Origin of the sequence: Pseudomonas fluorescens (genome assembly GCF_902497625.1) — a bacterium.
Taxonomy (GTDB): domain Bacteria; phylum Pseudomonadota; class Gammaproteobacteria; order Pseudomonadales; family Pseudomonadaceae; genus Aquipseudomonas; species Aquipseudomonas fluorescens_BQ.
Window position 1 is genome coordinate 57,672 of record NZ_CABVGX010000012.1, and the last position, 56,510, is coordinate 114,181.

The following is a 56,510-nucleotide window of genomic DNA, read 5'->3' on the forward strand; positions in this document are numbered from 1 at the left end:
TGCGCCATCTTCCCCAGCGATCCGGTACAGAGCGCGGATGGCGGCTACGCCTGGTCGCTGTGGCGTCCCTATAGCTGCTGCAAACGTGAGGGACAGACCTTCCTGTTCAGCATCGACTTCGAAGGAGGTGCTTCATGAGTCGGCTTCTCGCGCGGCCCTGGTTGGGCACGATGAGTCTGTTGCTCTGTGGACTGCTCGCCATTGCCACACATGCCTACGCCGCCGAGGGCGATTACCGTCTGGGTACTCAAGGTGAAGTACTCGACGACCGAGTGATGTACACCATTGGTGGCGGCTCGGCAGTGGGCTCACCGAGCTCGCTCTATCGACCCAGCGGTCTCGGCGTCGGCGGCTCCTGGCGAGCGAACATGATGTGCGGAAACATGAGCCTCACCAACACCCTGCAAAACCAGCTGAACGGCGTCACCGAAGGTTTCCAGCAGATCATGGGCAGCATCGTGCAGAACGCGACCCAAGCGGTGATGTCGCTGCCGGCGTTGATCATCCAGCGCGCCAACCCCGGTCTGTATGAGTTGCTCAGTAACGGGGTGATGCAAGGTCGGATCGACTTCGACCGCTCCAAGCTAACCTGCCAGGCCATGGCCGAAAAGATGGCGGATAAGGTCGGTCAAGCCGGCTGGGGTGCGCTGGCCAAAAACCAGGAGATGCAGGGCAATCTGGAGCAAACCGGAGGTGATGCGGTGGCAGCGGTGAAAAACACCGAGGCCCATAACGGCAACAATGGGGTGTCCTGGGTCGGCGGTTCGAAGGCCGGAGGTAACGGACAGACGCCCATTCGGGTGACCGCCGACGTGGTCCGCGCAGGCTATAACCTGCTGCATAACCGTACGGTGGATGACAGTGCCTCGATCAGTAGCAGTGATTGCCTGGGAGGGGCTATTTGCCAGACATGGGCTTTGCCCCAAGAGGAGTCCGACTGGGCCGTTCGGGTGTTGGGCGAGAGCGAAGTCGCGACCTGCGACAGCTGCGAAACTCTGCGTGCGACCGCTGGCAGCGGACTGACGCCGCTGATCCAGGAGGCCTATAACGAGCGCCTCAAGGCCCTGCAAGGGCTATTGTCTGGCTCTCTGCCGCCTACCCCTGACAACCTGGCGAAAGCCTCCAGCCCGATGCTGCCGGTGACCCGTGGTGTGGTCGAAGCCCTGCGTGACGACCCCGATCAGGACCTGTTGGCGCGGCGCCTGGCCAGTGAGACGGCCTTGTCCAGTGTGCTCGACAAAGCGTTGCTGCTACTGCGCACCCTGCTGGCGGGCAGTCACGAACCGAACATCGCCTCAGCCGAGCCGGCACAGAGCGCCTTGACGAAAAACATCGACACCCTGGAGCGCGAAATACGCCTGCTGCAGACCGAACTGCAGGTCCGGCAGATGCTGGCCACCAACACCGCCAGCCTGGTGCTCGACCGGCATGCCGGTGGTGCCGACGCATCGCGTACCGTCGAGCAAGGCGACCCCGAGCCCGGTCGACTCAATGATGCTGACGCCAGGCGCAAGTGAGCCATGAAACGCTCACCGCTATTCACTTTGCTTTCAAGTCTGGGGATTGCCGCAGTGATGATCCTGACCGCTGCACTGGTCGCATGGATCGGCCGCACTGCGCTAGGTAGTTTCGAGGCCTGGCAGCAGGCATTCGAATCCGTACGACCCTATCTGCGGGGGTGGCGTGCCCTGCTCTACGGCGCCCTCTTTGCGCTCTGGTGGGATCTGCTTCAGCGCTACCGACATCGACCCCAGGATCGACTGCGCGTGAAACGCATCGGGACATTAGGGCTCGTGCTCTTTACCTGCGTCGAACTCACCCGACTGTGAGGTCACCACCATGCTCCTGAGCACCAACAGCTACCTGGAATTTTACCTCTCCCTGCTGGCCTGGATCATTAACAACGGACTCTGGAGCGTCCTGTCCGACACCGGGCTGTTTGCCGCGCCCTTCGGCGCGATCATCCTCCAGGAATGGCTGTCAGCCCGTCAGCAAGGCGCGGATGAGGGAAACAAGGGATTGCTCTCGGTGCCGCGGATCGAGAACCGGTTGTGGCTGGCCTACATCGTCGTATTGTTCGGCTGCGCGCCGGTCTTTCCGTTGAGCCTCTCGTCAATGACGTTCGATGATGCGGCAAGTCAGCGCTGCGGCGTAAGTGTGGCCAAGCCAGCGGAAACCGCCTGGGGGACGACCTTCAATACCATCGGCGAACGCTCCGCCAACGTACCGATCTGGTGGTTTCTAGTGCATGCCTTGAGCAAAGGGGTAACCGCCGCAGCCACCGCCTCCATTCCCTGCGCACCGGATATTCGGCAGATGCGCATGGAGATCGACAGCTCGCGTATCAACAGCCAGGTACTGCTGCAGGAAGTCGCCGACTTCACCCGCGACTGTTATGGCTATTCCCGTTCTCGGTTGTTTACCAATCGCCCGCAACTGGACAAGGCACAAAGTCACGACGCGTCCTGGATCGGCTCAAGCTATCTTCTCGACACGCCCGGCTACTACGACACGGATCGTTCACGCACACCGCGAATCAGTTGGCCGTATGACGAAAGCCGCGATGTTTCCTTGCCGCGGCTGGAGAATGGCGCGGGCTACCCCACTTGCAAGCAGTGGTGGAGCGACAGCGGTGTTGGCTTGCTCGAGCGGTTGATCCAGCAGGTTGATCCCTCTCTGCTGACTCAGCTGAAAGGTTGGCTGACTGGCCGCTCGAGCAACGAGATCGAGGATGCCACCCTGCGCGAACTGGTCAGTCCGCGCCAGCAATCGATGTCCATGTCGCCCGGACAGGTGTACCAGGACTATGGTTCCAGCGCTCGTGGCGGCTCGATCAATCAGGGGCTTAATAACCTGGCCACCAATACCGGCTTGGCCCTCGGCTCCTTCAGCAACTTCCCGGCGATGAATGCGCTACGCGCCGCCCTGCCGATGGTGCAGGCTTTCCTGATCATGGGCATCATCATCAGCTTGCCGCTGATCTTGCTGGTCAGTACCTATCAGTTGAAGACCGTCATGACCGTGACGTTCGCGCTGTTCACCTTACACATGCTGACCTTCTGGTGGGAACTAGCGCGTTGGGTCGACTCCAGCATGCTCGATACCCTGTACAACCAGGTTTCGGCTTCCAATCAGGTGCTGTTGTCGCTGCCCACATCCGGGTTTATGGATGGGACTGTCACCGCGCAGGTGATCGAGTACGTGATGGGGGCGATGTTCATCGTGCTGCCGATGGTTTTTCTAGCCACCATGAGTTGGGCCGGATATAGCGTAGGTTCAGGCGTAGAAGGAATGCTCAGCAGGGGAACCCACGCAGCACAGACAGCGAGCTCTAACGGAACCTCTCAGTTGATGAGCGGTGCAAGAATTGTTTCGGGTAAATCGAGCTCAAAATAACCAAGAGGCTACTTCAGAGAACCCCATTTATCGTACCGCTCAGGCCAAGACGTTCTATGCACTGGATCATCGATATCGTCAATACCTGGAGTGTCTGAATCTTGAATTGGGATAGCTGCTAATACGACGATTGTGCACATCAGCACAAACAACCAGAAGCTAACAAAAATAAATGCTCCGAGCAGAGCCAACTTGGCAGCCAGAAAACTCCCGCGAACAAGAATTTTATCTGCGGGCATACCTACCGTCTCCGCACGCTCAACCACGCGGGATTCAAACGTTTTCAACCTGCGGTAACCACGCTTCACCGACATACCACAGACGTACGCCCAGCGGTGGACACGTGAACTCTGAACAGGTTGCTGAATCGGCATGGTCTCGCCCTCTTCTGAGCGTTTTCATGGTTGAGACAAGAGCAATAGCGTACTACTGAAATCGGCCCGTGCCTGACCGTTTATCAGTTTGCCCCAGCCGAAAAATCTTCACTGGAAGACAGAAGACAAGCTCCGTGAAACAGCGTCTCTACAGTCATTGACCCATACAAATCGTCCAGTTAAATACAAGGTACGGATCGCTGTTATCGACAGCACTTTCCCAGGTAGTCAGAACCTTCAAGGCTACGTCACTTCGATGATGGCTCTCCCCAAGTGCGATTAGCGTTCGGTAGCTCGCACGGTGACCGTTTCTACGGTGATGAACGCCTACTGCTCTCCTGAGCGCCTTTCGAGCTCTGCTCGTCAGGAAAACCTTCTTGATTTTCTTCAACCCACTGCGGGGAAATTTTTCCCGCACGGGACAGGTTTCTTCGCGTTTTCAACGGAGACATACCATGCCCGACTCACTTACACCGGAAACACTGAACACCCTTCGGTTGCCCATCGTGTTCACACCTGGCGCGTGGCAACGCGCAGTACAGCTCGAGCGTTCCGATCACGCTGGGAAGCTGCAGATCGATCGGTTGAGCCACGTATTGCGCGCAGCCTTCGAAGCCCACCTGGCCTATCCACAAAAGCCCTATGTGCTGTTCGAGGTAGTCCACATTGAACCAACCGATCACTTCGACCACGACCCGTTGCTGCAATTGAGTCTCAGCCTACTCCAAGAACCGGGTCAGCCTGGCGCCTTACTGATAGCGCTTACAGGAGAACACCAGCGCTAAGCGCAATTGGCGGCGCCCACCTCCACATTCGGACGGCATGCAGGCCTGCATCAATCCAGCCCATCACCCACCGGGGAACTCTCCCCCGGCGGGCAAGGCGTTCCTCCATTTTTCTCTCGAGGAAATTGCCATGCGCGATATCTACCAAGACGTAACTGACAAGATCGTTACCGCGTTAGACCAAGGCGTTGCTCCCTGGATCAAACCCTGGTCCTCAAGTGGCTCCGCTTACATCGGCCATCAACCCTACCCCATCAATGCCATCACGCGACGTCCGTATTCGGGCATCAATTTACCGCTGCTCTGGGCCGAGGCCAGGTTGCAGGGGTTCACTCAAGATCGTTGGCTGACCTTCAACCAAGCTAAAAAGGCCGGTGGGCACATCCGTAAGGGTGAGCACAGCACTCTGGCTGTGCTCTACAAGCCGATGGAGCGCGAGGAACAGACCGAGTCAGGCCAACCCGTACTCGATGAAAACGGTCAGCCCAAGGTTGCTCACTTCGGCATTCTCAGGACGCATTTTCTGTTCAACATCGAGCAAACGGAGGGGCTCGAGATGTTCAATCAAACCCTGCTCGAAACGGAACCGACCGATCCATTCCAGGCCAATAGCGTTGCGGAAAATCTGCTGTTAAGTTCAGGTGCACACATCGTTCATCGGCCTGCCGACGAAGCCTTTTACCACCCGATCAGGGATCTCATCCAACTGCCGACAAAAGCACAATTTCACGATGAAGGCGGGTACTACGCCACCGCACTGCACGAGCTGACGCACTGGACCGGGCATCACGCTCGGTTGCAACGTGAGGGGGTGACGTCAGCCTATCCGTTCGGCTCGCCAGGCTACGCGCTTGAGGAGTTGATCGCCGAGATGGGCGCTGCGTTTTTATGTGCTTACGCCGACATTCAGGGAGAGCTGAGGCACGAGGGCTATATCGATTCCTGGCTCGGCCTGCTCAAGGCTGACAAACGCGCGATCTTTCGCGCCAGTGGTCACGCCCGAAGCGCCTCGGAGTATGTACTCAACCTGGAGCAGAAACTGAAGCAGATGGTAATGGATGACTCACGATGCATGAACGATGGAGTTTGATTGTTACCTCACCGCTGCAATCGCATCACAGGGCCCAACGCGAGTTGGGCCCTTTTTTCTGCGCCCAGAAAAATCCCCATGCCGCGGGGCTCTGATGCAAAGAATCAGAGATGGGCACACACCCGCAGACTGTCATTCCGCATCCAGGTTCTGCGCCAGAAAATCCACCAGTTCAAGCGGACTCCGGCTGTCGATCACCTTGTAGATCAGATCGCGTTTACTGCGCGGCAACTTCTTGACCACGCTCTTCGCCGAGGCCCTGACGGCTTCGTCGGTCCCATGGATACGTGCCGCGAGCAGCAGCACGAGCGTGGCGTCAGTGAGGTTCATGGCAAGACCCAAAAAATAGGCACCGCAGTGTACCGACTCTTGTCTTTTCCATACCAGCCCTCAACAAACTGACGTGTAGCAGTATCGATAGTCCGATTGCCGCACAAAGGGACACGAGCCAAAAGGACGGGTAACGGTTGGAAAGGAATGGGGAGTCAAGGGTAAGAGCCCTATCCGAAAAGGCTAAAAGGCTACTGACCCAGCCACTTCCCGGAGGTCACGATGCTCAATCTGTTTCGCCACAAAAGGCAGAAGCCCACTCCACCACCGACCGTGAGCGTCGCCGAAGGTTACCTGCCCGTCGAGTCGGCCCTCAGTTTGTTAGCGGCGGAGCACCGCCGTCAGTTGCTCGATCGGATTTGGCAGTACACCGCCCTCTCCCAAGCGCAATTCACCCAGCTCTATTTAAACCCGATCCATCGCTACGCCGAACAGGTCCAGCAACTTCCAGCCAGCGAGACACACCACCATGCGTATCTCGGCGGCATGCTCGACCATGGCCTAGAGCTGGTCGCTTGCAGTTTGAAACTGCGTCAGTCGTATCTGCTACCCACCGGCGCCGCGCCCGAAGACCAATCTGCCCAGACTGACGCCTGGTCGGCAGGTATTGCCTATGGCGCCCTGTTGCATGACATCGGCAAGATCGCCGTGGACCTGCTGATCGAACGCCAGGATGGCCGTGTTTGGCATCCTTGGCAGGGCTTCCTGGATCAGCCCTACCGTTTTCGTTACATCAAGGGGCGTGACTACCACCTGCACGGCGCCGCCGCAGGCTTGCTCTACACCCAAATTCTCGACCGCCCAATCCTCGATTGGCTCAGTGGATTTCCGCCACTGTGGGCCAGTCTGCTGTATGTCCTGGCGGGCCAGTACGAACGTGCCGGCGTGCTCGGTGAGTTGGTGATGCAGGCCGACCGTGTTTCCACCGCACAGAACATCGGTGGTAACCCGAGCAAGGCGCTGCAAGCGCCGATTCATTCGCTGCAACATCACTTGATCAGCGGACTACGTCATCTGGTTCAGCACGAGTTGAAACTCAACCAGCCGGGTGCCGCGGGATGGCTGACCCAGGACGCACTCTGGCTGGTCAGCAAGACGGTCACGGACAAGCTGCGAGCCTATCTACTGTCGCAAGCGATTGAGGGCATTCCCTCCTCCAACCTTGCTGTGTTCGACGAACTGCAATCGCATGGGCTGGCCGAGTCGACTCCAGAAGGCAAAGCCATCTGGACCGCTCTTGTCGCTCAGGGGGACTGGCAGCAGACCTTTACGTTTTTGCGCATTCAACCGGCATTGATCTGGGGGAACGAAGACCGCCCAAAAGCTTTCAGCGGAACGGTGAGCATTGCAGTCGATGACCACCCGACTGACGCTCCGGCACCTGCACTAGCCCCCAAGGCAGGCGGAACAGGATCGCATCAAAACCAATCGCTGGAAGATCCTATGGCGATGGAGGATGCCGACTACCTCGGAACATTGCTGGATATGTTCGGAATGGGTGAAACCGAGGTGCGTGATACGCCGTCACAAAAAGCTCTCGAAATATCAAATTCCACTTCGGACAACCCTGGCCAGGCATTCCTGAATTGGGTCAAGGCAGGCATCCAGAGCCACAAGCTGATCATCAACGACAGCAAGGCTAAAATCCACACAGTGAGCGGCACTGTGCTATTGGTCACACCAGGTCTCTTCCAACGCTACGCGCAGGAGTTTCCTGGTATCTCACAGGATTCCGATCAAGAGATTGAAGAATGGCGTTGGGTGCAGAAGCAGTTCGAAAAAATGAAGGTCCACAGGAAACGGGAAGATGGCTTGAACATCTGGATCTGTCAGGTCCAAGGTCCTCGGAAGAAAGCAAGACTCAAAGGTTATTTGCTAGAAAGGCCGGAACTGTTGTTCGAAACGATGCCTGCCGACAATCCTTTTCTCTTGCTTGAACCAGAATGAACATGCACATATCGCAAGGTCTAGCGTCTCTAGATACAGAAGAATATCAAGCCCACACTCCTGCTGGTGAAAACAGAGATGCTCAGTTTTTGATCAATTCATTGCATCCTGTATACGTCGTAGTAAATAGACAGTTACCCACAGAAATATCCACGCGGTTTGTGGGTAACTTTTAATCTGATGCGATGGGTTTTTGAGCCCTACACACCACCGTAAGCGTACCGGGAACACACCTTCCGAACTCCAACATTTCGGGGTCAGATCATATTTAAGCGGACGCGATAACCCTTAACGTCAGGATTTCCATGCGCCAACGAAGCGCTTATCCCATGCCGCAAATTAGCGCTGACATTTCCAATGAGAACTTCGCGATACTTGGTGGACATTACCAACATGGTGACAAAAATTCAGAAACGCTCCTCATGGCCGCTCTGTAACCCAAGCCACACTGGCTACGGTTGGAGCAATCGAAAAACATCTATACCGAGCCCGTAAATCGGGCTTATAAATAGCGCAGTGTGACATCCCCGCTTTTCTTGCAGTCCCCGACACCGTATTCCTAGGAGTCCCAGAATGGCCACAGCCGACAAGGTAGAGCTGATTCTCGCCAAGGATGGCCCCCAGCTCAGCACAGACGTTACGAAAAAGCTCATGAGCGTTCATGGGATGTACAGCGACGCCGCCAGACAAACAATCAGGCGCTCCTTTTCAACGGTACGCAGGCTGAAAGGCATCGTCTTTCCTCACCGTGCCCGCTTCCTGTATCTCGACATGCACTACGGCATGTTGATGTTCTCCAACAGGCTTCTGGAAGCTCTGAAAGCATCCAACCACCACTGCTACTCCGGGCTCCTGGCCCTTACAGAGAGAGATGGCGTCTTACCATTGGGGCATTTCAAGACCGCATGCGGCGCTCCGAAGATGCAGAAGAAACAGGTTAATGCTGACCGCCTCCTGGAAAACCTTCTGGCCTCGAATCTTGCCAAGTTGGTTGATATCGATGGGATAGGGGAATGCGTTGCCCTTGGAACACTTCGCGAAGAAGACATCGATGTCCCTGGCCTCAAAGCCCGGCTGGTGACAGAGACCCTCGCGCTGAGCGCTGTGAAGGAATGGGCGCGCAGGCTAGGCGTTGGGGGCTACAACCAGGTAACCATCAGAGGAAATGATGTAGATCCTCCCAGCGCTGGCCCGAACTACTGGGATCTGACAGCCCCTTGCTATCTATACCCTCTCCTCGGCAAGTCCTCGGAGCAGAACAAGATCAAGCCAGGCTCATTTGTTTGCGACATCTACCTTGGTGGCAAGGTCTCTGAGGCTTGCATCGAGACGTTCATGAAGAAATGCCTGAACGTCCGAGGCTTCCCGAAGGTGTCCCCCATGCTGCAGATGTTTGTGGCGGACTCCTACTCAAGCGAAGCTATGAAGCGTATCAAGGGCAACGGTGCGATCGCCGCCACCATTGATACCCTCCTGGGTACGGAGGTTGCCCAGGCGCTGAAGCAACTGACCCAAACGTTAACTTCAACGGCGCAATCAGCGCGCGATCCAGACAAACTCGACAAGCTCTTCCAGACCCTTCTCAAAATCGAAGGCTCTGCGAGTACTCTCAGAGGTTGCCTGTTTGAATACGTAGGCGCCGAAATCGCACGGGAGTTCTACAAGCCCATCGACATCATTCTCAACCACAAGGTAGTAAGCCAGACCACAGGCGCAAGGGCTGAGATAGATGTGCTGGTCAAGGTAGATAGGAAAAGCCTGGTGTTCATTGAGTGCAAAGGGCACCGGCCAAACGGTGCCGTCGACGAAGCTGAAGTCGAAAAGTGGCTGAATAAACGGCTGCCCGTGCTCCGCGACTTTGTCAAAGCACACACTGATTACAAGGATTGCAAGCTGTCATTCGAATTGTGGACAAACGCATCACTGACCGATGCATCGAAAGATCTGATCACTTCCAAACAGGTGCTCACAGACAAATATGAACTAGGGTATCGGGAAGGCTTGGAACTGCTTTCGATCACTGAGCAGAGCGGGAACAAATCTTTGATCAATACGTACCGGCAACACTTTCGAAACCATCCACTTAACGTCTAGATCTGGGGCAGAACAGATCCTGATAAACGTAGGGCCACTGTTAGTGCCTGTCCACTCAGGCAGCCGCTCAGTCCTCGTCCGGCATGCAGCCATTGACGATCCAGCGCGGCTCCCCCTTGATCAGATTCAGTTCAAGCTCGGAACGCCCCGATGTTTCACGCACCCGCTGCAAAATTCGCTCGGGCACGGTGTACACCTGATCGTTATTCGCGCCTCTAAGCACCACTTTCAATCGCTCACCCACCGGCACGACTACAGCATTAAAGCCGATGTCACTGATTCGTGGATATAGAACTGGATGAGGGCCACCCAGACTGATGAAGCGATAGTTTTCCAGCCATTGAAAACGTAAGAGATTTCCATTATCCAACGGGAAATTCCCAATGCCGTCATAGCGCCGCAACGTCAGATTCATCGCATCGTCGAGATTCATCTGACTAGGCCTCACGGTTTTCTCACGGTATTTGAAACAACCATAAGGCGATGGCACTCTCAGCAGAAGATCAATCGTACCCCGTGAGTCATGGAGCCCTTCATCCAGCACGCGACAGCCTGGCTGCTCACTGTTTTCAGGCAAGGCGCAATTGTAGTTTTTCAAGTTTGGCCTCAATCCCATCCTTGCCATCGTCATTCGGGCATACTGCGTGACCGCCATGCCGGCACCTTTTTTGTACGAGTCGCCCAAGTCCGAGTGCGCTCCCGGTACTTCAATCGTCACAATCCGCTGCGGAAAGTAAAACAGTTTCGCCAGAGGATTACTTTCGTAGCCCTCATCGGCATCGACCACCAGCCCGAAAAACTTGCGAGTTTCGTTCTGAGCCACAAAGTGGTACGCGAACTCCAGATTCGCTGGTAACGCCAGATCCAGATAGTTCGCCATCCCGGTCGCTACCGTATCGAACAACAACGCGTAGGACCGCACTGTCAGCGCTTCACCCCACACGTTAACCAACGGCTTACTGGCCAACAGATTAAGGAAATATCGAGACGTCGCCGCCCCCCGACTGAAGCCGATGACAACGACACGAATCTCCCTGACCCCGGAATCCAGATTCGCAATTTTGGACTGTACGTCGGCCACGGCGCGACGGGCCGACAACCAGGTACTCCAGCCAATCGCCGAATCAAAGGGGCATGCCACCCAGGAAGGACAACCCGGACCCCGATAGTAAATCGCCGACAAAGCATCCACAGGGATAGATGCCTTTTCACTCCCCTTGCGAATTTCATCGACAACATCCTGATAAAGCCTGCCAACCACCGTGGCGTTTTCCGAGTCAGGAGTATTGAAGAGGTCGTTGTTGGTGCCATCAAACGCCACGACCAGGGTATATACACCCGACTCGCCATCGTTGACCCTCGGCAATATGAAAGAGGACATTCCCCCCAAGTCATGAAGCCTGGTTTTCTGCTCTTCGGAAATCGGCACTTCACGACTGCCGGAAAATAGACTGGAGCAACCTGATAACACCAGACAAAACAGAAGAACCGCGTAATTTCTTGGCAGCTTACTCACTCAAACGTTTCCCGCTAGCGGACATCGATCACCTGCGCCGAAGTCTTGATAGCTCTATATCGGCAGTACCAGTCGCTCCTTGATTGATTGCCAGCCTCGAGATGCCGCCCTGATATGGAGCGATGTCACGCCTGTGCCCAACCAAAGACCCAATCGGGGAGTCGTTCCGGGATACATGACTCAGTTGCAGGATGCTTGTGACCGCGAACAATTCACCCGCTACGACCATCGCGAGGCATGCTGTGTCCATTGAGCCAGGCTAACTGGAACCCTGAGCCATTGATCAACGCCGCCTCAGTCTCAGGAACGTTTGTTGTTGCTAATAGCCGACATCTCAGGACTGCCAAAAACGAAAGGAGTAACTGTGGAACTGGGCGCAGAACTGGTCGCGGTAGGGATGGCAGTTACCTGCTACCCCCCGCACAGATCCGTATGTGCGGAACTACCGCATACCGCGAATGGGTCAACAAGCAAAAGCTGAGCATGCGACAGATCCACCTCCCTGGAGACAAGTCCTTCGTGGATTTTTGTGGCAGAACAATGCCTGTGACAAACCCGGACAACGGAACGGTTAACCGGTTCGTCACCCGGTACGCCGCGCTGCCGACTCGCATCCGCCTTGATGATGCTAGCGTCCACGGCAAACCCTTCGCCCTTGACCAAACCTGCGTCCATGCAGCGACGCAGCACCTCATTGAACAACCAGCGAAACAAATCGCTGTCCCGAAAACGGCCGTGTCGATTCTTGGAAAAGGTCGAGTGGTTGGGGACTTCATCTTCAAGGCTCAACCGGCAGAACCAGCGATACGCCAGGTTCAATGGGCCTTCGCACAACCGCCGCTCTGAGCGAATGCCGTAGCAATAGCCCACGATCAGCATGCGAATCATTAGTTCGGGATCAATCGACGGACGCCCAATCGGGCTATAGAAATCGGCGAGGTAATGGCGCAGGTCGCTCAGATCGAGACACCGATCAATGCTGCGCAGAAGGTGATTGGCTGGAATGTGATCTTCAAGGTTGAACGAGTAAAACAGCCGATCCTGCCCACTCGATAACTGTCCCATCATGCTGCGTGATCCCCCTCCGACCAATGCAGAGATTTTGCCGGAGGTCAGCCAGAGGAGCTACTTTTTCAACAGAATCGGTCGATTGCTGCCGTTCGCATCTGGCGGAGTCGACCAAGTTTCGCTCACTTTCGACGACTTCCAAGTGGTGAAGATTGTTCTGCACCGAGGCAGAGCAACTGATTACAGGAAGGATGCTTTATACATATGAATCAATGTGTTACAGATTTTCTTATTACGTCGCAACACTATGGAAACCGCGATTTGTATAGGGCTACCGGTCCTTATTACGTGGTTTCATCGGGTGCAGTCGGGATGACGCAATCCATGCCGACGGGGCCTATGCCCATCCAGCTGCATGAGCAAGGGGGGCGCCGTGACCGATTTGTTTTTAGTCTGAGGGAGATCAACTCATCTGCTCGAAGTGAGCAGGTAGCGGTTCGACCAACGGATCCATATGTTTAACTGGTACCTGGCAAGCCTGATCGAACTACACGGGTGAAAAATATAAATGAGATGCAAAAAGCGGCGGCGGGGCTTCTTTACAACGCCAATCACGACATGGAATTGCTGAAGCAGCGAGCTGAGGTCAAAGACAAACTTTTCGAATTGAACAGTACCCGACCCAGCGACACGGAAGCCCGTACCCAACTCATAAAGGCCATCGTCGCCCGAATTGATGATGGCTTCACCATCGAAGGTCCATTTTACTGTGACTACGGCTACAACATTGAAATTGGGAAAAACTTTTACGCTAACACCAATCTGGTGATCCTCGACGGCGCCAAGGTCACGATTGGCGACAATGTTTTTATAGCCCCTAATGTGGGTCTTTATACAGCGGGGCACCCGCTTGATGCTGCCCGCAGAAACGAAGGCCTAGAGTACGCACTCCCGATTCACATTGGTCACAACGTATGGATCGGCGCCGGTGTTTCCATCCTTCCCGGCGTGAGCATTGGTGACAACGTAGTGATCGGATCAGGAAGTGTTGTTACACGCTCTCTGCCCGCGAACGTGGTGGCAGTCGGAAACCCATGTAAGGTGCTCCGCGAGATCACAGCGGCTGATGCTCAGGCCTTCAGCCAAAATGAAGGCCTGCCAAAGGGCGCATAACGGGACATTCGTCAAACCACCCCCTACAGACGAGCTCGCTGCGGCGGGCTTTTTGTGCTCGCTTAAAACCAGAGCCCGGCAGTCTGGTCTACCCTTACCGGTGCTCATGGTGTTGGCAGGTCGATGGACTGGAGGAAAGCTAGTGTCGTTACCGATCACCGCCCGGCAACTGAACGCCTTGCGAGCACTGCAACGCATCGACCCCGATTTGGGTGAACTGGCCACCACGATTGCGCTGGCGTTCGATCCGTCGAGCATCGAGAACCCACAAATGGCGCGGCTAATCCTTGAAAAAACTTGTCGACGGATTGTCGCCGGTCAACCGGGGAGTCATGAAGCGATGATCCAGCATCTGGAGCGCTTCGGTGACTTGGACTGTCTGTCACCTGAGCAGGTCAGTGACTTTACAGACCGGATCAGGAAGCATGCGTAATCATGCGCCAAGGTATCCACGAAGACGCGCTGCGCGCCATGCTCGAGGGCGGTGCGGTGCGCGATGTACTGGTCAATCGTCATGACGAGAAGTGGATGTTGGCCGTCCGTCTGGGCGGGGCCGGAAGTCGCTGGCTGCCCGTGCGCTCACGCCGCGAAGCGCTGCGCACCCGGGCGAGCCTGACGGCGGTGGGCGCTTTGCCGAGGCGGCAGGCATCCGGGTGTTCCAGGTAGAAGTTTAGTCGGCAGATTTACAGCCGACTGTCATCCGCCTGCTGGGCTCAAGGGAATGAACCGGTAAGTTCGCCTCATCCCCTGCAAGGAGCTCTTGCATGACGAAGGACGCGGTATTCACGCATTGCGTGGCGCTTGATCGCAGTAAACTGCTCTGTGAGCGGCAAATTGGCTGGGCGGGGCGATGGAGCCTTATGGGAGATTTCGTGATCTGCACCCAGTGCCAGGCGACACAGTCGATCAGCCTGGCGCATGAACCCTTTGATCATTTGCCCGCTTGTGCGGCTGCCGGGTACGGTCTGCACCCTGGCACGATCTAGCCCGTCTGTTGAGCCAGCTTCCAGCCGTTACCCACTGAATCACTGCACTGACAGGATCCGTTTCTGTTGCAGGTCAACGTCCCGGCGGGTAGCTACGTCTGCGAGGCATTCGCTTTAAAACTTCATCAAGATCTTACTCATCCGCAACAGTCTGCCGGCCAAAAGCTGACAGTCGTGGCCGCACTGTGACGCGCTGGCCCCAGTCGAGGCGGTGGGCATTCGATGCTTGAGCTCCACACGACATCCCCTGTCGGGACCGACAAAGACAACAAGAGTCTTGGCAAGCGCGTCTGCATTACAAACGTAAGCGTTCCGCCAACTCATCTTGCATGGCTGGGGTATTGCGCAGACTCGGCCTTTATCGGGGTATATGAATCCAAGCGACATGTTAGTGAGTGTTGCCCTCATCGATGGTCAGATGCTCAGGAAATCCATGCACACCGACGCCAAATCGCTCAATAAGCACCGTCATGGCGAATTGCTTTTTTAGCGTTACACGATTTTGTGAAAGGCAAAGAAAAAGGGCTACTGGTGACAGTAGCCCTTGATTTTAAGCATGAAATATTTTTGCACACTCTCATGCGGGGGTGTGGAGGTCTCACCCTACGCTGATGTCTAGATCATCCACGGGGTTCCTACGCCGGGTATATGCGACCATGACCGATTATGATCGACCGTTCGCGAAGCTACCTTTTACTGACGGGGAAGGTCTAAAGCTCGGTCTAAAGATATCCGCACCCACACCTTCTGTGTCTGACTCGTTATCGAGATGATTTTGCAACCAAAAGAATCGGCATGTTTCACGGTCATTATTTTCTGTTCCTTCTACATCGATACTACCAGAACTGGAGCATTTGCTCGGCCATCATTCGATCATGCAAAAAGGCACCCATATATGGACGACGATTACCCGAGCGATTAGACGGTATTAGGTATACACCCTGGTGAAGTCGTCCTACTATCGGCCGTAGGGCTTTGACATTGATCGTAGAAAGTAGCCTGAATCGTTTCGGTTGTGGCCATAGGCCTGATCAGCGACTACCCTCCTATAACAATGGGATATAAACGTGGCTTTAAAACATGCCAAATCGGCTGAGGTGGTCAGTCTGCTCAGCTCAGTCGACTCATCGCAGGCCCCGATCTCCCAAGCGCTCGTCAGCAGCCCAGAGATCGAGCTAATGCGTTTGATTCTGAAAGCTGGCAAAGAGCTTCCGCCTCACGCTGTCGCTGGTCCTATCACGCTTTACTGTCATCAGGGTTCGGTCGAAGTCCGGGCAGGTGGGGTCTGGCAGACGATGAGCGAAAGCGATCTGATGTACGTCGAAGGTGGGGCGGAGCATGCCTTGCACGCTCTTACCGACGCGATCGTTCTGGTGACTATCTTTCGACTGCCGGACCGATAGTCTATCTCCAACACGCGAACGATCAGCGCGGCACGGCACCGATACGGCCACTGCACTCACTTGTGCCTAATGAAAAGCGACGCTTCGTCCATTCACCGCTAACCGCACTGAAATAGGAGATCTGCGTTGGAAAAGACTTTCAGAATTCTCAGTTTCGCGGTCATCGCGCTCATGCTTGTGGCCTCTGTCTATGCCGGCGCCATCGGCATCTATTACTGGACCGGTATCGGCGTGTAACACGTCTCTGAGAGCATCCCATGAACAAACGCCAAACTCGCCTGTTCGCTGTGATCTCCACAGCCATCGCTGCTGTGGCTTTCCTGGGCATGACCTTGGACACCCACCGGCAATTCCCGGCACTGACACATTCCGAGAACATCACGCCGGCCGTTACTCGCGGCAAGGATGTCTGGCATGAGAATAACTGCATCAACTGCCACACCATCTTTGGCGAAGGCGCCTATTACGCGCCGGATCTGACAAAGATCTCTCAACATCGCGGCGCGCCGTACCTGACCGCGTTCCTGAAAGACCCGTCAAAATTCTATGATGAGAAACGGCATCGCCGGCTGATGCCCCAGCCAAATCTGAACGACCAGGAAATCTCGGACCTGATCGCCTTTTTCGACTGGGTCGCCAATGTCGACAACCAGGGCTGGCCACCGCGCCCAATCTTGGTAACCGGGTCCTCTATTCCAGGCACTACTCTCACAGTCGCGCAGCAGGATGCTTCAGGTCCCGGCAGAACCACCGACCCCATGCCACCCGGCGCCCGTCCGGTCAGTGGTAGCGATGACCCGATAGCTCTTGGCGAAGCGCTGTTCGGCACCGCCACACCAGTCTGCAACGCCTGTCATTCGATCGCCCCCGGCGTGAACCTCGCCGGCCCGACACTGGCCGGGATTGCTACCCGCGCGCTAGAAACCATAGCCTCGCCGGAATATGCGGGGAGCGCCGACAGCGTGGAAGCCTATATCCGCGAGTCGATCACCAAGCCCAGTGCCTATCTGCACCCTGGCGAGATGTACTCAGCAGGCGGTACTTCATTCATGCCGAACAACTACGCCGAGTCTTTGACCGACGAGCAGATCGACCAACTGGCCGCCTACCTGGCCACGTTCAAATAACAAGGTCGTGTTAGAGCTGTCGACGATTTGACCGGACATTATTTTTCAGGGGTGGGCAATGCGTTATAAATCACAGTCGGTCGCTTACTGGTACTTTGCCATCGCAATGGTACTTTTTGGATTGCAACTGGTGTTCGGACTGCTCTCGGCAGCCAAGTACCTGGGTCCGGATCCGTTGCTAAACATCTTGCCATTTGACGTCACCAAGACGATTCATACCAACTTGCTGATCGTCTGGGTACTGACCGGCTTCATGGGTGCAACCTACTGGATGGTGCCGGACGAATCACGCACTGAGCTGTACAGCACCAAACTCGCCTACATCCAGCTCGGTTTGTGGACAGTAATGGGTGTCACTGCCGTCATCGGTTATCTGTTCGGTTATGGCACCGGGAACAAACTGCTCGAGCAGCCGTTACCGCACAAGATCGTTATTGTTATCTGCATGCTGATCTTCCTCTACAACATCGGCATGACGATCAAGAAATCCGGCCGCTTCACCACCACCGAGGGCGTGTTACTGCTCGGCTTGGGTAGCGCGGCAGTGCTCTATCTGCCGGCCCTGCTGCATTACGAGAATTATGTGGTGTCGATCTACTACCGTTGGTGGACCATCCATCTCTGGGTCGAGGGCGTGTGGGAAATGATCCAGGGCGGCTTCCTTGCCTACTTGCTGATCCGTCTCTCCGGCGCCGATCGCGAGGTGATGGAAAAGTGGCTGTATGTGATCGTCGGCCTGGTTTTCATCGCCGGAATTATCGGTACCGCGCACCACTATTATTGGATCGGCGTACCCACTTACTGGCTGCCGATCGGCGGCTTATTCAGCGCGCTGGAGCCAGTCGCACTGGTGGGCATGGCGATGTACGCCTACTACGCTATGCGCCGCTCCGGGCTTGCACACCCGAACAAACTGGCTCTGCACTGGACCATTGGGAGCGCGCTGTTCACGATGTTCGGCGCCGGCCTGCTAGGCCTTGCGCATACCTTTCCCAGCGTCAACAAGTGGACTCACGGCACCCTGATCACCGCCATGCACGGACATGCGGCCTTCTACGGCGCATACGTGATGATCGTACTGGCGATGATCACCTACGCTATGCCCTCGATCACCCGCCGCGAGAATGTGGACGGCACTAACCTCGGCTACTGGGCGTTCTGGTTGCAGCTGGCCGGGATGTTTGGCATGACCCTGTCGTTCGGTACGGCGGGAATCGGCCAGGTCTACTTGGAGCGCATCCTCGGCATGGGTTATCTCGATACCCAGCTGAAGATCCAGGTGCATTTCCTGATGCTGGTAGCGACTGGATCGCTCTTCGCCCTTGGCGTTGGCATGTTCATCTACGACTTCTTCCGCTTCCCGCCGCGCCTGAGTGTGGGCGACAGTGAACCGCTGCCGATAACCACCACTAGCGCCGCAAGGCCAGGCTTGTGACCGATCTGCGAATGGCCGGCTCCGGACCGGTCGCCAAACACGCCGATGAAGCGCCCTGGTACGAAGCCAGCGGCGACGAAGTGATGATTTTCGAGCAATGCCACGCACGGCAGTTGGCCGTCATGCTCAAAGGCCCGACCGGCTGCGGCAAGACCCGTTTCGTAGAGCATATGGCTTGGCGCCTGGGCCGTCCGCTGGTGACCATTTCCTGCCACGACGACATGACTGCCAGTGACCTGATCGGACGTTTTCTGATCGGTAACCAAGGTACCCGCTGGGTCGACGGGCCGCTGACCCGAGCGGTGCGCGAAGGCGCTATCTGCTACCTGGACGAAGTGGTCGAGGCGCGCCAGGACACCATAGTCGTGCTCCACCCGCTCACTGACCACCGACGCATTCTGCCGCTGGACAAAACCGGCGAAACCCTCGAGGCTGCGGCCGGCTTCCAGCTGGTGGTCTCTTACAATCCTGGTTATCAGCGCATGCTCAAGGATCTCAAACCCAGCACCCGGCAACGCTTCGTCGCGTTGGATTTCGACTTTCCCTCCCCTGAGCGAGAGACACGCATCGTAATGCGCGAGAGCGGCGCCGACCACGCCATCGCCACCGCCCTCGTCTCGCTGTGCCAGCGGTTGCGCGCATTGCATGATCGTGGCCTCGCCGAAGTACCGAGCACTCGCTTGCTGATCGCCACCGCCCGTCTGATCGCCAGCGGCATCCCGGCGCGCGCAGCCTGCAACGCCGCGCTAATTTCGCCGCTGTCCGACGATGCCACACTGGTGGGCGCCATGCATGATCTGGTCGACATGACCTTCGTCTGATGGCCGAAGCCGAAGACGTCATCAGCGACGTCGCCCGCCATGCCACCGTGTACGTACAACGGCTCTGGCAACGCCGACGCAACGCGCTCAATACGGCGAGACCCATCGCTCTGGAGGATGTGGCCGAGCGACTCGACCTGTTAACTCACGCGGTCTTCGGTTGCAGCTATCCGCTGCGCATCGCTCAGCCACCGGCGCCGCCGACACTGCTGGCCAAACTCTTTCAGCGTGTCGAACGCCCCTATCGACAAACCGCCGTGCCCGCCACCGACGGGGTGCGTATCTGGCTGCCTGCTCATTTGGGCATCGCGGATTTTCAACAAGCGCTCCCGCGGTATCGCACCCTCGCTCTGCAACAGGCGATGCGTGCCTGGCGTGGCAGCGCCACGCTCCACGACGCCTTGGATACACCGCTGCAACGCAGTCTTTATCTGCTGCTCGAAGCCTGGGCCGCAGACTTTCAGCTGCTTGAACGTCTGCCGGGTATCGCCGATGCCCTGAACGGATTGCGCCGGCAAGCCTTGAGCGAAAGGCCGGCGCTGAGTCAGTTCTCTCCATCCCGTCAGCCGTTGGAGCGCTTGCTTCGGCAAGTATTGCAGCAGCGCTGTGGCGAGCCCATCGCTGGATTGCATCCACCCGTCACACCCGACGACGCACTGATTCAGGCGCGCCACCTGGCAATCACGTTGGATGACGGACAGCCATCGGCGCAGCCGGGCAAGCAACCCCTGCTGCTTGATCACTGGACGGGAGACCTGCGTTCGGCTCCCGACAGTCGCTCACACGACAATGACAACCGCAGCGAACCCGACCCCGCGCCAACCAACCCGCACGGCGCCCGCCTGTCACGCCGCCCCGAGGTGCGCGAAGCGGTGGAAGGCGAAGACGAGGAACAGCCGGATGGCATCTGGATGGTGCAACCCTCTCCTCCGCTGGAGCAGGCGGAAGATCCGATGGGCATGCAACGCCCCACCGACCGCGACGAGGCCACCCCGGCCGAGGAATACGCCGACTCTCTATCCGAGCTCAACGAAGCGCGCCTGGTGCGTACCCCGGGCAGTCCGAAGGAAGTTCTTGTTTCCGACGATCCGCCGGATGCCTGCAGCCTGCAAGCCGGCAACAAGTCGGAAAGCCATGCCGAACAGCTCAGTTATCCCGAATGGGACTACAAACGCGGCAGCTATCGCAACCCCGGCACCACAGTTCATCTCTTGCCGGCCCCGTTGGGAACATCGCAGTGGGTCACGCAAACACTGGAAACCCATCGATCGATGCTCGACGCCATTCGCCGCCAATTCGAGATGCTGCGCGCCCGCCGGCTACGTCTGCGCCGCCAACTGGATGGCGACGAGTTGGATCTGGACGCCTATATCGACGCCTTGGGTGAAGCGCGTGCCGGCTTGGACATGCCCCAGGCCGTCTACCAATCGCAGCGCAGCGCACGTCGTGACATGGCCATCATGCTGCTAATCGACGCCAGCGGCTCCACCGACGGTTGGCTATCAAGTAACCGGCGCATCATCGACGTCGAGCGCGAAGCCCTGTTGCTGATGTGCATGGCGCTCGAAGGCTTGGACGAACGCTACAGCGTGCAGACCTTTTCCGGCGAAGGGCCGGGCATGGTGACGCTGCGCAGCATCAAGGCATTCGACGAGCACTACAGCGAGGAAATCGGCCAGCGCATCGCTGGGCTCGAACCGGAACGCTACACCCGCGCCGGCGCCGCGATTCGTCACGCCAGCGGCCTGCTGATGAAGGAGCCGGCCACGCACCGGCTGCTGTTGCTGCTCTCCGATGGCAAACCTAATGATGTTGACGACTACGAAGGCCGTTACGGCGTCGAGGACATGCGCCAGGCCGTCAATGAAGCCAAGTTGCAGGGCATCTACCCCTTTTGCCTGACCATCGACCGCCAGGCCGCCAACTACCTGCCTAGAGTCTTCGGGGCCCAGCAATACGCCTTGCTGCCCAAACCGGAACTGCTGCCGGGCGTACTCCTAGAGTGGCTCAAACGACTGATATCGGCCTAATCGACACCGTAACGCGAGGAAATATTTATGCTCGAAATACAGGTGTATCGCTATAACGAAGAACAGGACTCCACGCCCTACATGCAATCAATGTCGGTGGCCGATGAATTCCGCGGGCGGATGGTGCTGGATGTATTGGAGCATTTGCGCGAAACCGATCAGTCACTTGCTTACCGTCGCTCCTGCCGCGAGGGTGTTTGCGGCTCGGACGGCATGAACATCAACGGTAAGAATCGTCTGGCATGCATCACCCCGGTTTCGGAGGCACTGGGCGGTTCAGACAAGCTGATCATCCGACCGTTGCCTGGAATGCCGGTGATTCGCGATCTGGTCGTGGATCAGAGTCTGTTCTTCAAACAGTACGAACGGGTCAAACCTTGGCTAATCAACGAAGAACCCGCGCCAAGTACTGAGCGCCTGCAATCTCCAGCAGAGCGTGCCCTGCTGGATGGCCTTTACGAATGTATCCTCTGCGGCTGCTGCTCCTCGCAGTGCCCTTCTTGGTGGTGGAACCCGGAGAAATTTATTGGCCCGGCGGGGCTGCTGCAGGCTTGGCGCTTCATCGTGGATAGCCGCGACACCGCGGCGACCGAGCGGTTGTCGAATCTCGACGATCCATTTAGCGTGTTTCGCTGCAGAAGCATTGGCAATTGCAGTTGGGTTTGCCCGAAGGGTCTCAACCCCATGGGCGCGATCGGCCACATTCGTAGAGAACTCACCAGACAGGGCACTTGAACGAGTGGCTGGCCTACACCCAGAGGCTTCTCACGGAAGAGCGAGCGCCGCGCAAGTGTCTGACCGAGTCCACAGCAGCCTCGGTGAAGGTCGTCAAGAGGTCTTGAAGATGATTTTGCATCGTCATTTCCATCATGCGCAGCCAGGCCACAGGCTGCCCGCTCCGGGTCTGTGGGCAGCGTTTTCTAGGGGCGCAAGTGGTACAGAGGTGTTTGGAATGCCGTTGCGCAAGGGTCAGCCTGGGTTGCCATCGACCCGCGCGCTGACCAGCATCGGCGCATACCGCCAGATGTAAAGCGCGAAGGCCACCGCCCAGCAGATCGCCGCTAACCAGAGGCCCATTATTGGCCACTGGCCAGAGAGGAACACCCGCGACGCGGCTCCGAGATTGAGCAGCACGAAGGCGCCAATGATGCCACTGGGTAACGCCAAAGAACGCCCGGTATGGCCGAGGGTGACTCGGGCGATCATCGCGAGGATCAGGCCGCTCATGGAGCCAACCGATAGCGCATGCAACGACGGGCTGGAACTGTCCAACAGACCGAAATTCCACAGCGCCAGACCTGCCGCCGCAACCACCAGCCAGAGCATCGCCAAGTGCAATGACCAAAGCAGCGGCACACGCCAGATAGCGGCGTCGTGCCAGCGCACCAACCGCAGCAGGTGGCCGGCGGCAATGGCGAGGAACAGTACACCGAGCAGCAGGTTTTGCTGCAACGCGACACCTGCGGCGTAGAACACCGCGATCAGGCCGGAACCGACCAGCAGCGCCACGTCCAGCCAGCCCAAGGGCTTCACAGCCGTGGTATGGCCCAAACCGCGCTGAGTGAAGAAGGGAATAACGCGTCCGCCAATAATTGACATCAACGTCGCCACCAGCCAAAGCCCGGCTAGTGTGCCTTGGCGCTGCAGGCCGTCGTCGCTTAGAGCAATTCCGCAGAGCACCATTACATTGGCGGAGATCATCAGGGTGAGAACGGCGATAATCGGGTAGTTGCGTTTCTGCCTGACGACCCAGAGCATGCGCACCATCAGTCCGGTTAAGCCGAACAGGAACATCAGGTCCAGCGGAATCATCAGAGCCAGGGGCAATCCGAACAGCCAGCCCAGACGTGCCAGCAGCCAGACGCCGGCCAGCACCATCAGCTTCTTGCCTGAAACCCCGGGCTGCCCTGTCCAGGTCTGCCCAGCTGTGAGCAGGAAACCTGCGACGATCGCCATGGCGAAGCCGAACAGCATTTCGTGGCGATGCCAGGATAGCCAGCCTCCGGTTGGCTGAAAACCGGGCCAGATGCCCGTCCAGGTGGCGACCCAGAGCGGAATCGCGAGCATCGCGAAGAAGCTGCCAGCGAGAAAAAACGGGCGAAAGGCAAGGCGCCACATGGGCGGAATACTCATGGCCTTTCGCCGATCGATAACTCGCACAAGGCCTCCTGAACTACTAAGTGTCTACCGGCAGGATGAGGAACTAGCCGGGCAGAACGGTAATGGCTCCCAATATCGCGGAGCCAGGATTACTTTCTACAGGTTAGCGGGTTCCGACAGACTTAATTGCAATTATCATTCATCGACAGACATCGGTGCCGACTACCCGCAGGTCTTAGTGGGCTAACGCAACACGCGTTAGGGCGATTGCCCCAACACAGTCATTTACCGGGCCGGTAGGTCGATCAACTTGGGATCGTTCAGTCTGGCCATCAACTCACGGTTCGTCCAGCGAGACTTTGTTGATTGACGCGAGGCATGCAAGCTTGGGCCTTAGCTTTTATATCACACGCCGGTATTTTTTTGCCTTTTCGCACTGGGCAACTAGCTACCATCTGCCACCGTTAACTCGCCGTACAACGGATGCAGGAGTTGAGATTTAAGCCCCAGGTACTTGTATGTGAATGGCCGCAATCGGCCCAGAGTGTGTAAAAACGCACGGATGCACTGCCGGCGCGCAGAGCCGACGGTTGTTAGCTGAGTAGCTCACACATGTCCTGCGGATCATCACTAGGTCTTGGGGGCCCCAGCGCCGCTTTTACCTTGCTGCGTGGCCAAAATATGGGTCTCCTCAGGCCGACAGCGCTTTCATTAAACCTCTGGTACCGAGAATTTTCATGACGCACTTCAAGTTGTAGGACGTTCAAACTCATCTCCGCACTTACTCCGCACAGCTTTCGTGTCAGGAATGCGTGGCGCCCATCCATTTTTTGAGTGTCCCGAAGGGATGCTCCACAGTACGCTTGCGGAATCGCATCATGTCCGGCGCGTTGCTCAGTCTGTTATGCATTTCCTCCAGTATGGCTTCATGCTCCCAGCGTCGAACCTGCCGTTCCGTGCTCGATGTGCACTGCGGTTTCATTGCGCAGCCCCAGCATTTCGAACTCCAGTAACGGTGCAGCATCAGGCCTTTTTCATCGTTGGTATAGCGCCAGATCAGTGTAAGCAAACGGGCATTACAGGTTGCGTAACGGTATCCAGTTATGCGGCAACAACCCGGCGATCTCACTCGCTCGCTGCGTCGGTAGCCGCGCCGGAACGTCCTTCAGATAAGCATACGGGTCATGCCCATTGAGCTTGGCCGACTGGATCAGACTCATCAGCGCCGCCGCACGTTTGCCGCTGCGCAACGATCCTGCAAAGAGCCAATTTTTGCGTCCAAGAGCCCATGGCCGGATCTGCTGCTCGATGTGGTTGTTATCGATAGGCACGACGCCGTCATCCAGATAACGTGACAACGCCGTCCCGCGCTCGAGGCTGTAATCCAGGGCTCTGGCGATGGCCACGCCATCGTGCACAAGCTCGCGCTGGGCGATCATCCAGGCATGCAAGGCGTCCATTGCCGGTGCGGCTTTTTCCTGGCGTATTCGTCGTCGAGCGTCAGGCTCAAGGTCGCGGATTTGCTGTTCTATTTCGTACAGCACCTGGATATAGCGCAAGGCCTGTTCGGCCAGCTGGCTTTTGTTCGTGGCGTGCAGGTCAAAGAATTTGCGCCGAGCATGAGCCATGCAACCGATCTCTGTCACACCCATTGCAAAAACTGGCCTTGTAGCCACCAAAATCGCCGCACACCAGTTTGCCTTTCCAGTCTTGCAGGAAGGCGCGAGCGTGTTCACCCGAGCGGCTTGGGCTGAAGTCGTACACCACCGCGCGGATATCGGCAGACGCGGTGGGCGCATAGGCCCAGACGTAGGCCCGATGGGTTTTCTTCACGCCGGGCATGAGCACCTGTACCGGCGTGCACCATGCTGTGTTCAAGCACCACTCGCGCAGGGCATCGACCAGCGGTTGCAGTTGCACACCGCAGGTGCCGACCCACTGCGCCAAGGTCGAGCGCGGGATGGCGAGGCCGGCCCGGCCAAAGATCTTTTCCTGACGGTACAGCGGCAAATGATCAGCGTATTTGGCGATCATCACTTGGGCCAGCAGACCTGCCGTGGGGATGCCCTTGTCGATGATCTGCGCGGGAACCGGTGCCTGGATCAGTGTCTCGCATTGATCGCACACCCACTTGCCACGGATGTGTTGTTCGACGGTGAACACGCCGGGCGTGTAGTCGAGTTTCTCGCTGACATCCTCGCCGATACGCTTGAGGGCGCAGCCGCAGGTGCACTGCGTGTTGTCCGGTTCGTGATGGATCTGCATGCGTGGAAACTCGGGCGGCAAGGCTGTGCGTTTAGGTCTTTGCCGAGCCACGGTCGGGGCCAGAGCGGGTTGCAACGCCTCAAGCTCGGCTTCGATGGCCGCGATGTCGGCGTCGATCAGGTCATCGAGCAGGCTGGCTTGATCCGGGTTTAGTTGCTCGCTGCGCTTGGCAAATTTGAAACGCTTGTGCTGTGCGATCTCATGGTTCAGCTTGTCGTTGACCGTTTTGTAGTGGTGGATCTGCTTGTCCATGGACTCGACGCGCTGCATCAACTGCGCCGCGATAGTGCGCAGTTGTTCAGGGTTTAGTTGGTCGAGATTAGGAAGCGAAGTAATGCCACCGATTTTGCCAGAGCAGGTCAACACCGACGATGGCTCATCGGACAATTGCACGGCGACCCTGGCCATGGCAGACGTTTCATGATGGAAATCGCGTTGTCTGGCCCAATTCTTTGCCAAGGCAAGCCCAGCACCAGAGCGAGTAACTGTTCGTCGCTCAGCGCCACCTGAAGACCATGACGAGAACCTGGCCAGATGAATTTTCCTTGATGCAGTCGGCGAGCCGCCAGCCAGATACCCAAACTGAACTCCTTGTTTGCCTCACGCAACTGATGTGAAAGGGACTGGAAGACTGTCCTTGCGCGCGACCTCAATCCTGGGCGGTACTTGCTTGTACCCAACAGAGCTGTAAAACGGGTCAGTCGACGCCGAAAAGGTCACCTAGGGAGTAACGGGAAATGAATCGAAGCTAGCAAAATGCTATACCCACGTCCACCCGTGGTTGCTGCTGATGGTTGCGGCTCGCTGAGTGGGATCACGCTTGATCAGCCCTCTCCCCGTCACGCCGCTGAAACCGCGTGATACCTAATGCCTCTGCCGGAACCTGAGCGATTGTCTGAATCACCTCAGCAGCAACCGAGACTATCACCCCGCCAATACCCATCCTCCGGTGCTCGCCTCGCGGACCTTCGATATGGGCAATACAGTTGACGAACGCACTTGTCAATTCAGAGCATTGCCTTGGCACGGGGAGCCTCCGGACACGAGATCAGAACACAATTGCGCCTTCCGGATGGCAACGCTACCCAGATCCAAAATATCCGTGGGAGTAAATGTGGGAGTATTTGTTTAGACATGAAAAAGCCCAATCTTTTCAGATTGGGCTAAATCATTGAAATATATGGTCGGGACGGAGTGATTCGAACACTCGACCCCTAGCACCCCATGCTAGTGCGCTACCGGACTGCGCTACGCCCCGACTAGGCGTGTAACTCGTTCTTCACCTCGAAGAACGTTCAAGAATATATCGCAAGCTTTTGAAAACTGGAAGTATTTAAAAGCAGGAATTTATTTCTTGAGTACTCCCAGCACGTCTTCCAATTCGGCAATCATCTGCCGAATCATCTGCTTGTACTGGGTGGTGTCATCTTTGGCTTCATCGCCGGACAAACGCAAACGCGCGCCGCCGATGGTGAACCCCTGATCGTAAAGCAGCGCGCGAATCTGCCGGATCATCAGCACATCCTGGCGCTGATAATACCGGCGGTTTCCGCGGCGTTTAACGGGGTTGAGTTGAGGAAACTCCTGCTCCCAATAGCGCAGTACGTGAGGCTTTACTGCGCACAGCTCGCTGACCTCACCGATGGTGAAGTAGCGTTTGCCCGGGATGACGGGTAGCTCGTCGTTATGACTTGGTTCCAGCATAAGCCTCAACTCGGGCCTTCAACTTCTGCCCTGGACGAAAGGTGACCACACGGCGAGCCGTGATCGGGATTTCTTCCCCCGTTTTCGGATTGCGGCCAGGCCGCTGGCGTTTGTCCCGAAGGTCGAAATTGCCGAAACCGGACAATTTGACTTGTTCGTTGTCTTCAAGAGCGTGCCTGATTTCCTCAAAAAACAGTTCGACCAATTCCTTGGCTTCCCGTTTATTCAGGCCCAGCTCTTCATACAGACGTTCCGCCATCTCAGCTTTCGTCAGAGCCCCCATACGTCACTTCCTTAACGTGGCGTTCAACCTTTGTTCGAGCGAGGTGAGGATGTTTTGCGTTGTGGTATTCACCTCATCGTCATTAAGAGTGCGCGATGGATGCTGCCAGGTCAAGCCGACCGCGAGGCTTTTTCTATCAGGATCAATGCCTTTACCCTGATATACGTCAAATAGCCTGAGGTCTGTCAGCCATTCGCCTGCATTTTCACGGATTACGTCCAGCACGGCACTGGCGGCAACGTCCGTAGCCGCAATGAGCGCCAGGTCACGTCGCACTTCAGGAAAGCGTGATAACTCCTGGAATTTCGGCATTTTGCCCAGTGCCACTTCAGCCAGAACCAGTTCGAATACGAAGACCGGGCGGTCGAGACCGAGGGTCTTCGACAACTCTGGGTGAATCGCGCCAATGAAACCAACCAGACGCCCTTCGCGCTCAATGCGCGCGGTCTGCCCCGGGTGCAAAGCAGGGTGTTTACCCGGCACGAACGTGAACGCTTCCAGCGCACCGGCAAAGCCCAGCACGGCTTCCACATCGGCTTTGACGTCGAAGAAATCGACGACATCGCGCCCCTGTGCCCAACCTTCCGGCAGACGGCTGCCGCAGGCGACGCCGGCGATCATCGGTTCTTGCTTCAGATCGTCGAGCTGACCGACAAAACGCAAGCCGCTTTCGAACAGGCGAACGCGATCCTGTTGACGGTTCAGGTTGTGCTGCAACGACTTGACCAGGCCCGGCCACAGCGATGAACGCATTGCCGCCATGTCATTCGAGATCGGGTTAGCCAACAGCAGCGGCTCGACACCCGGATTAAACAACTCGAATTGTTTCGGATCGATGAAGCTGTAAGTAATTGCTTCCTGATAACCGCGCGCTACCAGCAGACGACGCAGTTCCGGCAGATCGCTGCGTGCTTCGGCCTTGGCCTGCGGTGCCAGACGCGCTTGCGGGTAACGAACCGGCAGGCGGTTGTAGCCGTAGAGACGGGCCAACTCTTCGATCAGGTCGACTTCCAGGCTGATGTCGAAGCGGTGGCTTGGCACTTCAACGCGCCACTGCCCTGCCCCGTCAGCGGAAACCGTCAGGCCCAAGGCATTGAGAAAACGCTCGACTTCGGCCGGGTCCATTTCCATGCCGAGCATCTGGGTGATGCGCTGGGCACGAAGGGTGACCGGGGCGATTTTCGGCAGGAATTCTTCGTTGACCGTTTCAATGATCGGGCCTGCTTCACCGCCAGTGATTTCCAGCAGCAGGCCAGTGGCGCGCTCCATGGCTTCACGGGCCAGTTGCCAGTCAACGCCGCGTTCATAACGGTGCGATGCATCGGTGTGCAGACCGTAGGAACGGGCCTTGCCAGCGACAGCGATCTGGTCGAAGAACGCGCTTTCGAGGAACACGTCGCGAGTGGTCGCGGTGTTGACGCCGCTGTGCTCGCCACCCATGACACCGGCCATCGCCAGGGCACGGGTGTGGTCGGCAATGACCAGGGTATCGCTACGCAGCGAGACTTCCTGACCGTCGAGCAATACCAGCTTCTCGCCTTCTTCAGCCATGCGCACGCGGATGCCACCATTGATCTCGGCGAGATCGAAGGCGTGCAGCGGCTGACCCAGCTCCAGCATTACGTAGTTGGTGATGTCCACAGCGGCGTCGATACTGCGCACGTCAGCGCGACGCAGACGCTCGACCATCCACAGCGGCGTAGCCTTGGACAGGTCGACATTACGAATCACGCGACCCAGATAGCGCGGGCATGCCGCAGGCGCGAGAACTTCAATCGAACGCACTTCATCGTGCACGGCAGGGACGTCGGCAACCGCCGGACGAGTGACGGTCGCGTCGTACAGCGCACCGACTTCGCGGGCCAGACCGGCCAGTGACAGGCAGTCGCCACGGTTCGGCGTAAGGTCGACTTCGATACTGGCATCGTCGAGACCCAGGTACTCACGAATGTCCTTGCCGACCGGTGCATCAGCGGGCAATTCCATCAGGCCATCGTTGCCTTCGCCCACCTGCAGCTCGGCCTGCGAGCACAGCATGCCGTTGGACTCAACGCCACGCAGTTTGGCTTTCTTGATTTTGAAGTCGCCTGGCAGCTCAGCGCCGATCATGGCGAACGGGATCTTCAGGCCCGGGCGCACGTTCGGCGCGCCGCAGACAACCTGGAAGGTCTCCGAGCCATTGCTGACCTGGCAAACGCGAAGCTTGTCAGCGTCGGGATGCTGCTCGGTGCTCAGCACCTCGCCCACGATCACACCACTGAATTCGCCGGCGGCCGGCGTAACGCTATCGACCTCAAGACCGGCCATCGACAAACGAGCAACCAGCTCGTCGCGACTTACCTGCGGGCTTACCCAGCCACGCAGCCATTGTTCACTGAATTTCATCCTGCTCTCCTAAGAATTCGTTACGACTAGCGAAATTGCGCGAGGAACCGCAAGTCGTTGTCGAAGAACAGACGCAAGTCGTTCACGCCGTAACGCAGCATGGCCAGACGCTCGACGCCCATGCCGAAGGCAAAGCCCGAAAACTCTTCCGGGTCGATGCCGGACATGCGCAACACGTTCGGGTGAACCATGCCGCAGCCCATGACTTCCAGCCAGCCCGTCTGTTTGCAGACGCGGCAGCCTTTACCGCTGCACATCACGCATTCCATATCGACTTCAGCGGATGGCTCGGTGAACGGGAAGTACGAAGGACGGAAACGCACGGCCAGTTCTTTCTCGAAGAACACCCGCAGGAACTCTTCGATGGTGCCTTTGAGGTCGGCGAAGTTGATGTCGCGATCGACCAGCAGGCCTTCGACCTGATGGAACATCGGCGAGTGGGTGATATCGGAGTCGCTGCGGTACACACGGCCTGGGCAGACGATGCGGATCGGCGGCTGTTTCGATTCCATGGTGCGGACCTGTACCGGCGAGGTATGGGTGCGCAGCAACATGTTGGCATTAAAATAGAAGGTGTCATGCATCGACCGGGCCGGGTGATGGCCTGGGATGTTGAGCGCTTCAAAGTTGTGGTAATCGTCTTCGACCTCAGGACCTTCGGCAATGCCGTAGCCTATGTGGGTGAAGAACTGTTCGATACGTTCCAGAGTGCGCGTGACCGGATGCAGACCACCCGAGGTCTGGCCGCGGCCAGGCAGGGTCACGTCAATGGACTCGGCAGACAGTTTGGCGGCCAGATCGGCCTCCTCAAACAGTGCCTTGCGAGCATTGAGAACCTCTGTGACACGCTCCTTGGCAACGTTGATCAGCGCGCCGACTTGCGGGCGCTCTTCTGCCGGCAAATTCCCCAGGGTCTTCATCACCTGAGTCAATTCACCCTTCTTGCCAAGGTAGTGAACCCGGATTTGCTCCAGGGCATTGATATCTTCAGCGCTTTGCACAGCCTCTAGTGCTTGAGAGACGAGCGCGTCCAGGTTTTCCATGTACAGACTCCAGATACAAAATAGGGGAAGAGCTTGAAGGCTCTTCCCCTATTTATGACGTTTAACACCTGGCCCCACGGAGGTGAGGCCGGGTGATTGTCGGGGGTACTTAAGCCAAGGTGGCTTTAGCTTTCTCGACAATCGCAGCAAACGCCGCTTTTTCGTTCACTGCCAGATCAGCCAGAACCTTGCGGTCGATCTCGATGGACGCTTTTTTCAAGCCGGCGATGAAACGGCTGTAGGACAGACCGTTGATACGAGCACCAGCGTTGATACGAGCGATCCACAGAGCGCGGAACTGACGTTTTTTCTGACGACGGTCACGGTAGGCGTATTGGCCTGCCTTGATTACCGCTTGCTTGGCAACACGGAATACGCGCGAGCGAGCACCGTAGTAACCTTTAGCAAGTTTCAGAATTTTTTTGTGACGCTTACGGGCAATGACGCCACGCTTTACACGAGCCATGAGTTACTTCCTCTATTCTTAACCAAAAATTAGCAAAGGCGCAGCATACGCTTGACTTTTGCAACGTCGGACGGGTGCAGCAAGCTGCTACCGCGCAGCTGACGCTTACGCTTGGTCGACATTTTGGTCAGGATGTGGCTCTTGAAAGCGTGTTTATGCTTGATACCGTTAGCAGTTTTCAAAAACCGCTTAGCAGCACCACTTTTCGTTTTCATTTTTGGCATGTTCGGATACTCCGCATTCAGTTGATAAACATAATCAGAAGGCCTGCCGTGCCCTGTTGATTATTTCTTCTTTTTCGGGGCGATGACCATGATCAGCTGGCGTCCTTCCATCTTAGGATGCTGTTCGACCGAACCGTACTCGAGCAAGTCACCTTCAACCCGCTTGAGAAGTTCCATCCCCAGCTCCTGGTGGGCCATCTCACGGCCGCGGAATCGCAAGGATACCTTGGCCCTGTCCCCATCACTCAGGAAACGTACCAGGTTGCGCAGTTTTACCTGGTAATCCCCTTCCTCCGTCCCTGGACGAAACTTGATTTCTTTAACCTGGATCTGCTTCTGGTTTTTCTTGGCCGCGGCAACCTGCTTCTTCTTCTCGAAGATCGATTTGCCGTAGTCCATCAGTTTGCAAACAGGGGGTACTGCATCGGCGGAAATTTCCACCAAATCCAGTTTGGCCTCTTCAGCCTTAAGAAGCGCGTCTTCAATTGACACAATCCCAAGCTGTTCACCTTCAGCTCCAATTAACCGAACCTCGCGTGCCGAGATATTCTCGTTGATCGGGGCTTTCGGTGCAGCTCGTTTATCTTGTCTCATTTCACGCTTAATAGTAATTACTCCGAATCTGGGCGACCACGCCGGGAAACCGCTTGCGCGAGAAACTCAGCGAACCGGGCGACGGGCATCGAGCCCAGGTCAGCACCTTCACGAGTACGCACAGCGACAGTCTGCATCTCGACTTCCCGATCTCCGATAACCAAGAGATAGGGAACCTTGAGCAAAGTATGCTCGCGGATTTTAAAGCCGATCTTTTCATTTCTCAAGTCAGACTTGGCACGAAATCCGCTTTCGTTGAGAGTTTTTTCAACTTCAGCGGCAAAATCAGCCTGCTTGTCAGTGATATTCATGATCACTGCCTGGGTCGGAGCCAGCCACGCGGGGAATGCCCCTTCGTAGTGCTCGATCAAAATCCCCACGAAACGCTCGAAGGATCCAAGGATCGCCCGGTGCAGCATGACCGGGTGCTTGCGACTGTTGTCTTCAGAGACGTATTCGGCTCCCAGACGGACAGGCAGGTTAAAATCGAGCTGCAGAGTACCACACTGCCAAACACGGCCAAGGCAATCTTTCAACGAGAACTCGATCTTCGGACCGTAGAACGCGCCCTCACCCGGCTGCAATTCGTACGGCAGGCCAGCGCTATCAAGGGCTGCAGCCAATGCGGCTTCGGCGCGATCCCACAGCTCGTCGGAACCGACGCGTTTTTCCGGACGAGTGGACAGCTTCATTTCAACGTCTTTGAAGCCGAAATCGGCGTAGACGTCCATGGTCAGCTTGATGAACGCGGCGGATTCGGCCTGCATCTGCTCTTCAGTACAGAAGATGTGGGCGTCATCCTGAGTGAATGCACGCACACGCATGATGCCGTGCAACGCACCCGAAGGCTCGTTACGGTGACAGGCACCGAATTCGGCCAGACGCATCGGCAGCTCGCGGTAGCTCTTCAGGCCTTGATTGAACACTTGCACGTGGCAAGGACAGTTCATTGGCTTGATCGCGTAGTCGCGGTTTTCCGACTGAGTCGTGAACATATTGTCGCCGTAGTTGGCCCAGTGCCCGGATTTCTCCCAGAGACTGCGGTCAACGACTTGCGGCGTCTTGATTTCGAGGTAACCGTTGTCGCGCTGAACCTTGCGCATGTACTGCTCGAGCACCTGATACAGCGTCCAGCCGTTGGGGTGCCAGAACACCATCCCCGGCGACTCTTCCTGGGTGTGGAACAGACCCAGACGCTTGCCGATCTTGCGGTGATCGCGCTTTTCAGCTTCTTCGATGCGCTGGACGTAAGCCGCCAGCTGCTTCTTGTCTGCCCATGCGGTGCCGTAAACGCGCTGCAATTGCTCGTTTTTGGCATCGCCGCGCCAGTAAGCGCCGGACAGCTTGGTCAGCTTGAAGGATTTCAGGAAGCGCGTGTTCGGCACGTGTGGGCCGCGGCACATGTCGACGTATTCTTCGTGATAGTACAGGCCCATGGCCTGTTCATTCGGCATGTCTTCGACCAGGCGTAACTTGTAGTCTTCGCCACGGGCCTTGAACACTTCGATCACTTCGGCGCGCGGAGTGACTTTCTTGATCACGTCGTAATCTTTTTCGATCAGCTGCTGCATGCGCTGTTCGATCGCGGCCAGGTCGTCCGGGGTGAAAGGACGCTCGAAGGCGATGTCGTAATAGAAGCCTTCTTCGATGACCGGGCCGATGACCATCCTGGCCGTCGGGTACAGCTGCTTGACCGCGTGGCCGACCAGGTGAGCGCAAGAGTGGCGAATGATCTCCAGCCCCTCTTGATCCTTTGGCGTGATGATTTGCAGCGTGGAATCGCTGCTGATGATGTCGCTGGCGTCGACCAGCTGGCCATTGACCTTGCCGGCCACGGTGGCTTTGGCCAGGCCAGCACCAATGGATGCGGCGACCTCGGCTACGGAAACCGGGTGATCGAATGAACGTTGACTGCCGTCGGGAAGAGTAATAGTTGGCATGGCGCCTCCTCTCCTAGTGGTGACCCCTACCAAAGGTCACGTGGGTTGGGATGAGCCAGTACAAGATCCGATCCAGGCCATTCAATGACGAACGCCTGCCTTACAGCGGCAGGAGCCTTGCGGCCAACCGGAAAACCGAACCAGAGTGACTGGGATTCAAATCAGGGTTATTCGAACCTGCCGCGCCGGGACTGAAGGTCATCCGGAGCCTGCAAACGCCCGAGCGGGGCATGCTAGCACAGATGAACGGTCATCGCGGCATCGAGCAATCCAGCGGGGCCAATGTTCGGATTTTATGCCAGAGTGCTGAACTAGATCCCCGCTTACCCCTCAGATAACAAGACATTGACCTACATGGAGCATCCCAGCATGCATCTGAAACGTTTATTCGCCTTCATCGCCCCTGTCGTCCTGTTGCTGCCGCTGGCCGCTCACGCCGATTGGCCCAAGGGCGAGCGCGAGAAGTACATGGCTCAGTGCACACAGGCCGCCACTCCGCAGATCGGCGCTGCTGCGGCGAAATCTCACTGCGCATGCGGTGCTGACGCGATCAAATCGTATCCGGCTGGTGATATTCAAGCATTGATGGACAACAAGGCCACCCCTGAACTGCAGCAGAAAGCGCTGGGTCAGATCGCCAAATGCAAGGCAGATGCACCTGTGAAAAAATGAGAAAAACGGCCTTTTGACCACGTCTCGCGTCAATAAAAAGTGCCGGATTTGAAGGTTTTTGCACAATTTATGCAGGTTTTTCAGCTTTTTTTATCGACTTTACTTTCGGCTGAAAGCCTTGTAAAACGGGGCTTTCAGCTACATCAAGCAACAAAGAATGCGCTAGCGAGGGTCAAACAGTACGTCCGGGGGGCTCCCAAATCGAACATTTCGACTATGATACCCCGGTGTGCCCAGTTGGCCTGAGCAGCACAGTACTACTGAAAATATATGTTTCTTGGAGATACACCATGTCTAATCGCCAAACCGGCACCGTTAAATGGTTCAACGATGAAAAAGGCTTCGGCTTCATCACTCCTCAAGGTGGCGGTGACGACCTGTTCGTACACTTCAAAGCTATCGAAAGCGACGGTTTCAAAAGCCTGAAAGAAGGCCAGACCGTTTCCTTCGTGGCTGAGAAAGGCCAAAAGGGTATGCAAGCTGCACAAGTTCGCCCAGAGTAAGTTTCTGGCGCACTAAAAAAACCCCGTCCATGTGACGGGGTTTTTTATGTCTGAGACAAAAGCGGCGGTAAAGATCAGCCGCAGTTGACGCGAGTGACGATCTGACCTGCGTCGGTGTTCAGGTTCAGACGATCGGACCGGTACTCCAGTGTCACCATGTCAGACGGCATCAGAAACCGTGCATTCTGCGCACCTGCGCGAGCCCGGGCCTGCTCAAGCAATTCGGGCGAAGCCTTTTTGCCAATGGTGAATTCCGCAGCCTTAGCTTCACAGCGGCTATGACCGGCATCAGTCGTCGTGACGGGGTCCGCTGCTGTCTCGGTCGACGTGCTGCTGCAACCAGCCAGCAACGTTGCCGCCAGCAAAGTACCCAATGACGCGAGCTTCCAAGGCATGAAGCCTCCTATTTCGTTAATTAAGCTGAGATCGTGCGACCACCAATCTGGCGTTTCATTTCAAGAAGAGTGGTACCACCCTGCCTGCAAGTTGAAGAATCCGCGAGTTTGCCTGAGCCGAATGCCCCGTTCATCCTTAAATCGTGACTGGATATGAACAGCGCTCAGTAGACGTCGATGTAGTCAAAAGCCGGGGTCGGCCAGTTCTGGTCAAGGGCGTTGAAGATTTGCATGACCCAGACTTCATCACTTGCCGCCACACGTCCGACGTAGCCCGAGCCTTTGGCCCAGGTCTCTAATCGAAACAACAGCCCGTCGATGTCAGTGCCACCCACAACCCCCGACGAGATATAGGCAATGCCGCCCTGGGTAACGCGCAGTTGCGTGTGCTCATCGTCACTGGCAGAGGCCAGCAATTGGCGCACCGCTTCAAGAGTCAAGCTGCCCGGAGTGTTCAAATCGATCTGCACAACGTGATCCTTGGGAATCATCAAAGACCAAGTGTCGCATAGCCCTCCTCTCATGCCTAAGTCGCAGTGCCAAACGCCACGCAAAATGGTTAACTCGCAACCAGACTTTTTGCATTCACGAGCGCCATCATGACCACCGTAAGTATCGACGCCGACATCAAGGCCAAGTGGCCGCAAGGCCATAGCTCCTATAGCCCGGGCAGTCCGGAAGAGTTGGCAATCATAGGTATCGATCTGTTGGTCAAGGAACTGGGCACAGAGGCGGCCCAGTCATTTATTGCGCAGGTATTCGAGAAGTACCCTGCTGAATACATGGGCATGGTGTATTCAGGCAAGGAATAGAACCTGCAGGGTGCTGCCTACAGGTTCGGGCGTTTATTTCAATCGCGCCAGGCGCTGGGTCAGCAGATCGAAAAAGCCTTGGGCATCACCGTTTTCCACCCAGAAAGCATTCTTCGGCGCTTTCAAGCCGTCATACCAATCTACAACGGTCTGGCCAAACGTCGGGCCTTCGCGACTGTCGACCACAACGTTGACCGCCCGCCCGGTAAACAGCTCTGGCTTGAGCAGATACGCGACTACCGTGGCATCGTGTACCGGGCCACCCGGTAGACCATAGTGTTCCATGTCGCCTTTGACGTACTCGTTGAGAATCCCGCTGACCAGTTTGCTGGCGTTATTGTTCAGCGCGGCAATCTGCTTCAGTCGTGCTTCACTGGTGAGGATCTTGTGCGTTACGTCCAGCGGCAGATAGGTCAGTTTGACCCCGCTTTTCAGCACGACTTCAGCAGCCTGCGGATCGGCAAACAAGTTGAATTCGGCCACCGGCGTGATGTTGCCACCATTGAAGTGGGCACCGCCCATGATCACCACTTCCTTGATGCCCTGAACAATCTCGGGCTCTTGCATCAGCGCCAGGGCCAGGTTGGTTTGCGGGCCGAGCATGGCGATAGTGATGCTGTGCGGCTTGGCAGTCTTCAAAGTGTCGATCAGATAATTGACCGCACTGCCCTTCTCGAGCCCCTTCTTCGGTTCGTGGACGGTCACACCCGACAAGCCCTCCTTGCCGTGAATGTTCTCGGCGTAGATCGGTGTGCGCATCAGCGGCCTGGGTGCACCGGCATACACCGGAACATCTTCGCGCCCCGCCCATTCACGAGCCAGGCGAGCGTTACGCGATGTCTTGTCGAGGCGCACGTTGCCGGCAACGGTGGTCAAGGCACGGATATTCAACTCGTCCGGCGAGGCTAGCGCGAACAGCAGAGCTACGACGTCGTCGGCACCGGGATCGGTGTCGATGATCAGATCGATTTTTTCCGCCGCGTGAACGCTGGTTGCGCTAATCAGGGACAAAAGCAGAACACTCCGAAACAGTTGGGGCAGTTTTTTAACATAGCGGTGCATGGCGCACTCCTTGTGCGTGGGTAAACCAGAAAATAAAGCCGATCAGAACGTTACCCCAGCCACCAGCACTATGTTGCAGTACGGCTGACACTCGCCTGTACGAACAATCGCCCGTGCTTGTCGGCTCAGGATTTTAAATTGGTCGTGGCTGAGCAACTCACGTCGGCCCAGCGCTCCCTCTGCATTCAATGTATCCAGCGCCTTCAGTGCCGAGGGTTGCTTTTGCAAAATCTCTTCGGCCAGCACATGGCTTTCGACCTGCATCTCGCTGAGCACCACGTTCAGGGTGCTGACGAAATCCGGGATGCCGTGGGTCAGGGCCAGATCAATCAGCTCGACGCCCGGAGGCACTGGCAGTCCGGCATCGCCGATCACGACTATGTCGCCATGGCCCAGCGACGCGATCAGCCGCGACAGTGCGACGTTGAGCAAAGGAGTTTTTTTCATGATGCTTTGAATGCCTTAACGTCGTTCAAGGTGGGTATCGAAGGTTGAGCTCCTGACCGGGTCACGGACAGCGCGGCGGCGACCTGGCCGAAACGGATCGCTTCGGTCTCGCTTTGACCGGCGGACAGGGCGGCGGCAAAACCGCCGACAAACGTGTCGCCAGCCGCCGTGGTATCGACCGCTTTTACCTTCGGCGCCGGGAAATGCTCGAAGCTTTGCCCGTTGGCAAACAGCGAACCCTGCGGCCCAAGGGTGATGATGACCTTGCTCGCGCCCATGGCGATCAGACGGGTCGCCGCGATTTCTGCGCTTTCCAGTGAGTCCACCGGCAATCCGCTCAGGGCTGAGGCTTCGCTCTCATTGGGAATCAGGTAATCAATGGCCGCGTACCAGTCTGACGGCAGCGGACCACTGGCCGGAGCGGGGTTGAGGATCACGATTTTTCCCAGTTCCCGGCCGCGTTTGAGTGCGTGGCCTACCGTCGCATCGGGCACTTCCAGCTGACAGATAATCACGTCCGAGGCCTGCAATACCGCATCAAACTGGTTAATCACATCGGCCGTCAGCGCACCGTTCGCGCCGGCCACGATGACAATGGCGTTCTGACTATTATCGTCAACCACGATCAAGGCCACGCCGCTGGCACCTTCCACGATGCTGACGGCCTGACAATCAATGTTGTCGGCCAACAGTGATTCGCGCAATTCGTTGCCGTAGGCATCACTGCCGACACAACCGACCATCGAAACCTGGGCACCGAGGCGCGCTGCGGCAACGGCCTGGTTCGCACCCTTGCCACCGGAGACCGTGGCAAACGACTCGCCAATCAGCGTCTCGCCGCCACGGGGCAGACGTGAAGCCCGGGTCACCAGGTCCATGTTCAAGCTGCCTATCACCACTACTTTTGCTGACATACATTGCTACTCATCAATTCGGTTTCAGCGGGTCTGCATTCAGGTTCTGCGCATTGGGGCAAACGGGCCGGCGAGCGGCGCGGTCGATTCGCGCAACACGATACTGGGCGTGACGATCCGCTGATCGGTGGGCAAGGCAGGGCTGGCGATCCGGCGCAAAAGTACCTCGGCCGCCATTTCCCCCAACTGCACAATGGACTGCCCGACGGTGGTCAGCGCCGGATACACATAACGGCTCATCTGGATGTCATCGAAACCGATGACAGACAATTCAGCCGGCACACGAATATTGCGTTCGGCAGCCGCGCGCAACACACCTATTCCGATCATGTCGTTGCCGGCGAAGATGGCACTGGGCGGATCCTTTTCCAACAGAATCGCGGCGGTGTTGTAACCGCCGGTGCTGGTGAAGTCACTCTCAAGCATGCGCCCGCGGGACACTTCGACGCCGGCCTCGGTCAAGGCGCGGCGGTAACCTGCCAGACGCATCTGCGCCACACTGGTGCTGGCCGGCCCGCCAATCGTGGCAATGTCGCGGTGGCCCAGCTCCAACAGATGGCGGGTCGCCAGATAGGCGCCAAATTCGTGATCAATGCGCACCAGGTCCGCATCGAGCCCTTCCAGTCCCCGGTCGACAATCACCATCGGTGTACGCACGCCGGCCAGACCCTCCGCCAGACCGCCATCCCCCCCGGCCGAAGCCACGATCAGACCGTCGATGCGCTTTTCCAGCAACACACGCAAATAACTGCGCTGCTTGTCCGGGTTATCGTCGGAGTTGCAGAGGATCACGCAATAACCGTTGCGCTCGCAGTAATCTTCGATGCCTCGTGCCAGTTCGGCAAAGTAAGGGTTCAGGCTGTTCGGCACCAGCAGTCCAATGGTCGCCGTGGTTTTCGCCTTCAGCGAACGAGCCACGGCACTGGGCACGTAGTCGAGCGTCTTGATGGCCGCCTCGACCTTGATCCGCACCTCTTCACTGACCGGGCGCGTCTTGTTCACCACGTGGGAAACCGTTGTGTAGGAAATCCCCGCGAGTGCTGCCACATCCTTGATTGTTGCCATGACTCAGGTCCGCCGGCTTGCGCGCTGACTGCGATAGGTGTCGAGCACTACGGCAATCACAATAACTGCGCCGGTGATGATGCGCTTGGTCGGCTCAGTTGCACCGATCTGCGCCAGGCCTGCCGCCAGCACGGAGATAATCAGGACGCCAAAGAACGTACTGATCACCGAGCCCCGGCCACCCATCAGGCTGGTGCCGCCAATCACAACGGCGGCAATCACCTGCAACTCCAGACCGGAACCGGCATTCGGGTCCGCCGCTTCCAGGCGCGAAATCTGGAACAGCGCGGCAATACCCGCCAGCAGCCCCATCAGACTGAACACCAGAATCTTGTAGGGCTTTGGATTGATCCCCGCCAGACGCACGGCCTCTTCGTTGGTGCCAATGCCGATCAGGTAGCGGCCGAATACAGTGCGGGTCAGCACAGCCTGGGCAATGAAAATGATCAGCAAGGCAATGATGAAGGACGGCGAAATGCCGAAAGCGATCGGGTTCGACAGCCAGGCGAATGCGTCACCGATGTAAGCGGTACGCGACCCGGTCATCTGATAAGCCACGCCACGCGCCATTTCCAGCACGCCGAGCGACACGATAAATGAAGGGATGCGCCACGCCACCGTGATCGAACCGGTGATGGTCCCGGCCAATGCCGCCGCTGCCATACCCAGCAGCGCCGCCGGCAGAACGCTCCAGCCCCAACCCAGAATCGCCACACTCACCGTCGACGCTGCGAGCGCCAGTACCGAGCCTACCGACAGGTCGATGCCGCCGATGATCAACACGAAGGTCATGCCCACCGCCAGTACCATCAAATCCGGAATCTGGTTGGCCAGGGTGCTGAACGTGTCGTAGGAAAGGAAATGGCTGCTCAATACCGAGAACAGCGCGATCATCGCCAGCAAGGCGCCCGCCAGACCCAGGTAGGTACCGAGGCCATAAAAGTTGCCACTACGTTTGCCGACAGCCGTTGCAGTTTTCATGAAAAATCCCTTGGCGCTGCTTCGTTGAGTAACGCATCTCGTTTTTGATAGCCGGCAAACGCCGCGGCAAGCAATTCATCCTGGGTCCAGCTGTCGCGCTCGAAGGTTTCGATCAGGCGCCCCGCCGACAACACGCCGATGCGGTCGCAGATCAGCATCAGTTCGCGCAGGTCGCTGGAGACCACGACCAACGCTTTACCCTGACGCGTCAGCTCCCCCAACAAGGCATAGATGTCGAATTTGGCACCGACGTCGATGCCTCGGGTAGGCTCGTCAAACAGCATCACCGAGCAATCGCGCTCCAGCCATCGTCCGATAACGACTTTCTGCTGATTGCCGCCAGACAGTTCCGACACCAATTGCGTCGGACTGGAACTGCGGATGCGCATGGCGTCAATCTGACGCTGAGCCAAAGACACTTCCTCGCTGTTATTGACGAACCCTGCGCTGGAAATCACCGGCATGTTGCCCAAGGCAATGTTGGCACTGATCGATTGGGTCAGCAGCAGGCCCTCGCCTTTTCGGTCTTCGGTGATCAGGGCAATGCCATGGGCGACCGCATCTGCCGGCGATCGAATGCTGACCACGCGCGCTGGCGAACCCAGCGCCACAGTGCCGCCGTCTGCCAAGTCGGCGCCGAAAATAAGGCGCAACAATTCTGTGCGCCCTGCGCCGATCAAACCGGAAATCCCGTAGATTTCCCCGGCGCGCACTTCGAAAGACACGTCGCGGACCTTGTCGGAGCGGCTGAGGCCGGTGACCGTCAATGCCGCTGCGCCGATATTGCGCGCGCCCATGTCGATGTGTTCGCCCAGCTCACGACCGACCATCAGCGTGACCAGTTGCTCACTGTTGTAATTGGCCATCGGTTCGACGCAGACCAGGTTGCCGTCGCGCAGCACCGCGATGCGTTGTGCCACACGTGCCAGTTCTTCCAGACGGTGCGAGATATAAATGATCGACACGCCACGCGCTTGCAGACGGGTGATCTGCTCAAAGAGCATCTCCACTTCACGGGCCGTCAGCATCGCGGTGGGCTCGTCGAGAATCAGTACATGGCAATCGCCAATCAGATTGCGGGCGATCTCGACCATCTGCTGGTGACCGATGCCCAACTCACCGACCAACGTGTCCGGATCGATCGCGTCGAGCCCGACCTGAGCCATGGCTTCAATCGCCGCCTTGCGCAATTGCTTGCGACTGATCCAGCCGCCGTTGCTGGGCAGATTGTCGAGGAACAGGTTCTCGGCCACCGACAGGGTCGGCAGCAGATTGAGTTCCTGCATGACCATCCGGATGCCAAGGCTTTCAGCCTGGGAGCGACTGCCGGGGCGATAATCCTGTCCTTGAAATTGCATCTGGCCAGTGGTCGGCGCGACGAGCCCGCCGATGATTTTTGACAGGGTACTTTTACCGGCACCGTTTTCACCGGTCAGCGCCAGGACTTCGCCGCGCATCAGCGTCAATTCAATACCGTTGAGGACGGGTTGAGCATAGGTCTTGCCGATGCCGCTGACCGAGAGGACAGCGTTCGGAGCGGGAGCAGACATAAAGAAATCTCCAGGCGCCCGCCCGGACGGACGAGCGCCGTTGTTCGCCAGAGGGACTACTTGGTAACCAGCTCGACCGGAGTTTCAATCACGCCATTGGCGCCGCTGTCGACTTTTTCGCCTTTGATGATTTTAAGCGCAGTTTCAATGCCGAATACCGCTTGTTTCGCGGCGAACTGATCGGCCGTGGCCAGGACGCGACCGTCTTTCAACATCGGCTTGATTGCATTGATGTTGTCGTAGCCGACCACTTGCACCTTGCCGGCCTTGCCCGCCGCGCGCACGGCAGAAACCGCACCGACCGCCATGCTGTCGTTACCGGCAAGCAGGGCTTTGATGTTCGGGTATTCGCTCAGCATGGAAGAGGCAACCTGATTGCCCTTGTTGATCTCCCAGTCTCCCGATTGCAGCGACACGACCTTGATCTGGGCCGCTTCCATCGCATCCTTGAAGCCTGCGGTACGGGCCTGCGCGTTGGTCGTGGTGGAAACGCCCTCGATGATGCCAACTTCGTCACCGGCCTTGAGCTGTTTGGCCAGGTACTCGCCTACCAGACGCGCGCCTTTACGGTTGTCCGGGCCTACGAACGGAACGCTGATATTTTTGCTTTTGACCACCGCTGGATCCAGCTGGTTATCAATGTTGATCACGGTGATGCCGGCATCCACAGCCTTTTTGATCACCGGCACCATCGCCTTCGAGTCGGCGGGTGCGATGACCAGGGCGTTGACTTTGGAAACGATCATCTGTTCGACGATGCGGATCTGGTTGGCGGTGTCCGTTTCGTCCTTGATGCCGTTGGAGATCAGGTCGAACTCGCCGGAATGCTCTTTCTGGTAGGCTTTGGCGCCATCTTCCATGGTCAGGAAGAATTCATTGGCCAGTGATTTCATGACCAGTGCGACTTTCGGTTTTTCAGCAGTTTCGGCGAATGCCGAGGAGAAAGGCATGGCAGCGGATGCGGCAGCCAGCACAGCGACAGCGAGAAGACGTCCAGCGAATGGCAGCTTCATGAGTACACTCCGATCTTATGATTATTCTTGGCAACGCATTGCGATGACGTCACCGTAGCGGTCGATACTACCGCCCTCAAGGTTGCCGCGCAAACGTTTGCGTTGATCGAACTATGCGAACTTTGTTAGTAAGTGTCAACGGCGGTGTGCTACCTGCCTAGCATCTGCCTGCTATGCCGTAGTACTGACTAGCCCTCCCGAGCCACCGCCCTTGGCCAGTTCCTTGATCAGGCTCGCCGTGACTTGTGCCAATGCTCCATTCGTTTCGGCAATTTGCCCCTGAATCGACATGACCACCGTTGCCTTGGCTTCCTCGGTCGGATAAGCAGCGGCCTGCGCGGCGGCCAGCTGCTGCTGTTGTTCGCGCAACTGTTGCTGCAGTTCCTGCATGCGCTTGAGCAGCACTTTCACAGCAATGCTTTGCGTACTTGCGCTCTCTTGCTTGGCTTCTGCAGGTGCTCCACCACCGGTACGAACCTGGTTCGAATCAGCGTCTTTTTCATCGCTCAGGTCCAGTGCCGAAGCTTGATCGGCGGATTCGCTCGGCGCGTTGAGGGTGGCCGTGGACTTGCCACCAATAGTGATCGCACCTGCATTAGGAAAACCTACGGAAAACGACATGTCAGCTCCTGAGAAAAATCCTTTGAAGTAGCATCGACCGTTCTACGAGTTTCTTTAGCGTCCAATTGCTCGGCTGGCGACAGTGTGGAGCATGCGGGGATACCTGCCGGGAATCCGAACGCCAATACAATATGTAGTCGGAATGCCGGACGCCGGGAACGCCTCCATCCCCCTTACACATTTGTATTAGTGTTACAAATCATGGATTTAGCTGATTTTTTTGGTACTGAGTGTGACTGGTACAGATCCTGCTCTCTGTCTTTGGCCTCCTGCTTCAAACCCACTGGAGGCGTATCTGGAAAACCTGCTCCAGCATCCTCTAACAATGAAAGAGATAAAAATAATGACAGCTGCTTTCAAATCCTTCGTTCCGGGCGCCTTGGCCCTGCTCCTGCTCTTACCCTCTGCCCTCCAGGCAAAAGAAGTTGAAACACGGCAAAAGCTTGCAAACGTGGTGATTCTTGCCACCGGTGGCACCATTGCCGGTGCGGGAGCCAGTGCTGCCAACAGTGCCACCTACCAGGCCGCGAAGGTCGGCATCGAACAATTGATCGCTGGCGTCCCGGAACTGAGCCAAGTGGCCAACGTGCGCGGTGAGCAAGTCATGCAAATCGCTTCGGAGAGCATTACCAACGATAACTTGCTGCAACTGGGTCGCCGCGTGGCTGAACTGGCAGACAGCGCTGACGTGGATGGCATCGTCATCACCCACGGCACAGACACGCTGGAAGAGACTGCGTACTTTCTGAACCTGGTGGAGAAAACCGCCAAGCCAATTATCGTCGTCCGCTCAATGCGTCCGGGCACCGCAATGTCTGCGGACGGGATGCTGAACCTGTACAACGCAGTGGCCGTGGCCAGCAGCAAGGAGGCACGCGGCAAGGGTGTTCTGGTGACCATGAATGATGAAATCCAGTCGGGTCGCGATGTCAGCAAAATGGTCAATATCAAGACCGAGGCATTCAAAAGTGCCTGGGGTCCGCTGGGAATGGTCGTCGAGGGCAAGTCCTACTGGTTCCGGTTGCCGGCCAAGCGCCACACCCTGGATTCCGAATTCGACATCAGGCAGATCAAGGCGCTGCCTGATGTAGAAATTGCCTACTCCTACGGCAACGTCAGCGACACGGCCTACAAAGCGCTCGCTCAATCTGGCGCCAAAGCCATCATCCACGCCGGTACCGGTAATGGCTCAGTGTCCTCGCGCGTAGTGCCAACCCTGCAAGCCTTGCGCAAAGACGGCGTACAAATCATTCGCTCTTCTCACGTCAACGCTGGCGGCTTCGTGCTGCGTAACGCCGAACAGCCGGATGACAAATACGATTGGGTCGTAGCTCACGATCTGAATCCGCAAAAAGCCCGGATTCTGGCCATGGTCGCACTGACCAAGACCAATGACAGCAAAGAGCTGCAGCGGATGTTTTGGGAATACTGATCGAATGTCGCCCGACTGATTTCGGTCGGGCATTGCTGGAGCCCCTCGCCGGTCCTGGCGTGGGGCTCGTTTTACTCCGACAAATTTAATTCCCCCGTCCTACACAAAAGGGCAAAAATCGCTGTCAGAGGATTTTCTTTAATTTTAAGCAGTTGCGAAAATTCCTACAGTTAAATACTGTATGCACGTACAGCTTAATAAGGATAATCCTGTGGCCAACGCTTGCGACTCACCCGATGCCTTTGAACTGATGGGCATTCGCGTTCAGAAAATCATCAATTCTCCAACCGCTCAGAAAGCCAAGGCTGCACTGATCTTCCGTCTTCCTGACGAGCCGGCGGCTGACTGGGAGCGCCTGCTCGAAGAAATTGATGAGAACGACAACGTCACCCTCGCCTACCGCGACGATGGCGGTGTGCAGATTTTCTGGGTTGTGCCGAAGGAAGATTGAGTCAATGAGTGTCCGTTGTTTTGTTTTGCTGTTGCTGTTTTTCACCACCGGCGCCCAGGCGGATGCCCCCCGCACCTTCAACGAAGCCAAGAAAGTCGCCTGGAAGCTCTATGCGCCGCAATCCACCGAGTTTTATTGTGGATGCAAGTACACCGGCAACAGGGTGAACCTGTCGGCCTGCGGCTACGTCCCGCGAAAAAACGCTAAACGCGCTGCCCGAATTGAATGGGAACATATCGTCCCCGCCTGGCAGATCGGACATCAGCGCCAGTGCTGGCAACAGGGCGGACGCAAGAACTGCACACGTCATGACCCGATCTATCAGAAGGCCGAGGCCGATCTGCATAACCTGGTGCCAAGCATTGGAGAAGTGAATGGCGACCGCAGCAATTTCAGCTTTGGCTGGCTACCGGAGCAGTCGGGCCAGTATGGCTCTTGCCTGACTCAGGTGGATTTCAAGGCAAAGAAGGTGATGCCGCGCCCTTCGATTCGCGGCATGATCGCCCGGACGTATTTCTACATGAGCAAGCAATATGACTTGCGCTTGTCGAAGCAGGATCGGCAATTGTACGAAGCCTGGAGTAAGACTTATCCCGTTCAGGCGTGGGAACGTCAGCGTAACCAAACCGTGGCGTGTGTGATGGGGCGCGCCAATGAATTTGTCGGCCCGGTTGACCTGAAGGCGTGCGGTTGACGGTTGGTAAAAATCAGAGGGCCTCGGGTTTTACTACCCGAGGCCTTTTTCATGCTTGATCGCGCCGAGCCATGAAAGCTTACTTAACCAGCGGATGCTCGATAACCAGCACTTCGATGTTCTGCTTCTTCGCCTTCTTGAGTGCCGCGAGCACCTCTGCCTGTTTAGCCTCGGCTTCAGCTTTCGATTTATACGGCCCCATCAGAATTCGCGTTCTGCCCTCCTCCCTGATCACGCTTGATACATAGCTGTGTTCGATCAGCCAGCCGCTAAGGTCGCTGACCGCCTGGGTTATCTCGCCGCGCACTTCGAGGTGCCATTGCGGTGCAGCGGCCGATGCAGACGTCGCCTCCGCTGTCGGCCGGGGCTTAGGTGCATCGGTATCCCTGCCTTCGCCACATGCCGCCAGTGCCAGTACTGCGATTACCAAGGCCAATTTGCGCACAACGCTTCCCTCTGAAGACTGAAAAACGGGATTTTAACATTCATGAATACTTCCCGAGGGCCGCAAAATGGGCTCAAAACAACGAGAATGATGAGTGCGGCCTCTGTATAGTTACGCCTTGGGAATTAATGCAGCATCTGCGCGTCAGAAAGAGGCACCCAAACCGTGAGACTTCGCACTAATCTATACATACCACCGACCTCTGCACTGTTCGAATCAGGTGCCCTACAAAGCAATCAAGGAGAAGACCATGCTGATACTCACCCGCAAAGTCGGTGAAAGCATAAACATTGGCGATGACATTACGATCACCATTCTGGGCGTAAGCGGCCAGCAAGTCAGAATCGGCATCAATGCCCCAAAGGACGTAGCTGTCCACCGCGAAGAAATTTACCAGCGCATTCAGGCTGGTCTGACCGCGCCGGACAAACCGCAGTCCTGAATTCTGCTGCAGTCAGTAGCCAGCCCGTTCACCCCCTGAACAACGGCTGGCTAAGATTCGAGTATCACTCAACTCTCCCGCCGAACGTTCCCCAATGCTGCCTGCGCACTGCGTGGCCTGGCTGTCAGACGCTTCGCATTGCTCCACAGAAAATCGCGACTGCAGCCGACTATCCAAACGTCACCCCTCTGGCCATACCCGTCGCCGCCACGATCATCAATATCACCAGCAGCGCCTGAACGTGGCAGATCCGCGCGAACACCTTCGCGCGTGCGGTATCGACTGGCTCACCTCGCCCTAACGCGATCCGCCATTTGATCAGCGTCACCATCGGTGCGATTTCCAGCAGGACGATGAGGATGAACAGCGTCATCTTCAGATGAAACAGTGGTTGATGAAGGTAGTAGTCAGTGCCCTTTTCGTACCCGGCAAAGGCACGCATCCCACCTGTGACCAGTAGCAACAGCGCTGAAATCCCCCACAGATTATCCGCGCCCAACACGCTGCGAGCTTCACCGAACCCAGTGGATAGACGCTGAAACGCTGTCCCACGCGTGAGCACTGCCCAAAAGCCGAGTGTTAGCGCCAGGAGGTGGATTGCGGCGAGGGACCAGTGAGCAAGCATCGAGAGACTCCCATCAGATCATCTTTGGGTGCGCCTCAAAGTAGTAGCCCATGAATGCAGTGTCCGCTCGCCCGCTCAAGTAATCACGGCAGTAAAAAAAATGAATTAGCCCATTGTCTTTCCGGTCAAGAATTATGAACGCGTAATCTGACGAGGTGACAGCAATGACAATCGAAGCAGAGACACTCGTACAACTGACCGAAGCGCTACAACAGCGCGGCTTGACCCTGGTGTCGGACGTGATCTTCACCCGCGCACCGTACCGACACGATCATCGCTGGGTGTGCACTCTGGCGGACTGATTGATCTGCCGACGGCAGCGCTGAATGGCCTGCTGTCGGCGCCCCCCTCAGTCGTTCGCAAGTGCCGAAGATAAAGAACCCACGAGTGGTGTGACCGAACACAAGTACCTTTACAACCGCATACCCGGTCGCCCCGATGGCATCGCAACCCTGGCACGGCCGTATAAGCTGGATAATGCGCTGACATCTGCATTCATGTTGCTTTGTGTGAACACAGTCATCGGAGGGCGTTCTGCACGATTTCAAGACAACAAAAAAAGGCCCACCTTTCGGTGAGCATTTCTAGACCGCCCAGCAGAGCGGATTTTGTTTGGTAGGCGCGATTGGACTCGAACCAACGACCCCCACCATGTCAAGGTGGTGCTCTAACCAACTGAGCTACGTGCCTGCTGTGAGGCGGCATTCTACGGAATTCCGAAGGGGTGTCAACACCTTTTTTTGAGCTAACCCTATGAATATGCAAAATATTTAATTCGGCCATTGCAACGAAGATTTTCCGCCCGCTGGCGGTCGATTTTTAACTCGGGTACGATCGGCAGACTCGTAAAATATATTAAACAGAGGCTGCCGGATGGCGAACGTTTCCTACCCAGAGTCCTATTACGCGGCATCGGCCAACGCGGTGCCGCCGCGTCCGGTGTTGCAGAGCGACATCGAGACGGATGTCTGTGTGATCGGCGCCGGTTACACCGGACTGTCTTCTGCCCTGTTTCTGCTGGAGAACGGTTTCAAAGTGACCGTACTGGAAGCCGCGAAAGTAGGCTTCGGGGCTTCGGGCCGCAATGGCGGTCAGATCGTTAACAGTTACAGCCGCGATATCGATGTGATTGAGCGCACGGTCGGGCCCCGGCAGGCTCAGCTGCTGGGCGAGATGGCGTTCGAAGGTGGCCGCATCATTCGCGAGCGCGTCGCCAAATATAATATCCAGTGCGACTTGAAAGACGGTGGCGTGTTCGCCGCGATCACCGAAAAACAGATGGGCCATCTGGAATCCCAAAAACGTTTGTGGGAACGCTTCGGTCATACGCAGCTGGAACTGCTGGATCAACAGCGCATCCGGGAAGTGGTGAGCTGCGAAAACTACGTTGGCGGCCTGCTCGACATGAGTGGCGGTCACATCCACCCGCTAAACCTGGCACTGGGCGAGGCGGCTGCAGTGGAGTCGCTGGGTGGCACTATTTATGAGCAGTCGCCGGCGGTGCGGATCGAGCGCGGCGCGAACCCGGTGGTGCACACACCGCAGGGCAAGGTCAGGGCCAGGTTCATCATCGTTGCCGGCAACGCCTACCTCGGCAATCTGGTCCCGGAACTGGCGGCTAAGTCGATGCCTTGCGGCACCCAGGTGATTACCACCGAGCCGCTGGGCGATGCCTTGGCAAACAGCCTGCTGCCGCAGGATTACTGCGTTGAAGACTGCAATTATCTGCTCGACTATTACCGCCTGACCGGCGACAAGCGTCTGGTGTTTGGCGGCGGTGTCGTCTACGGCGCGCGGGACCCGGCGAATATTGAAGCAATCATCCGTCCGAAAATGCTCAAGGCGTTCCCACAGCTTAAAGATGTAAAGATTGATTACGCCTGGACCGGCAATTTCCTGCTGACCTTGTCGCGTCTGCCCCAGGTAGGGCGCCTGGGCGACAACATTTATTATTCCCAAGGCTGCAGCGGTCACGGCGTGACGTACACGCACCTGGCCGGCAAAGTGCTGGCGGAAGCGTTGCGCGGGCAGGCTGAGCGCTTTGATGCGTTTGCGGATTTGCCGCATTACCCGTTTCCGGGCGGGCAGATTTTGCGCACGCCGTTTGCGGCGTTGGGCGCCTGGTATTACGGGTTGCGGGACAGGCTGGGATTTTGATATCTGGATGGAAACAGGGCCGCGTGATGCGGCCCTTTTTTATGGCAATCGGGGGAGCCTTGAGGGAGCAACGCTTGCTTGCGAAGGCGGTGTGTCAATCCACCACGATGCTGAATGACGTGACGCTTTCGCGGGCAAGCCACGCTCCCACAGGCCCTGTGTCGACTCCCAAATAGGTGGGCGGCTTCGACAGGAATCAATGCAGGGCGTCAGAGCCGATCCCGGGAGATACCCCTGCGGATCCTAAGGATATCAGCCAGCACCGCCAGCGCGATTTCCGCCGGAGTTTTGCTGCCAAGGTTGAGCCCGATCGGCGCATGAATCCGCGCCAGTTGCGGCTCGTCCAAACCGCCAATCCGCCGCAGCCGCTCGAAGCGTTTCCGTGAGGTCTGCATTGAGCCCATCACGCCGATATAAAAAGCGTCGGTGCGCACCGCCTCCATCATCGCCAGGTCATCAATGCGCGGATCATGAGTCAGCGCCACCACCGCCGTATCGCTGTGGCAACCACCGTCGGCGATAAACACCGAAGGCAACTGCCGACGAATCTCGACATTTTCCAGCACCACGCCATCGAGCACTTCTTCGCGCGGATCACACAGAATCACCTCGAAGCCCAAGCCGACCGCGAATTCCGCACACGCCTGAGCGACGCTGGAATACCCGGCCAACAGCAACCGTTGCGCAGCGCCAATGCGCACCCGAACCCGGTCAATCTCTCGCTCGATACGCGCGCCCTGCGCGCGATCCGTGAACAGGCGACGCGCACCATTGGCCAGATCAATCTCGCGGATCAATCGACGCTGGCCGAGTAACGCCGCCTCCAGCTCGCGCAAATGCGCCTGCACCTCGCACGCAGGCTCGAGCTTCTCGACCAACACATCGAGCACGCCGCCACAAGGCAGGCTGACCCGCGAACGCGGTTCGTCGCCCTCGCCGTAACGCACCACACTGACTGGGTCGAGAAACGCGCCTTCGGCGACGCGCTCGAGAAAATCCTCCTCGACGCAGCCGCCGGACAGCGAGCCGAGCCATTGGCCGTGAGTGTTCACCACTAGCAACGACCCCGGCGCGCGCGGCGCCGAGCCGTAGGTGGCGAGTACCGTGCACAGCCAGATGCGCTGACCGGCCGCCGACCATTGCAACGCCCGGCGGATCACCTGCAGATCGAGATGCTGCATGTCAGTGCGCCTTGTGCTCGGCCGATGGTGCGTCCGCCCGCAGTTTCTGCACGTCGCTCACTGCCATTTCAGCCGATTGACCACCCCAGCCCTGACGCAGGTAATTGAGCAGGTCGGTGAGTTGCTCGTGGCTGAGTTTGTCGGCGAAACCCGGCATCGGCTGCATGCGTTCGAACCCGACAAATTGCTGCTCGCCGATGCCGTCCTCGATCACCCGCAGCAGGTTGCGCGGATCTTCCAGGCGCAGCGTGGTGTTGCCGCGCATGGCCACCGCAATGTGCGGCTTGCCCTCGCCCTCCACGGCGTGGCATCCGGCGCAGACGTTCAGGTAATCCTGACGACCGCGTTTGGCGCTGGCACCCAATTGTTCGAACGGCACGTCGGCGACGACTTTCGCGGCGGGCGGTTGATCGCCGAGCAGGAACGTCGCCATCGCCGCAAGATCCGGATCGCTGAGGCGCTGGGTGCTGTTGTGGAACACCGGGAACATCTCGTTGAACATTGTCCCCTGCGCGCTCATGCCGTGTTTGAGGAACGAGCTCAGGTCCTGATGATTCCAGCCGCGAGCGGCCAGATCCGTCGCCAGCAGGCTCGGGGCCAGGTAGCCATTGAGCACTCCGCCCGTCATGCGTTTGTCCAGTTGCATCGCACCCGGCAAGCCGCGTGGCGTGTGGCACTCGCCGCAGTGGCCGAGCACATCGACCATGTACTGACCGCGTTTGAAGGCTTCACTTTTGCCCTCGGTGGGCGCCAGCTTCAAGTCCTTGCCGTAGAGCATGTTCCAGCCGGTCAGGCCCATCCGCACGTTGAACGGGAAACTCAGGCTGGTCACCGGTGCCGGCCGCTCGATCGGCTCGAACGTTTTCAGGTACGCGTGAATCGCGTCCGAATCCGCTCGGGGCATCAGGTGATACGAGGTGTAAGGCATCGCCGGATACAGGTTCGCGCCATCACGACGCTTGCCTTCGGTAAGTGCGGCGAAAAATTCGTCATCACTGTAAAGGCCGATGCCATGCTTCTTGCTCGGCGTGATGTTGGTGCCGTAGATCGTGCCGAACGGTGAAACGATCGGCAGACCGCCCGCATACGGCGCGCCACCCGGAGCCGTGTGGCAGGCCACGCAATCGGCAGCGCGCGCGAGGTATTCGCCGCGCGCAACCTGATCTTCTGCGTGCGCCAACAACACCGGCGCAGCCAGACCGACCGCCAGCGCCAGACGGGAAAGTAGATGCTTCATGCTTAACCCTCCTTGACCAGGCCGAGATCAGTCAGCACGTTGCGCGTCGCGCTGTAGTAACGGACGTAGCCGGTGCAGCGGCAGATGTGATGACCGAGGCTGTCTTCAATCACTTTTTCCAACTGGCTTTTGACGATCGGCTGACGCTGCAGCTTCTCCACCAGCACCGTTGCGGCATTCACGAAACCGGGCGCGCAATAGCTGCACTGAAACGCGAATTCATCGACAAAACGCTGCTGGATCGGGTTCAGCGCGGTGACCTGACCCTGCTCATCGCGGGTCGCGTGGCCTTCGATGGTGCGCACTTTCTTGCCCTCGAAATAGTGCGCGCCGGTGATGCAGGTGCGCACTTCTTCGCTGGTGCCGTCCGGGTTGTCGACGATCACCACGCAGGCATGGCAGATGCCCTGACCACAGCCAAGACGCGAGCCGGTGAGATTTTTGTACTCGTGCAAATAGTCGATCATCGGCAGGTCATCAGGGATGTCCACCGGGCCGACGGATTGACCGTTGAGGGTCAGTTGAAGCGGACGGTTAGCCATTGAGGGCCTCCTTGATGCGGGCAGAAGTGAGAGGCAGGTCGCGAACCCGTTTACCGATCGCGTGCGCCACGGCGTTACCGATCGCGCCGACCACCGGGATCATCACCACTTCGGCAATGCCCTTGGACGGGTCGCTCGGCGACAGCGGCGGGAGGATTTCCGCGGTCTGTTTCCACACCGCGACGTGCCGCGCCATCGGCAGGCGATAGCGGTTGAAGTTCCAGTCACCCTCCCCCGGCCCGCCCTCGTAAAGCGGCATGTCTTCCATCAGCGCATGGCCAATGCCCATGGCGATCCCGCCTTCGAGTTGACCTCTGACCAACTCTTCAACCAGAACCCGCCCGCACTCGACCCACGAGTGATGGTTGAGCACCTCGACTTCGGCTGAACCTTTGTTCACTTTCACTTCCACCAGCGTCGCGACCGGGCTGTAGTAAGTCACGGCCGCGTTGTTCAGCTGGGTGTCCGGGTAATGCGCATTTTGACGCTCGAGCAGATGGAAACCGGCGCTGTTCATCTGCGCTTTTTTCACGCTCGGGGCACCGTCGCCGTACTTCACCGCCAAACCATCGAGCGGCAAACGCTCGCGCACGCCGTCGATGCTGAACTCGGACTCGGCCCAGCTCCAGCGGTTGAAGCCGTGCACGGTCGCGCCGGTCACCAGGCCTTTTTCGTGGGCGTGTTTGGCCAGCTCGGCAAAGGTCAGCGGTTGCATGCCGTTGGCGGTGAGGTTGCCGTCGACCCAATGCGCGTCTTCGCGGCGAACCACGTAGGGGTTGGCCTGGCCGCCATAAGGGCCTTGTCGCCAGATCTGCAACGCCGCCGGCCAGAGGCCGTGGTTGAACAGCACGCGGGCCGCTTCACGGGTGGCGTGGCTAAAGTAATAAGCAGAGTTGGTCGCCGACGATGCCGACGCAATCTTGCCGACCCAGCGCGGATTGCGCAGCCAGTTGTCCTGCTCGGCCTGGCTCATGGTGTACGGGTTGCCGCCAGTGATGAGCTGCAACTCGTGCCATTCGGTCTCGCCGGTCTTCACCTCATGCGCCGGGCTGCCGAGGAAATCCGCGACCACCATGGCTTGCGACGTGGACATGCCAGTGCCGATTTCGATACCAATGTGACGCAGGTGAATGCGCCCTTCGGCGCTGAATTCGATACTTGCCATCGGCGCTTCCGAACCGGTGCCGAAGTCTTTCTGGCAGATCGCAAAACCGACGCCGTACCAGTTATCCGGATCTTTCGCCTCGCGCTGTTTTTTTATCGCGGCGCGATTTTTCCAGACCTCGTGAACCGCAGCCTTGTCGAGAATTTCATGCAAACGCAAAGCACCGGCCGGCACCGCACCCTGGGTGTTTTTCATGCCCGAGCGCAGCGCGTTTTTCCTGCGCAGGTCGATCGCATCGACACCGAGGCGATCGGCAATTTCGTCGACCATCATTTCGGTCGACGCCATGCTTTGCAGGGTACCGTAGCCACGCATCGACCCTGCTTCAACGGCGCGGGAATGGTAGGCGGTGACCTGCAGATCGTTCTGCGGCATGTAGTAGATCGACTGCGCCGCGGTCGCGCCAACCGCCGCCACCGATGGGCTGTAGTTGATGCGCCCGCCACCGTCGACACTCATCTCGGCGCGGAAAATCTTGAAGCTGTGATCGGTCTTGTCGACCGCCAGTTGATAGCGGATGTCGAACGGATGACGCTTGATCCCGCTCTGGAATTGTTCGTAGCGATCATTGGCCAGTCGCACCGGCACGCCGGCGCCATACAACGCGGCAAGCGCAGCGTAGTAGACGAAAATGTTGTGGTCCTTGGAACCGTAGCCGACCGTGTAACCGGGGTGCATGTTGAGGTTGGCCAGGCCGAAACGCGACGGTGCGATCATCTTCGCGGTGTCGGCGGCGGTCTCCAGCGGGCACTGGGTGGCGACGACAAAATGCAGGGTTTTGGTCGCCGGATCGTACCAGCCGTTGCCATTGTCCGGCTCCATCGCGGCCGGTTCGATCGACGGGGTTTTGTAGCGCTCGTCGAACACCAGCCAGTTGTCCGGCGGCGTGTCGAGCTGCTGTTTCATCCTGTCGGCGTAAAACAGCCCGCGCTCGGTCAGGTTGCCGTGCAGGTTCGGTTGCGAATCCCACACCGGACGACGGTTGCGCAGCATCGGGAAAAGGATCGAATCCTTGAGGCTGGCGAATTCGTCTTCATCAGCCGAGGTCGCGCCGCCAACGCGCACGTAGCGGAAACTGCCGTAGGGATCGCCTTCGTAAAAAGGCACTTTTTCGCCGTAACGGATGGCTTTGTCATTGAATTTGAGTTTGGCCTTGGCCTGACGGAAACGCTCGAAATCGTTCCAGATCAGGATTGCCACTGGGTGACCGATGAACATCGGCACCTTGCCTTCCGGCAGCAGCGGATCGGGCGCGTGCTCCTCCGGGAAAACGATGCCGTCCTTGTCCAGGTCGGCCGCGGTGACAATGCGGTCGGGCTGCAATGCTGCGCCGAGCCACGACAAATCGTAGCCCGCGTAAATACGGTCGGCCTTGATGGTTTTCAGCAACATTGCATGGCCTTGCTGCTGCGGCCAGCCCGGCATGTCCTTGGCGCGGATGTCGCGGGCAAACACTTTGCTGCCGCAGACTTTCGACAAAGCATCGTTACGCGCACGCGCCTTGCCGTTATTACCGAGCCACTGCTCGGACGGCACGGTCACGCTGTTTTCCATCAAGGCAGCCAGCGCCTGACTGCTGAGCGGC

Annotated in this window: 57 protein-coding genes, 2 tRNA genes and 3 pseudogenes (2 of these 62 cut by a window edge); 27 read left to right on the top strand and 35 right to left on the bottom strand. The window is 57.5% G+C overall.

All coding sequences use genetic code 11. The annotated features are described in order from the left end of the window. The 4 genes in view from F8N12_RS09920 to F8N12_RS09935 are tightly spaced (at most 10 nt apart) and all read left to right on the top strand, a layout consistent with a single transcriptional unit that may run on beyond the window. Window positions 1-138, top strand: partial view of a TIGR03756 family integrating conjugative element protein gene (locus F8N12_RS09920; protein WP_150580266.1) — the final stretch only. 819 nt of this gene lie to the left of the window's left edge; the window shows 138 of its 957 coding nt (coding positions 820-957); its start codon lies beyond the left edge, outside the window; the stop codon is at window positions 136-138. Further along, window positions 135-1,517 carry an integrating conjugative element protein gene (locus F8N12_RS09925; RefSeq protein ID WP_150580267.1) on the top strand — a complete coding sequence of 461 codons (1,383 nt, stop codon included), beginning with the start codon at window positions 135-137 and terminating at the stop codon, window positions 1,515-1,517. Before F8N12_RS09920 ends, F8N12_RS09925 begins: the two co-directional genes overlap by 4 nt. Before the next feature lie 3 nt (window positions 1,518-1,520). Next, window positions 1,521-1,829, top strand: a complete 309-nt coding sequence (locus tag F8N12_RS09930; protein WP_150580268.1) for a hypothetical protein — start codon at window positions 1,521-1,523, stop codon at window positions 1,827-1,829. Between the two features lie 10 nt (window positions 1,830-1,839). Beyond that, window positions 1,840-3,396 (top strand): conjugal transfer protein TraG N-terminal domain-containing protein, encoded by a 1,557-nt coding sequence (locus F8N12_RS09935; protein ID WP_150580269.1) that lies wholly within the window; start codon window positions 1,840-1,842, stop codon window positions 3,394-3,396. 8 nt (window positions 3,397-3,404) lie between these two features. Here F8N12_RS09935 and F8N12_RS09940 read toward each other — a convergent pair whose 3' ends face one another. Further along, a complete protein-coding gene (locus F8N12_RS09940) occupies window positions 3,405-3,770 on the bottom strand; it encodes a DUF3742 family protein (RefSeq protein WP_150580270.1) in 366 nt (121 codons plus the stop codon). A gap of 455 nt (window positions 3,771-4,225) precedes the next feature. On the opposite strand from F8N12_RS09940, the gene F8N12_RS09945 reads away from it, so the two are divergent. Then, the gene (locus tag F8N12_RS09945; RefSeq protein WP_150580271.1) at window positions 4,226-4,555 is read left to right on the top strand and encodes a hypothetical protein; all 330 of its coding nucleotides are present in this window, start codon (window positions 4,226-4,228) and stop codon (window positions 4,553-4,555) included. 130 nt (window positions 4,556-4,685) lie between these two features. Then, complete coding sequence (locus F8N12_RS09950) at window positions 4,686-5,645, top strand: ArdC family protein (protein WP_150580272.1); 960 nt, start codon at window positions 4,686-4,688, stop codon at window positions 5,643-5,645. Window positions 5,646-5,777: 132 nt separating this feature from the next. Here F8N12_RS09950 and F8N12_RS09955 read toward each other — a convergent pair whose 3' ends face one another. Further along, window positions 5,778-5,975 (bottom strand): hypothetical protein, encoded by a 198-nt coding sequence (locus F8N12_RS09955; protein WP_007901093.1) that lies wholly within the window; start codon window positions 5,973-5,975, stop codon window positions 5,778-5,780. A 222-nt stretch (window positions 5,976-6,197) separates the two neighbouring features. On the opposite strand from F8N12_RS09955, the gene mobH reads away from it, so the two are divergent. After that, the gene (gene mobH / locus F8N12_RS09960; RefSeq protein WP_150580273.1) at window positions 6,198-7,922 is read left to right on the top strand and encodes a MobH family relaxase; all 1,725 of its coding nucleotides are present in this window, start codon (window positions 6,198-6,200) and stop codon (window positions 7,920-7,922) included. A 573-nt stretch (window positions 7,923-8,495) separates the two neighbouring features. Further along, on the top strand, window positions 8,496-10,016 hold the full coding sequence (locus tag F8N12_RS09965; protein WP_150580274.1) for a hypothetical protein: 1,521 nt from the start codon (window positions 8,496-8,498) through the stop codon (window positions 10,014-10,016). A 67-nt stretch (window positions 10,017-10,083) separates the two neighbouring features. Here F8N12_RS09965 and F8N12_RS09970 read toward each other — a convergent pair whose 3' ends face one another. Together F8N12_RS09970 and F8N12_RS09975 are read right to left on the bottom strand one after the other, a co-directional pair. Continuing rightward, window positions 10,084-11,532, bottom strand: coding sequence for a phospholipase effector Tle1 domain-containing protein (locus tag F8N12_RS09970; RefSeq protein WP_150580275.1), 1,449 nt, complete (start codon window positions 11,530-11,532; stop codon window positions 10,084-10,086). 579 nt (window positions 11,533-12,111) lie between these two features. After that, window positions 12,112-12,600, bottom strand: a pseudogene (locus tag F8N12_RS09975) (transposase); the annotation flags it as partial. A gap of 495 nt (window positions 12,601-13,095) precedes the next feature. Here F8N12_RS09975 and F8N12_RS09980 point away from each other — a divergent pair. The 10 genes from F8N12_RS09980 to F8N12_RS10025 all read left to right on the top strand — a co-directional run bounded on the left by F8N12_RS09980 (window position 13,096) and on the right by F8N12_RS10025 (window position 22,250). Continuing rightward, the gene (locus tag F8N12_RS09980) at window positions 13,096-13,713 is read left to right on the top strand and encodes a sugar O-acetyltransferase (protein WP_224787693.1); all 618 of its coding nucleotides are present in this window, start codon (window positions 13,096-13,098) and stop codon (window positions 13,711-13,713) included. A gap of 142 nt (window positions 13,714-13,855) precedes the next feature. Continuing rightward, window positions 13,856-14,146 (top strand): hypothetical protein, encoded by a 291-nt coding sequence (locus F8N12_RS09985; protein WP_150580276.1) that lies wholly within the window; start codon window positions 13,856-13,858, stop codon window positions 14,144-14,146. 2 nt (window positions 14,147-14,148) lie between these two features. Further along, a complete protein-coding gene (locus tag F8N12_RS09990; protein ID WP_412072138.1) occupies window positions 14,149-14,379 on the top strand; it encodes a hypothetical protein in 231 nt (76 codons plus the stop codon). A gap of 98 nt (window positions 14,380-14,477) precedes the next feature. Next, window positions 14,478-14,699 carry a hypothetical protein gene (locus F8N12_RS09995; protein ID WP_150580277.1) on the top strand — a complete coding sequence of 74 codons (222 nt, stop codon included), beginning with the start codon at window positions 14,478-14,480 and terminating at the stop codon, window positions 14,697-14,699. A gap of 1,178 nt (window positions 14,700-15,877) precedes the next feature. Then, window positions 15,878-16,102 carry a cupin domain-containing protein gene (locus F8N12_RS28225; protein WP_323055222.1) on the top strand — a complete coding sequence of 75 codons (225 nt, stop codon included), beginning with the start codon at window positions 15,878-15,880 and terminating at the stop codon, window positions 16,100-16,102. Between the two features lie 257 nt (window positions 16,103-16,359). Beyond that, complete coding sequence (locus tag F8N12_RS10005) at window positions 16,360-17,229, top strand: c-type cytochrome (RefSeq protein ID WP_150580279.1); 870 nt, start codon at window positions 16,360-16,362, stop codon at window positions 17,227-17,229. 58 nt (window positions 17,230-17,287) lie between these two features. Next, window positions 17,288-18,664 (top strand): cbb3-type cytochrome c oxidase subunit I, encoded by a 1,377-nt coding sequence (locus F8N12_RS10010; RefSeq protein WP_150580280.1) that lies wholly within the window; start codon window positions 17,288-17,290, stop codon window positions 18,662-18,664. An 11-nt stretch (window positions 18,665-18,675) separates the two neighbouring features. Beyond that, window positions 18,676-19,485, top strand: coding sequence for a CbbQ/NirQ/NorQ/GpvN family protein (locus F8N12_RS10015; protein ID WP_150580314.1), 810 nt, complete (start codon window positions 18,676-18,678; stop codon window positions 19,483-19,485). Continuing rightward, window positions 19,485-21,515 (top strand): nitric oxide reductase activation protein NorD, encoded by a 2,031-nt coding sequence (locus F8N12_RS10020; protein ID WP_150580281.1) that lies wholly within the window; start codon window positions 19,485-19,487, stop codon window positions 21,513-21,515. The genes F8N12_RS10015 and F8N12_RS10020 overlap by 1 nt, the downstream gene beginning before the upstream one ends. Before the next feature lie 27 nt (window positions 21,516-21,542). After that, window positions 21,543-22,250 carry a succinate dehydrogenase iron-sulfur subunit gene (locus F8N12_RS10025; RefSeq protein WP_150580282.1) on the top strand — a complete coding sequence of 236 codons (708 nt, stop codon included), beginning with the start codon at window positions 21,543-21,545 and terminating at the stop codon, window positions 22,248-22,250. Between the two features lie 234 nt (window positions 22,251-22,484). On the opposite strand, the gene F8N12_RS10030 is transcribed toward F8N12_RS10025, so the two are convergent. From F8N12_RS10030 to thrS, 14 genes and pseudogenes are all read right to left on the bottom strand, one after another. Beyond that, the gene (locus F8N12_RS10030; protein WP_150580283.1) at window positions 22,485-23,675 is read right to left on the bottom strand and encodes an NnrS family protein; all 1,191 of its coding nucleotides are present in this window, start codon (window positions 23,673-23,675) and stop codon (window positions 22,485-22,487) included. Window positions 23,676-24,306: 631 nt separating this feature from the next. Beyond that, window positions 24,307-24,675: pseudogene (locus F8N12_RS10035) on the bottom strand (transposase); the annotation flags it as partial. Between the two features lie 16 nt (window positions 24,676-24,691). Further along, window positions 24,692-24,784, bottom strand: a complete 93-nt coding sequence (locus F8N12_RS28230; RefSeq protein WP_412072140.1) for a hypothetical protein — start codon at window positions 24,782-24,784, stop codon at window positions 24,692-24,694. Between the two features lie 16 nt (window positions 24,785-24,800). Beyond that, window positions 24,801-26,288, bottom strand: a pseudogene (tnpC, locus tag F8N12_RS10040) (IS66 family transposase); the annotation flags it as partial. Beyond that, window positions 26,240-26,560: an IS66 family insertion sequence element accessory protein TnpB gene (tnpB, locus tag F8N12_RS28235; protein ID WP_412072139.1), complete on the bottom strand. Its 321-nt coding sequence runs from the start codon at window positions 26,558-26,560 to the stop codon at window positions 26,240-26,242. The pseudogene tnpC and the gene tnpB, both read right to left, overlap by 49 nt. A gap of 501 nt (window positions 26,561-27,061) precedes the next feature. After that, window positions 27,062-27,138 (bottom strand) — tRNA-Pro (locus tag F8N12_RS10050). Between the two features lie 89 nt (window positions 27,139-27,227). Beyond that, complete coding sequence (locus F8N12_RS10055; protein WP_150580284.1) at window positions 27,228-27,584, bottom strand: MerR family transcriptional regulator; 357 nt, start codon at window positions 27,582-27,584, stop codon at window positions 27,228-27,230. Further along, the gene (gene ihfA, locus F8N12_RS10060; protein ID WP_002553164.1) at window positions 27,565-27,867 is read right to left on the bottom strand and encodes an integration host factor subunit alpha; all 303 of its coding nucleotides are present in this window, start codon (window positions 27,865-27,867) and stop codon (window positions 27,565-27,567) included. The genes F8N12_RS10055 and ihfA overlap by 20 nt, the downstream gene beginning before the upstream one ends. Window positions 27,868-27,870: 3 nt before the next feature. After that, a complete protein-coding gene (gene pheT / locus F8N12_RS10065) occupies window positions 27,871-30,252 on the bottom strand; it encodes a phenylalanine--tRNA ligase subunit beta (RefSeq protein WP_150580285.1) in 2,382 nt (793 codons plus the stop codon). A gap of 26 nt (window positions 30,253-30,278) precedes the next feature. Further along, a complete protein-coding gene (pheS, locus tag F8N12_RS10070; RefSeq protein WP_007905876.1) occupies window positions 30,279-31,295 on the bottom strand; it encodes a phenylalanine--tRNA ligase subunit alpha in 1,017 nt (338 codons plus the stop codon). 109 nt (window positions 31,296-31,404) lie between these two features. Continuing rightward, entirely contained in the window at window positions 31,405-31,761 is a 357-nt protein-coding gene (gene rplT / locus F8N12_RS10075; RefSeq protein WP_007905879.1) for a 50S ribosomal protein L20, read from the bottom strand. A gap of 29 nt (window positions 31,762-31,790) precedes the next feature. Further along, on the bottom strand, window positions 31,791-31,985 hold the full coding sequence (gene rpmI, locus F8N12_RS10080; protein ID WP_003442181.1) for a 50S ribosomal protein L35: 195 nt from the start codon (window positions 31,983-31,985) through the stop codon (window positions 31,791-31,793). Window positions 31,986-32,045: 60 nt separating this feature from the next. Next, the gene (gene infC / locus F8N12_RS10085; RefSeq protein WP_176469887.1) at window positions 32,046-32,597 is read right to left on the bottom strand and encodes a translation initiation factor IF-3; all 552 of its coding nucleotides are present in this window, start codon (window positions 32,595-32,597) and stop codon (window positions 32,046-32,048) included. Continuing rightward, window positions 32,597-34,519, bottom strand: a complete 1,923-nt coding sequence (thrS, locus tag F8N12_RS10090; protein WP_150580286.1) for a threonine--tRNA ligase — start codon at window positions 34,517-34,519, stop codon at window positions 32,597-32,599. Before thrS ends, infC begins: the two co-directional genes overlap by 1 nt. Window positions 34,520-34,888: 369 nt before the next feature. Between thrS and F8N12_RS10095 the strand changes: the two genes are divergently transcribed. Together F8N12_RS10095 and F8N12_RS10100 are read left to right on the top strand one after the other, a co-directional pair. After that, on the top strand, window positions 34,889-35,191 hold the full coding sequence (locus F8N12_RS10095) for a hypothetical protein (RefSeq protein ID WP_150580287.1): 303 nt from the start codon (window positions 34,889-34,891) through the stop codon (window positions 35,189-35,191). A 290-nt stretch (window positions 35,192-35,481) separates the two neighbouring features. Further along, complete coding sequence (locus F8N12_RS10100; RefSeq protein WP_003179963.1) at window positions 35,482-35,694, top strand: cold-shock protein; 213 nt, start codon at window positions 35,482-35,484, stop codon at window positions 35,692-35,694. 74 nt (window positions 35,695-35,768) lie between these two features. Here F8N12_RS10100 and F8N12_RS10105 read toward each other — a convergent pair whose 3' ends face one another. Continuing rightward, complete coding sequence (locus F8N12_RS10105) at window positions 35,769-36,089, bottom strand: I78 family peptidase inhibitor (protein ID WP_150580288.1); 321 nt, start codon at window positions 36,087-36,089, stop codon at window positions 35,769-35,771. 164 nt (window positions 36,090-36,253) lie between these two features. After that, complete coding sequence (locus tag F8N12_RS10110; RefSeq protein ID WP_150580289.1) at window positions 36,254-36,559, bottom strand: hypothetical protein; 306 nt, start codon at window positions 36,557-36,559, stop codon at window positions 36,254-36,256. Window positions 36,560-36,688: 129 nt separating this feature from the next. Here F8N12_RS10110 and F8N12_RS10115 point away from each other — a divergent pair, with 129 nt between their 5' ends. Next, entirely contained in the window at window positions 36,689-36,901 is a 213-nt protein-coding gene (locus F8N12_RS10115) for a hypothetical protein (protein WP_150580290.1), read from the top strand. A gap of 33 nt (window positions 36,902-36,934) precedes the next feature. Here the strand turns inward: F8N12_RS10115 and F8N12_RS10120 are convergent, their stop codons facing one another. From F8N12_RS10120 to F8N12_RS10155, 8 genes are all read right to left on the bottom strand, one after another. Beyond that, window positions 36,935-37,963: a nucleoside hydrolase gene (locus F8N12_RS10120; RefSeq protein WP_150580291.1), complete on the bottom strand. Its 1,029-nt coding sequence runs from the start codon at window positions 37,961-37,963 to the stop codon at window positions 36,935-36,937. 42 nt (window positions 37,964-38,005) lie between these two features. Further along, window positions 38,006-38,410, bottom strand: coding sequence for a D-ribose pyranase (gene rbsD, locus F8N12_RS10125; RefSeq protein WP_150580292.1), 405 nt, complete (start codon window positions 38,408-38,410; stop codon window positions 38,006-38,008). Then, window positions 38,407-39,324 carry a ribokinase gene (rbsK, locus tag F8N12_RS10130; RefSeq protein WP_150580293.1) on the bottom strand — a complete coding sequence of 306 codons (918 nt, stop codon included), beginning with the start codon at window positions 39,322-39,324 and terminating at the stop codon, window positions 38,407-38,409. Before rbsK ends, rbsD begins: the two co-directional genes overlap by 4 nt. Window positions 39,325-39,363: 39 nt before the next feature. Beyond that, window positions 39,364-40,389 (bottom strand): LacI family DNA-binding transcriptional regulator, encoded by a 1,026-nt coding sequence (locus F8N12_RS10135; protein ID WP_150580294.1) that lies wholly within the window; start codon window positions 40,387-40,389, stop codon window positions 39,364-39,366. Between the two features lie 3 nt (window positions 40,390-40,392). Then, a complete protein-coding gene (locus tag F8N12_RS10140) occupies window positions 40,393-41,370 on the bottom strand; it encodes an ABC transporter permease (RefSeq protein WP_150580295.1) in 978 nt (325 codons plus the stop codon). Next, window positions 41,367-42,920, bottom strand: coding sequence for a sugar ABC transporter ATP-binding protein (locus tag F8N12_RS10145; protein WP_150580296.1), 1,554 nt, complete (start codon window positions 42,918-42,920; stop codon window positions 41,367-41,369). Before F8N12_RS10145 ends, F8N12_RS10140 begins: the two co-directional genes overlap by 4 nt. A gap of 56 nt (window positions 42,921-42,976) precedes the next feature. Beyond that, on the bottom strand, window positions 42,977-43,933 hold the full coding sequence (locus F8N12_RS10150) for a sugar ABC transporter substrate-binding protein (RefSeq protein ID WP_150580297.1): 957 nt from the start codon (window positions 43,931-43,933) through the stop codon (window positions 42,977-42,979). 171 nt (window positions 43,934-44,104) lie between these two features. Next, the gene (locus F8N12_RS10155; protein WP_150580298.1) at window positions 44,105-44,554 is read right to left on the bottom strand and encodes a hypothetical protein; all 450 of its coding nucleotides are present in this window, start codon (window positions 44,552-44,554) and stop codon (window positions 44,105-44,107) included. 343 nt (window positions 44,555-44,897) lie between these two features. Between F8N12_RS10155 and F8N12_RS10160 the strand changes: the two genes are divergently transcribed. From F8N12_RS10160 to F8N12_RS10170, 3 genes are all read left to right on the top strand, one after another. After that, window positions 44,898-45,986, top strand: a complete 1,089-nt coding sequence (locus tag F8N12_RS10160; RefSeq protein ID WP_150580299.1) for an asparaginase — start codon at window positions 44,898-44,900, stop codon at window positions 45,984-45,986. 181 nt (window positions 45,987-46,167) lie between these two features. Then, window positions 46,168-46,437, top strand: coding sequence for a DUF1654 domain-containing protein (locus tag F8N12_RS10165; protein WP_191623145.1), 270 nt, complete (start codon window positions 46,168-46,170; stop codon window positions 46,435-46,437). Window positions 46,438-46,441: 4 nt separating this feature from the next. Beyond that, window positions 46,442-47,131: an endonuclease gene (locus F8N12_RS10170; protein WP_150580301.1), complete on the top strand. Its 690-nt coding sequence runs from the start codon at window positions 46,442-46,444 to the stop codon at window positions 47,129-47,131. 79 nt (window positions 47,132-47,210) lie between these two features. Here F8N12_RS10170 and F8N12_RS10175 read toward each other — a convergent pair whose 3' ends face one another. Further along, on the bottom strand, window positions 47,211-47,576 hold the full coding sequence (locus F8N12_RS10175; protein ID WP_150580302.1) for an SPOR domain-containing protein: 366 nt from the start codon (window positions 47,574-47,576) through the stop codon (window positions 47,211-47,213). Between the two features lie 250 nt (window positions 47,577-47,826). Between F8N12_RS10175 and csrA the strand changes: the two genes are divergently transcribed. Next, entirely contained in the window at window positions 47,827-48,018 is a 192-nt protein-coding gene (csrA, locus tag F8N12_RS10180; RefSeq protein ID WP_008028241.1) for a carbon storage regulator CsrA, read from the top strand. Between the two features lie 169 nt (window positions 48,019-48,187). Here the strand turns inward: csrA and F8N12_RS10185 are convergent, their stop codons facing one another. Next, complete coding sequence (locus F8N12_RS10185; protein ID WP_150580303.1) at window positions 48,188-48,643, bottom strand: DUF2214 family protein; 456 nt, start codon at window positions 48,641-48,643, stop codon at window positions 48,188-48,190. Between the two features lie 164 nt (window positions 48,644-48,807). Here F8N12_RS10185 and F8N12_RS27600 point away from each other — a divergent pair, with 164 nt between their 5' ends. After that, window positions 48,808-48,945, top strand: a complete 138-nt coding sequence (locus tag F8N12_RS27600) for a hypothetical protein (protein ID WP_191623146.1) — start codon at window positions 48,808-48,810, stop codon at window positions 48,943-48,945. Between the two features lie 311 nt (window positions 48,946-49,256). Here F8N12_RS27600 and F8N12_RS10190 read toward each other — a convergent pair. Next, a tRNA-Val gene (locus F8N12_RS10190) sits at window positions 49,257-49,333 on the bottom strand. Between the two features lie 183 nt (window positions 49,334-49,516). On the opposite strand from F8N12_RS10190, the gene F8N12_RS10195 reads away from it, so the two are divergent. Next, complete coding sequence (locus tag F8N12_RS10195) at window positions 49,517-50,800, top strand: NAD(P)/FAD-dependent oxidoreductase (RefSeq protein WP_150580304.1); 1,284 nt, start codon at window positions 49,517-49,519, stop codon at window positions 50,798-50,800. Between the two features lie 209 nt (window positions 50,801-51,009). Here F8N12_RS10195 and F8N12_RS10200 read toward each other — a convergent pair whose 3' ends face one another. The 4 genes in view from F8N12_RS10200 to F8N12_RS10215 are tightly spaced (at most 2 nt apart) and all read right to left on the bottom strand, a layout consistent with a single transcriptional unit that may run on beyond the window. Next, window positions 51,010-51,981, bottom strand: coding sequence for an XdhC family protein (locus tag F8N12_RS10200; protein WP_150580305.1), 972 nt, complete (start codon window positions 51,979-51,981; stop codon window positions 51,010-51,012). Between the two features lies 1 nt (window position 51,982). Beyond that, window positions 51,983-53,218, bottom strand: a complete 1,236-nt coding sequence (locus F8N12_RS10205; RefSeq protein ID WP_150580306.1) for a c-type cytochrome — start codon at window positions 53,216-53,218, stop codon at window positions 51,983-51,985. A 2-nt stretch (window positions 53,219-53,220) separates the two neighbouring features. Next, window positions 53,221-53,760 carry a (2Fe-2S)-binding protein gene (locus tag F8N12_RS10210; RefSeq protein WP_150580307.1) on the bottom strand — a complete coding sequence of 180 codons (540 nt, stop codon included), beginning with the start codon at window positions 53,758-53,760 and terminating at the stop codon, window positions 53,221-53,223. After that, window positions 53,753-56,510 carry the 3' portion of a xanthine dehydrogenase family protein molybdopterin-binding subunit gene (locus F8N12_RS10215; RefSeq protein WP_150580308.1) on the bottom strand. Its footprint extends 74 nt past the window's final position, so only the last 2,758 of its 2,832 coding nucleotides appear in the window; its start codon lies beyond the right edge, outside the window — the gene reads right to left on this strand; the stop codon is at window positions 53,753-53,755. The genes F8N12_RS10210 and F8N12_RS10215 overlap by 8 nt, the downstream gene beginning before the upstream one ends.

Coding starts and splice junctions, on each gene's coding strand:
- F8N12_RS09925 (WP_150580267.1), top strand. CDS start 135: ATGAGTCGGCTTCTCGCGCGGCCCTGGTTGGGCACGATGAGTCTGTTG.
- F8N12_RS09930 (WP_150580268.1), top strand. CDS start 1,521: ATGAAACGCTCACCGCTATTCACTTTGCTTTCAAGTCTGGGGATTGCC.
- F8N12_RS09935 (WP_150580269.1), top strand. CDS start 1,840: ATGCTCCTGAGCACCAACAGCTACCTGGAATTTTACCTCTCCCTGCTG.
- F8N12_RS09940 (WP_150580270.1), bottom strand. CDS start 3,770: ATGCCGATTCAGCAACCTGTTCAGAGTTCACGTGTCCACCGCTGGGCG.
- F8N12_RS09945 (WP_150580271.1), top strand. CDS start 4,226: ATGCCCGACTCACTTACACCGGAAACACTGAACACCCTTCGGTTGCCC.
- F8N12_RS09950 (WP_150580272.1), top strand. CDS start 4,686: ATGCGCGATATCTACCAAGACGTAACTGACAAGATCGTTACCGCGTTA.
- F8N12_RS09955 (WP_007901093.1), bottom strand. CDS start 5,975: ATGAACCTCACTGACGCCACGCTCGTGCTGCTGCTCGCGGCACGTATC.
- mobH (WP_150580273.1), top strand. CDS start 6,198: ATGCTCAATCTGTTTCGCCACAAAAGGCAGAAGCCCACTCCACCACCG.
- F8N12_RS09965 (WP_150580274.1), top strand. CDS start 8,496: ATGGCCACAGCCGACAAGGTAGAGCTGATTCTCGCCAAGGATGGCCCC.
- F8N12_RS09990 (WP_412072138.1), top strand. CDS start 14,149: ATGCGCCAAGGTATCCACGAAGACGCGCTGCGCGCCATGCTCGAGGGC.
- F8N12_RS09995 (WP_150580277.1), top strand. CDS start 14,478: ATGACGAAGGACGCGGTATTCACGCATTGCGTGGCGCTTGATCGCAGT.
- F8N12_RS28225 (WP_323055222.1), top strand. CDS start 15,878: ATGCGTTTGATTCTGAAAGCTGGCAAAGAGCTTCCGCCTCACGCTGTC.
- F8N12_RS10005 (WP_150580279.1), top strand. CDS start 16,360: ATGAACAAACGCCAAACTCGCCTGTTCGCTGTGATCTCCACAGCCATC.
- F8N12_RS10010 (WP_150580280.1), top strand. CDS start 17,288: ATGCGTTATAAATCACAGTCGGTCGCTTACTGGTACTTTGCCATCGCA.
- F8N12_RS10015 (WP_150580314.1), top strand. CDS start 18,676: ATGGCCGGCTCCGGACCGGTCGCCAAACACGCCGATGAAGCGCCCTGG.
- F8N12_RS10020 (WP_150580281.1), top strand. CDS start 19,485: ATGGCCGAAGCCGAAGACGTCATCAGCGACGTCGCCCGCCATGCCACC.
- F8N12_RS10025 (WP_150580282.1), top strand. CDS start 21,543: ATGCTCGAAATACAGGTGTATCGCTATAACGAAGAACAGGACTCCACG.
- F8N12_RS10055 (WP_150580284.1), bottom strand. CDS start 27,584: ATGCTGGAACCAAGTCATAACGACGAGCTACCCGTCATCCCGGGCAAA.
- ihfA (WP_002553164.1), bottom strand. CDS start 27,867: ATGGGGGCTCTGACGAAAGCTGAGATGGCGGAACGTCTGTATGAAGAG.
- pheT (WP_150580285.1), bottom strand. CDS start 30,252: ATGAAATTCAGTGAACAATGGCTGCGTGGCTGGGTAAGCCCGCAGGTA.
- pheS (WP_007905876.1), bottom strand. CDS start 31,295: ATGGAAAACCTGGACGCGCTCGTCTCTCAAGCACTAGAGGCTGTGCAA.
- rplT (WP_007905879.1), bottom strand. CDS start 31,761: ATGGCTCGTGTAAAGCGTGGCGTCATTGCCCGTAAGCGTCACAAAAAA.
- rpmI (WP_003442181.1), bottom strand. CDS start 31,985: ATGCCAAAAATGAAAACGAAAAGTGGTGCTGCTAAGCGGTTTTTGAAA.
- thrS (WP_150580286.1), bottom strand. CDS start 34,519: ATGCCAACTATTACTCTTCCCGACGGCAGTCAACGTTCATTCGATCAC.
- F8N12_RS10095 (WP_150580287.1), top strand. CDS start 34,889: ATGCATCTGAAACGTTTATTCGCCTTCATCGCCCCTGTCGTCCTGTTG.
- F8N12_RS10100 (WP_003179963.1), top strand. CDS start 35,482: ATGTCTAATCGCCAAACCGGCACCGTTAAATGGTTCAACGATGAAAAA.
- F8N12_RS10105 (WP_150580288.1), bottom strand. CDS start 36,089: ATGCCTTGGAAGCTCGCGTCATTGGGTACTTTGCTGGCGGCAACGTTG.
- F8N12_RS10115 (WP_150580290.1), top strand. CDS start 36,689: ATGACCACCGTAAGTATCGACGCCGACATCAAGGCCAAGTGGCCGCAA.
- F8N12_RS10120 (WP_150580291.1), bottom strand. CDS start 37,963: ATGCACCGCTATGTTAAAAAACTGCCCCAACTGTTTCGGAGTGTTCTG.
- rbsD (WP_150580292.1), bottom strand. CDS start 38,410: ATGAAAAAAACTCCTTTGCTCAACGTCGCACTGTCGCGGCTGATCGCG.
- rbsK (WP_150580293.1), bottom strand. CDS start 39,324: ATGTCAGCAAAAGTAGTGGTGATAGGCAGCTTGAACATGGACCTGGTG.
- F8N12_RS10135 (WP_150580294.1), bottom strand. CDS start 40,389: ATGGCAACAATCAAGGATGTGGCAGCACTCGCGGGGATTTCCTACACA.
- F8N12_RS10140 (WP_150580295.1), bottom strand. CDS start 41,370: ATGAAAACTGCAACGGCTGTCGGCAAACGTAGTGGCAACTTTTATGGC.
- F8N12_RS10145 (WP_150580296.1), bottom strand. CDS start 42,920: ATGTCTGCTCCCGCTCCGAACGCTGTCCTCTCGGTCAGCGGCATCGGC.
- F8N12_RS10150 (WP_150580297.1), bottom strand. CDS start 43,933: ATGAAGCTGCCATTCGCTGGACGTCTTCTCGCTGTCGCTGTGCTGGCT.
- F8N12_RS10155 (WP_150580298.1), bottom strand. CDS start 44,554: ATGTCGTTTTCCGTAGGTTTTCCTAATGCAGGTGCGATCACTATTGGT.
- F8N12_RS10160 (WP_150580299.1), top strand. CDS start 44,898: ATGACAGCTGCTTTCAAATCCTTCGTTCCGGGCGCCTTGGCCCTGCTC.
- F8N12_RS10165 (WP_191623145.1), top strand. CDS start 46,168: ATGCACGTACAGCTTAATAAGGATAATCCTGTGGCCAACGCTTGCGAC.
- F8N12_RS10170 (WP_150580301.1), top strand. CDS start 46,442: ATGAGTGTCCGTTGTTTTGTTTTGCTGTTGCTGTTTTTCACCACCGGC.
- csrA (WP_008028241.1), top strand. CDS start 47,827: ATGCTGATACTCACCCGCAAAGTCGGTGAAAGCATAAACATTGGCGAT.
- F8N12_RS10185 (WP_150580303.1), bottom strand. CDS start 48,643: ATGCTTGCTCACTGGTCCCTCGCCGCAATCCACCTCCTGGCGCTAACA.
- F8N12_RS27600 (WP_191623146.1), top strand. CDS start 48,808: ATGACAATCGAAGCAGAGACACTCGTACAACTGACCGAAGCGCTACAA.
- F8N12_RS10195 (WP_150580304.1), top strand. CDS start 49,517: ATGGCGAACGTTTCCTACCCAGAGTCCTATTACGCGGCATCGGCCAAC.
- F8N12_RS10200 (WP_150580305.1), bottom strand. CDS start 51,981: ATGCAGCATCTCGATCTGCAGGTGATCCGCCGGGCGTTGCAATGGTCG.
- F8N12_RS10205 (WP_150580306.1), bottom strand. CDS start 53,218: ATGAAGCATCTACTTTCCCGTCTGGCGCTGGCGGTCGGTCTGGCTGCG.
- F8N12_RS10210 (WP_150580307.1), bottom strand. CDS start 53,760: ATGGCTAACCGTCCGCTTCAACTGACCCTCAACGGTCAATCCGTCGGC.